The sequence below is a fragment of the Tardiphaga sp. vice154 genome (assembly GCF_007018645.1).
Classification (GTDB): domain Bacteria; phylum Pseudomonadota; class Alphaproteobacteria; order Rhizobiales; family Xanthobacteraceae; genus Tardiphaga.
Genome location: NZ_CP041399.1, coordinates 928820 through 986119, shown reverse-complemented (window position 1 = coordinate 986119; position 57300 = coordinate 928820). Strand labels below are relative to the sequence as shown.

The 57300-nt window shown below is 63.2% G+C and carries 48 protein-coding genes, 2 tRNA genes and 3 pseudogenes (1 of these 53 running past the window's edge); 27 read left to right on the top strand and 26 right to left on the bottom strand.

The genetic code is table 11. The annotated features are described in order from the left end of the window. The 5 genes and pseudogenes from FIU28_RS04645 to FIU28_RS26770 form a co-directional block, all read right to left on the bottom strand. A protein-coding gene (locus tag FIU28_RS04645) for an IS3 family transposase (RefSeq protein WP_143571888.1) occupies positions 1-547 on the bottom strand; the annotation gives its coding sequence in 2 pieces (ribosomal slippage) (positions 1-211 and positions 211-547; 1353 coding nt in all) (it extends 805 nt beyond the left edge of the window). Between the two features lie 508 nt (positions 548-1055). Further along, complete coding sequence (locus FIU28_RS04635; protein ID WP_143571886.1) at positions 1056-1370, bottom strand: cytochrome c; 315 nt, start codon at positions 1368-1370, stop codon at positions 1056-1058. Positions 1371-2658: 1288 nt separating this feature from the next. Beyond that, positions 2659-3066, bottom strand: coding sequence for a c-type cytochrome (locus FIU28_RS04630; RefSeq protein ID WP_246660865.1), 408 nt, complete (start codon positions 3064-3066; stop codon positions 2659-2661). A 404-nt stretch (positions 3067-3470) separates the two neighbouring features. After that, positions 3471-4436: a hypothetical protein gene (locus tag FIU28_RS04625; RefSeq protein WP_143571885.1), complete on the bottom strand. Its 966-nt coding sequence runs from the start codon at positions 4434-4436 to the stop codon at positions 3471-3473. A 258-nt stretch (positions 4437-4694) separates the two neighbouring features. Next, positions 4695-4796, bottom strand: a pseudogene (locus FIU28_RS26770) (transposase); the annotation flags it as partial. A gap of 332 nt (positions 4797-5128) precedes the next feature. On the opposite strand from FIU28_RS26770, the gene FIU28_RS04615 reads away from it, so the two are divergent. The 5 genes and pseudogenes from FIU28_RS04615 to FIU28_RS04595 all read left to right on the top strand — a co-directional run bounded on the left by FIU28_RS04615 (position 5129) and on the right by FIU28_RS04595 (position 11301). Beyond that, complete coding sequence (locus FIU28_RS04615; RefSeq protein WP_143571884.1) at positions 5129-6226, top strand: site-specific integrase; 1098 nt, start codon at positions 5129-5131, stop codon at positions 6224-6226. A 925-nt stretch (positions 6227-7151) separates the two neighbouring features. Continuing rightward, entirely contained in the window at positions 7152-7880 is a 729-nt protein-coding gene (locus tag FIU28_RS27165) for an RNase H family protein (protein ID WP_246661623.1), read from the top strand. A 223-nt stretch (positions 7881-8103) separates the two neighbouring features. Beyond that, entirely contained in the window at positions 8104-9369 is a 1266-nt protein-coding gene (locus FIU28_RS04605; RefSeq protein ID WP_143571883.1) for a hypothetical protein, read from the top strand. A 424-nt stretch (positions 9370-9793) separates the two neighbouring features. Further along, positions 9794-10213 (top strand): hypothetical protein, encoded by a 420-nt coding sequence (locus FIU28_RS04600; protein ID WP_143571882.1) that lies wholly within the window; start codon positions 9794-9796, stop codon positions 10211-10213. A gap of 18 nt (positions 10214-10231) precedes the next feature. After that, positions 10232-11301 (top strand): annotated as a pseudogene (locus FIU28_RS04595) (IS630 family transposase). A gap of 578 nt (positions 11302-11879) precedes the next feature. On the opposite strand, the gene FIU28_RS04590 reads toward FIU28_RS04595, so the two are convergent. The 3 genes from FIU28_RS04590 to FIU28_RS04580 all read right to left on the bottom strand — a co-directional run bounded on the left by FIU28_RS04590 (position 11880) and on the right by FIU28_RS04580 (position 12943). Continuing rightward, positions 11880-12257: a hypothetical protein gene (locus FIU28_RS04590; RefSeq protein WP_143571881.1), complete on the bottom strand. Its 378-nt coding sequence runs from the start codon at positions 12255-12257 to the stop codon at positions 11880-11882. Positions 12258-12262: 5 nt separating this feature from the next. Continuing rightward, positions 12263-12784, bottom strand: coding sequence for a hypothetical protein (locus FIU28_RS04585; protein ID WP_143571880.1), 522 nt, complete (start codon positions 12782-12784; stop codon positions 12263-12265). Between the two features lie 82 nt (positions 12785-12866). Next, a tRNA-Pro gene (locus tag FIU28_RS04580) sits at positions 12867-12943 on the bottom strand. A 97-nt stretch (positions 12944-13040) separates the two neighbouring features. Here FIU28_RS04580 and FIU28_RS04575 point away from each other — a divergent pair. From FIU28_RS04575 to FIU28_RS04530, 10 genes are all read left to right on the top strand, one after another. After that, positions 13041-14024, top strand: coding sequence for an L-threonylcarbamoyladenylate synthase (locus FIU28_RS04575; protein WP_143571879.1), 984 nt, complete (start codon positions 13041-13043; stop codon positions 14022-14024). A 34-nt stretch (positions 14025-14058) separates the two neighbouring features. Next, complete coding sequence (locus FIU28_RS04570; RefSeq protein ID WP_143571878.1) at positions 14059-15501, top strand: FAD-binding oxidoreductase; 1443 nt, start codon at positions 14059-14061, stop codon at positions 15499-15501. After that, positions 15498-15944 carry a GNAT family acetyltransferase gene (locus tag FIU28_RS04565; RefSeq protein WP_143571877.1) on the top strand — a complete coding sequence of 149 codons (447 nt, stop codon included), beginning with the start codon at positions 15498-15500 and terminating at the stop codon, positions 15942-15944. The genes FIU28_RS04570 and FIU28_RS04565 overlap by 4 nt, the downstream gene beginning before the upstream one ends. A gap of 312 nt (positions 15945-16256) precedes the next feature. Next, the gene (locus FIU28_RS04560; RefSeq protein WP_143571876.1) at positions 16257-16523 is read left to right on the top strand and encodes a hypothetical protein; all 267 of its coding nucleotides are present in this window, start codon (positions 16257-16259) and stop codon (positions 16521-16523) included. 259 nt (positions 16524-16782) lie between these two features. Next, positions 16783-17667 carry a CAF17-like 4Fe-4S cluster assembly/insertion protein YgfZ gene (gene ygfZ / locus FIU28_RS04555; RefSeq protein ID WP_143571875.1) on the top strand — a complete coding sequence of 295 codons (885 nt, stop codon included), beginning with the start codon at positions 16783-16785 and terminating at the stop codon, positions 17665-17667. Then, complete coding sequence (locus tag FIU28_RS04550; RefSeq protein ID WP_143571874.1) at positions 17664-18320, top strand: DNA-3-methyladenine glycosylase I; 657 nt, start codon at positions 17664-17666, stop codon at positions 18318-18320. The genes ygfZ and FIU28_RS04550 overlap by 4 nt, the downstream gene beginning before the upstream one ends. Further along, positions 18320-18934 (top strand): HD family hydrolase, encoded by a 615-nt coding sequence (locus FIU28_RS04545; RefSeq protein WP_143571873.1) that lies wholly within the window; start codon positions 18320-18322, stop codon positions 18932-18934. The genes FIU28_RS04550 and FIU28_RS04545 overlap by 1 nt, the downstream gene beginning before the upstream one ends. A gap of 156 nt (positions 18935-19090) precedes the next feature. Then, positions 19091-19597, top strand: coding sequence for a tyrosine phosphatase family protein (locus FIU28_RS04540; RefSeq protein ID WP_143571872.1), 507 nt, complete (start codon positions 19091-19093; stop codon positions 19595-19597). Between the two features lie 221 nt (positions 19598-19818). Further along, positions 19819-22506, top strand: coding sequence for a DUF2339 domain-containing protein (locus FIU28_RS04535; protein WP_143571871.1), 2688 nt, complete (start codon positions 19819-19821; stop codon positions 22504-22506). A gap of 136 nt (positions 22507-22642) precedes the next feature. Further along, positions 22643-23008: a hypothetical protein gene (locus FIU28_RS04530; protein ID WP_210245470.1), complete on the top strand. Its 366-nt coding sequence runs from the start codon at positions 22643-22645 to the stop codon at positions 23006-23008. Positions 23009-23024: 16 nt separating this feature from the next. Here FIU28_RS04530 and FIU28_RS04525 read toward each other — a convergent pair whose 3' ends face one another. Beyond that, positions 23025-23561 (bottom strand): cupin domain-containing protein, encoded by a 537-nt coding sequence (locus FIU28_RS04525; protein WP_143576028.1) that lies wholly within the window; start codon positions 23559-23561, stop codon positions 23025-23027. Between the two features lie 157 nt (positions 23562-23718). Here FIU28_RS04525 and FIU28_RS04520 point away from each other — a divergent pair, with 157 nt between their 5' ends. Further along, entirely contained in the window at positions 23719-23910 is a 192-nt protein-coding gene (locus FIU28_RS04520) for a CsbD family protein (RefSeq protein WP_143571870.1), read from the top strand. A gap of 215 nt (positions 23911-24125) precedes the next feature. Here FIU28_RS04520 and ggt read toward each other — a convergent pair whose 3' ends face one another. Continuing rightward, positions 24126-25712, bottom strand: coding sequence for a gamma-glutamyltransferase (gene ggt, locus FIU28_RS04515; RefSeq protein ID WP_143571869.1), 1587 nt, complete (start codon positions 25710-25712; stop codon positions 24126-24128). A gap of 178 nt (positions 25713-25890) precedes the next feature. On the opposite strand from ggt, the gene trhO reads away from it, so the two are divergent. Both trhO and FIU28_RS04505 read left to right on the top strand, forming a co-directional pair. Beyond that, on the top strand, positions 25891-26691 hold the full coding sequence (gene trhO / locus FIU28_RS04510; protein ID WP_143571868.1) for an oxygen-dependent tRNA uridine(34) hydroxylase TrhO: 801 nt from the start codon (positions 25891-25893) through the stop codon (positions 26689-26691). Next, complete coding sequence (locus FIU28_RS04505; RefSeq protein WP_143571867.1) at positions 26684-26899, top strand: SlyX family protein; 216 nt, start codon at positions 26684-26686, stop codon at positions 26897-26899. Before trhO ends, FIU28_RS04505 begins: the two co-directional genes overlap by 8 nt. 187 nt (positions 26900-27086) lie before the next feature. Here FIU28_RS04505 and FIU28_RS04500 read toward each other — a convergent pair whose 3' ends face one another. Together FIU28_RS04500 and FIU28_RS04495 are read right to left on the bottom strand one after the other, a co-directional pair. After that, entirely contained in the window at positions 27087-28613 is a 1527-nt protein-coding gene (locus tag FIU28_RS04500) for a class I adenylate-forming enzyme family protein (protein WP_143571866.1), read from the bottom strand. Between the two features lie 200 nt (positions 28614-28813). Next, entirely contained in the window at positions 28814-29419 is a 606-nt protein-coding gene (locus FIU28_RS04495) for a nuclear transport factor 2 family protein (protein ID WP_143571865.1), read from the bottom strand. Positions 29420-29520: 101 nt separating this feature from the next. On the opposite strand from FIU28_RS04495, the gene FIU28_RS04490 reads away from it, so the two are divergent. Next, positions 29521-31629, top strand: coding sequence for a S9 family peptidase (locus FIU28_RS04490; protein WP_143571864.1), 2109 nt, complete (start codon positions 29521-29523; stop codon positions 31627-31629). A gap of 6 nt (positions 31630-31635) precedes the next feature. On the opposite strand, the gene FIU28_RS04485 is transcribed toward FIU28_RS04490, so the two are convergent. Together FIU28_RS04485 and hemC are read right to left on the bottom strand one after the other, a co-directional pair. Next, positions 31636-32589: an IS110 family transposase gene (locus FIU28_RS04485; protein WP_143571863.1), complete on the bottom strand. Its 954-nt coding sequence runs from the start codon at positions 32587-32589 to the stop codon at positions 31636-31638. 290 nt (positions 32590-32879) lie between these two features. Next, a complete protein-coding gene (hemC, locus tag FIU28_RS04480; RefSeq protein ID WP_210245511.1) occupies positions 32880-33851 on the bottom strand; it encodes a hydroxymethylbilane synthase in 972 nt (323 codons plus the stop codon). 166 nt (positions 33852-34017) lie between these two features. Between hemC and FIU28_RS04475 the strand changes: the two genes are divergently transcribed. The 3 genes from FIU28_RS04475 to FIU28_RS04465 are packed head-to-tail and all read left to right on the top strand — an operon-like array spanning position 34018 to position 37394. After that, complete coding sequence (locus FIU28_RS04475; protein ID WP_143571861.1) at positions 34018-35331, top strand: DUF3422 family protein; 1314 nt, start codon at positions 34018-34020, stop codon at positions 35329-35331. Between the two features lie 27 nt (positions 35332-35358). Continuing rightward, a complete protein-coding gene (locus tag FIU28_RS04470) occupies positions 35359-36885 on the top strand; it encodes an alpha/beta hydrolase (RefSeq protein WP_143571860.1) in 1527 nt (508 codons plus the stop codon). An 11-nt stretch (positions 36886-36896) separates the two neighbouring features. Beyond that, the gene (locus FIU28_RS04465) at positions 36897-37394 is read left to right on the top strand and encodes a DUF427 domain-containing protein (RefSeq protein WP_143571859.1); all 498 of its coding nucleotides are present in this window, start codon (positions 36897-36899) and stop codon (positions 37392-37394) included. Positions 37395-37415: 21 nt separating this feature from the next. Here the strand turns inward: FIU28_RS04465 and FIU28_RS04460 are convergent, their stop codons facing one another. Together FIU28_RS04460 and FIU28_RS04455 are read right to left on the bottom strand one after the other, a co-directional pair. Further along, positions 37416-38528, bottom strand: a complete 1113-nt coding sequence (locus FIU28_RS04460) for an NADH:flavin oxidoreductase/NADH oxidase (protein ID WP_143571858.1) — start codon at positions 38526-38528, stop codon at positions 37416-37418. Between the two features lie 222 nt (positions 38529-38750). Further along, the gene (locus FIU28_RS04455; RefSeq protein WP_143571857.1) at positions 38751-39095 is read right to left on the bottom strand and encodes a hypothetical protein; all 345 of its coding nucleotides are present in this window, start codon (positions 39093-39095) and stop codon (positions 38751-38753) included. A gap of 339 nt (positions 39096-39434) precedes the next feature. On the opposite strand from FIU28_RS04455, the gene FIU28_RS04450 reads away from it, so the two are divergent. Then, a complete protein-coding gene (locus FIU28_RS04450) occupies positions 39435-41234 on the top strand; it encodes a carbamoyltransferase family protein (RefSeq protein ID WP_143571856.1) in 1800 nt (599 codons plus the stop codon). 68 nt (positions 41235-41302) lie between these two features. Here the strand turns inward: FIU28_RS04450 and FIU28_RS04445 are convergent, their stop codons facing one another. The 7 genes from FIU28_RS04445 to FIU28_RS04415 all read right to left on the bottom strand — a co-directional run bounded on the left by FIU28_RS04445 (position 41303) and on the right by FIU28_RS04415 (position 51018). Next, positions 41303-42994: a methyl-accepting chemotaxis protein gene (locus FIU28_RS04445; protein ID WP_143571855.1), complete on the bottom strand. Its 1692-nt coding sequence runs from the start codon at positions 42992-42994 to the stop codon at positions 41303-41305. Between the two features lie 341 nt (positions 42995-43335). Further along, entirely contained in the window at positions 43336-45027 is a 1692-nt protein-coding gene (locus FIU28_RS04440) for a methyl-accepting chemotaxis protein (protein ID WP_143571854.1), read from the bottom strand. A 253-nt stretch (positions 45028-45280) separates the two neighbouring features. Continuing rightward, entirely contained in the window at positions 45281-47311 is a 2031-nt protein-coding gene (locus FIU28_RS04435; RefSeq protein WP_210245469.1) for a methyl-accepting chemotaxis protein, read from the bottom strand. 372 nt (positions 47312-47683) lie between these two features. Beyond that, a complete protein-coding gene (locus tag FIU28_RS04430) occupies positions 47684-48415 on the bottom strand; it encodes an amino acid ABC transporter ATP-binding protein (RefSeq protein ID WP_143576026.1) in 732 nt (243 codons plus the stop codon). Positions 48416-48455: 40 nt separating this feature from the next. Beyond that, entirely contained in the window at positions 48456-49148 is a 693-nt protein-coding gene (locus FIU28_RS04425) for an amino acid ABC transporter permease (RefSeq protein WP_143571853.1), read from the bottom strand. Continuing rightward, on the bottom strand, positions 49148-49882 hold the full coding sequence (locus FIU28_RS04420; protein WP_143571852.1) for an amino acid ABC transporter permease: 735 nt from the start codon (positions 49880-49882) through the stop codon (positions 49148-49150). Before FIU28_RS04420 ends, FIU28_RS04425 begins: the two co-directional genes overlap by 1 nt. A gap of 221 nt (positions 49883-50103) precedes the next feature. Beyond that, positions 50104-51018 (bottom strand): amino acid ABC transporter substrate-binding protein, encoded by a 915-nt coding sequence (locus FIU28_RS04415; protein ID WP_143576025.1) that lies wholly within the window; start codon positions 51016-51018, stop codon positions 50104-50106. Between the two features lie 165 nt (positions 51019-51183). On the opposite strand from FIU28_RS04415, the gene FIU28_RS04410 reads away from it, so the two are divergent. Then, on the top strand, positions 51184-52596 hold the full coding sequence (locus FIU28_RS04410) for a DHA2 family efflux MFS transporter permease subunit (RefSeq protein ID WP_143571851.1): 1413 nt from the start codon (positions 51184-51186) through the stop codon (positions 52594-52596). On the opposite strand, the gene FIU28_RS04405 is transcribed toward FIU28_RS04410, so the two are convergent. The 3 genes from FIU28_RS04405 to cpdR form a co-directional block, all read right to left on the bottom strand. Next, positions 52593-53363: a gamma-glutamyl-gamma-aminobutyrate hydrolase family protein gene (locus FIU28_RS04405; protein ID WP_143571850.1), complete on the bottom strand. Its 771-nt coding sequence runs from the start codon at positions 53361-53363 to the stop codon at positions 52593-52595. The two genes, FIU28_RS04410 and FIU28_RS04405, sit on opposite strands and share 4 nt — an antisense overlap. Positions 53364-53568: 205 nt before the next feature. Then, a tRNA-Val gene (locus FIU28_RS04400) sits at positions 53569-53643 on the bottom strand. A 146-nt stretch (positions 53644-53789) separates the two neighbouring features. Then, on the bottom strand, positions 53790-54149 hold the full coding sequence (cpdR, locus tag FIU28_RS04395) for a cell cycle two-component system response regulator CpdR (RefSeq protein ID WP_138833499.1): 360 nt from the start codon (positions 54147-54149) through the stop codon (positions 53790-53792). 305 nt (positions 54150-54454) lie between these two features. Between cpdR and FIU28_RS04390 the strand changes: the two genes are divergently transcribed. From FIU28_RS04390 to hisN, 3 genes and pseudogenes are all read left to right on the top strand, one after another. After that, a complete protein-coding gene (locus FIU28_RS04390) occupies positions 54455-55342 on the top strand; it encodes an N-formylglutamate amidohydrolase (RefSeq protein WP_143571849.1) in 888 nt (295 codons plus the stop codon). An 87-nt stretch (positions 55343-55429) separates the two neighbouring features. Further along, a pseudogene (locus FIU28_RS26760) lies at positions 55430-55595 on the top strand (Flp family type IVb pilin). A 630-nt stretch (positions 55596-56225) separates the two neighbouring features. Then, positions 56226-57005 carry a histidinol-phosphatase gene (gene hisN, locus FIU28_RS04380; RefSeq protein ID WP_143571848.1) on the top strand — a complete coding sequence of 260 codons (780 nt, stop codon included), beginning with the start codon at positions 56226-56228 and terminating at the stop codon, positions 57003-57005. Positions 57006-57300: the final 295 nt, after the last annotated feature.

The window sequence follows — 57300 nt, the reverse complement described above, 5'->3', positions numbered from 1 at the left end:
TCCGGCCGGGACCGGCGGTCAGCCAGCGCCTCGATCCCACCTTCAAGGTAGCGGTCATACCAACGATAAAACGTTGAACGCGGGATGCCGAGTTTGTCCAGTGTGCGCTTGGCCGGCAGGTGCGACCCTTCGACCAGATCAATGATCTCGGCCTTCTCGGATGCGGGATACCTCATGCCTCGTCCTCCCCATCCCCGTTCATGTTTTTTTTGAGCAGGTGATTTTCGAGGGTGAGGTCGGCAACGACCTCCTTCAAGGCGGTGGCCTCACGACGAAGATCCTTGACCTCACCAGGCGTTGCGGCTCGCGCAGTGTCACCGGCCAATCGGCGCTTGCCGGCCTCAAGGAACTCCTTGGACCAGCCGTAATACATCGAGGCGGCAATACCTTCACGGCGGCACAGCTCGGAGATGTTCTCCTCGCCACGCAGCCCTTCCAGCACGATGCGGATCTTCTCTTCGGCCGAATAATACCGACGCGTCTGGCGCCGGATGTCCTTCAGCACTTGTTCTGCGGGCGCTTTGCCCGATACGGATTTCTGTTTCATCTTCGCTCCTTGCGGCTACGATGAACCAGAAATCCTCCCTTCGTGAAGTCCCTCAATTTGTCTCAAGGGTGCTGACGGGGAACACGCCATGATGTCGTTACCCGAAACGACGCGGACCGATGCCATCCTGAAGCGACGCTGGTGACCTCATAATTGGCATGTCATCTGTTTCATGACCGGGTCGCCGGGATTGTACCCAGGACGAGGAGCGAGCGACCTCTGCTGTGTCACTACGGCTTCCGTCGCTTCGTCCAGACGCAGCAACTTCCAGCCTACCGGTTCATTGCTCACGCTACCACCGCTCACTTGCCATGCTCTCATGACAGGGTTGTCTTCTTTTGTGAAGCCCACGGCATGAACCTCAACAGATCGGGAATAGCCACCATACCTGAGTTCAAGAACGTGACCCGAACGCAGGGCTTCACAAGCAACTTGGACCCACACTTCAGAACTCCCTTGGTTGCGACTGAATGGGCATTGCAGCTTAGCGACTCCTGCCAGAAGACGCCTATTGGTGTCGCTGCTCGGCGATAAAGGCGGTGATATCTTTTACTTCCAGAGGACTGAGCGCCATGTTTGGCATTTTCGGATGAGGCTCAAGCAGGAAAGAAGCGAGTTTTTCGATGTTGAAATCCAGTCGATCCGCTATCGATGCAAATGAGGGAGCGATGTCCGTCCCTTTGATCTGATCGCCCGAGACAACATGACATCCAGTGCACCAGCGTCGCGCCAGCGTGGAGCCATTGTCCGGGTTTGCAGCAAAGGCTGCTTCACTTGCGCAGGTGAGAAATACCAAAGAGACAAAGTAGATAGTTGAACCCATGTTACTTCCCTCACTAGCATCGCCAAGTCGCGAAGGCTCGAACGGTTCCTAGATGTTTTGGACATTTATTTCCCGCGACATGAGCAATACCGCTCATCGCTTCCTGCTCGCGAGCGCCCATGCTGGCCTCATCACCGCCCGCCAATGGCAACTTTCGGTGACTGAGAGTTCGGTAGCGCTCCCGCCTTAAGGATTTGTAGGTTGGCATGGATCGCTCAATTCACGAACACAATCTCGCTCACTAACCAACGAAGCGGCAAAGCCTAATGAAGCTACTTGCCAACGAAGAGGCCACCCACCGACCACCGCCACAGAATCAGTAGGGCACTCGGCTTAGTAATATTGATTTCATTGCATTGGCAGGTTCAATTCGCGATGTGAGGTGGCGGGACAGTTTTAAACCCGGCAGCATTGGGAGAATGGTCGAATACCGCTATCCATCTGCTCGTTACGACTGAACGCATGGGGGTCCGATAGTTCGTGTGTTTGACTCATGAATTCCGAATTGGGGCAGCCGTCGCACTTGCGATATTCAAATGCGCGATACTCGGATCAGGACAACTTGGCTTCATCAAACAAATTTTCTGACAGACATTTCATCCATGCTGGCTGGTTTTCGGTCATGACATCCCCCTTGAATGGTAGCCCCAACGACTGCGCCGACATCAACGTGGCTCATTCAATCTAGGATTTGGGAACCCGTATTGACCTAGATCAACCGACTACGCTCCTGATGATCTTAGCTCGCGTGGCGTCTGCTCCAAGGTTTTGGGAGGAATGCAATGGCCTATTTTCGACAGTTTTCTGACGGGGCTCACCAGTTAAGCCCGATGGCTGTTTTTTTGACATTGGGACTGATTTTCTTAATTGCGAGCATCGGTGGTTGGTACACGGGTAACCTGGTCCGATGGCTGCGCAATTAAGCCCGAACCGGCAAACCACGGCTGAGATTCCCAAGTCACCCCCTGCGGGGTGCTGACGTGTTGAAGAATTTGGACACGACTTGAACCGCGCTTGTTGCACGCTGCCTATCGCGGGCGCCGCAATCGGCTAGACCGCCGTCGATTTGCGTTCGTTTCCACGGCGACTTTTCGGTATGATCGCAAGCGTCGCATTTGAGCGTGCGCAAGTCGAAACCCAACACCGAAGGTTTGATGTTGGTGAGCATCATCTGACTATGGCAGTCCGGACAACGCGTACGTCTTTATGCCATCGCGCGTTAAATATGACGTGGGCATTGCTGCGGTCTATTTCTCGCAGGCTCCCGGGAATGAACCGCTCTCAAAGCCTATTTCTTTTTGAGACTCAAAATATACGCGATTATGTCATCCGCTTCTGCCTCGGAAAGCATGATGTTCGGCATATTCTTGTGATTGGAACGGAGAAACACGTTCAACGAAAGTGCGGTCGTCGATGTCATGTCAGCGACGCTCTGGAAGCTGGGCGGACCATCCTTGTCGATGGGCAAAGTCTCACCCCTGTCGGGAAATAGCATAGGCAGAACGTGATGACACGAACTGCATTGCGCGGTCGCGATCTGACGTCCGGATGCTGGATCGCCACGAAGAGGCTGCGCACGGACTGGAAACACGGCTGAAATTGCAGCGGCTCCAACGAATGCAAATGTCATCCAACGCATGCGGTGCCGCTCGGGGTTAACCTGGTCCTGCTGTAAACCATTTTTTGATTTCGTCATTCGGGAGGCGGCCTTAATTTTCGAGGGAGGGCTTTGGCTTCCTCCTCTGCGAGCAATTGATGAATTTGCTGGCGCTGGTCGGTGTCGGTTACCCTGAGAAGCAAATCTCTAAACCGCGATGTATTCTGTCGGTGTACGAAAATATCCATGGCAGCGTCCTCGATAAATAAGTCGGGCAAACGGCGTCCGTGGAAGCTAAACATCCGGAAGGGGCGGCACCTGGTCTTTGGCTAGTTCCGCAGCCAATAGCCGCTTTAACTCTTTGTACCGGACCTGATCGCCCGCCACGTCAGTCTCAGCCAAAAGCCTTCGATAGTGCGCAAGGTTTTCGTGGTGAATGAAGCGATCCATTTTGACCCCCGAGCGCGCACTAGGTTGACCCCAGACCGCTGTCGACTGCTGCCCTACATCACAAACAGCAACTGGCTACGAACGGGCTCGAAGGAGATCAGTTCCCGAGGACGGACCCGAATGATCGTAACGATCAACAGCGTGGGGAGACCTGTCAGACCGATGTCCGATAGTAGGGCGAGGTTCCGCTTGTCCGCGATGAGGGCGTACACATGGGGATTAGGCGTCACGACGACGTCACCGCCCACGTAGGCGTCTCGCAGGGTGGCGTGCCGCGGCTCCTCGAGCGCGAAGTCGACGAGGCGATTGTAGACGAGATCGACTGGTCGACCGTCGAAGTTCAACCGGCCGCCGACAAGAGCAAGTTGACCGGGGTCGGCGATCACAGTCTCCATGCCGTGGTGCTCAAACAAGGCCTTGGCCAGTTGGAACTCTGGGTAAAGATACTGTTGCTCAGGCGCGTCATCGACGATGGCGATGCGCGCGGGTTCTCCAGATCCCCGCTGCCGCCGCCATTCGTCGGTGAACATGTGGGTCACGTCATCGGCGAACGGCGCCGCAGGCTCGAGTCCAGCCTGCTCCGGCTCCTGAGCGCAGCAGGCGCGCTGCGCCCGAGCCAGCACGGCATTGAGGAAAGCGCCGCCGGCGTTCGTGTTCACCTCGATCAGCTGCGGCCCGCCCGGCGTGACGTGGAAGTCGTACCCCATGAAGGCGCCGAGGGGTCCGAAATCAGTCGTTGCGATCGCCGGCGCGGAGGCCAGAGCCGTAGCGCGGTAGGGCGCCAACCGCGCCGCCGCCTCAACAGCTGCCACGATCCGCATCATTTCGGCCACTACCGTAGCCGGGACGAAAAGCGGAACGGCGGAGAACAGCGTTGGATGGGATGCGATAAGTTGCGCGGCGAAGCCCTCGGCGCCGACCTCCCGATCCAGGGCTTCGGTCAAGGCGCCGCGGTCCAAGGTGATACAGAAGCAGCCGCGGTTCAGCCGTTCCGCCTCGCCAATCGCGCTCTGCTCCATTGCCTTCGATTCCCTCCCCGACATTTAAATCAGGCCTAGTCCGTCAAGTGACGCCGCGCGCGAACTGTGAAGATGCCCGCTTAATAGTTGGCTAGTCATTGCGGATTTCCTTGCCAGCTTAGTCGTGCTGAGTTGTGGCATCGTCGCTGAACTCTCTAACTCGAACTTCGCCGATTCCAACATCGCTTAGGGCGCCTGGGCGAACTGCATCGCGCCAGGCCAGATCTCGATGGGCGCCAGCATCGAGATAGCCAAGCCTTTAAAAAAGCTCTCCCAAACGCCGCTCACGGCCCAGCGTGAAAAACGCTTGTGGGTGTTGCACCAGCCGCCAAAATGTTCCGGTAAATCACGCCAAGGCGCCCAGGAACTTCCGGATCACTCCATCGACGAAACGATTGCCAGCTCGCTATTTCGGCCGACCTTGCCGACGCAGTCCGCGACCAAATCCTCGATCCGGCGAATTGGCAGTCTCGCAGCCCATGACGTTCCACCCAAGCCTCCTGTAGGAAAGCGCCCCTAAAACTGCGCTTTTGCTGATTTGCGAATCCGCTAAATGACAACAGACCACAATATCAATTTATTGATTGTACTCAGATTCTTACGTTCCACAATCTTGTTACCGTAGCTTGCAATCGCAATATCCTCACGCTCTTAAAGCTGCATTATCACTCGTTTTTATTCTATATTGAACGATGTCCGAAACCAGCCCTCAGGCCGCTCAAATCGACCCCCAGCAAGCCCCATCGTCCTCCCCCGCGCCGCTGCCGGCCGTCGTCGATGCCGGTGCACAGGCGTCGGCCCTGCCCGCCCATCTCGCAGGGCTCGCCGATCGCGCCCGGGATTACGTCGAGGCCGCGAGTTCGGCCAACACAAGGCGCGCTTACAGCTCCGACTGGAAGCATTTTGCGGCCTGGTGCCGACGCCAGAACCTCCCTCTCCTTCGGCCGGATCCCCAGATCGTCGGGCTCTACATTACCGCCTGCGCCTCAGGTGCTGCCTCAGCCGACCGCAAGCCGAAGGCGGTGACGACGATCGAGCGCCGCCTGTCCTCCCTGACCTGGAACTATTCCCAGCAGGGCCAGCCGCTGGACCGCAAAGACCGCCATATCGCCACCGTGCTCGCCGGCATCCGCAATATCCACGGGCAACCGCCGGTTCAGAAGGAAGCCGTGCTGCCAGAGGACGTTATCGCTATGCTCGAAACGCTGGGGCGCGGCACCCTGCGAGGCCTGCGCGATCGTGCCATGCTGCTGATCGGTTTTGCCGGAGGTTTGAGGCGCTCTGAGATTGTCAGCCTCGACGTCGGCCGCAACCACACCGAGGACGGCGGCGGTTGGGTCGAGATTTCTGACAAGGGTATGCTGGTGACTCTGCGCGGCAAAACCGGCTGGCGCGAGGTCGAAGTTGGCCGCGGCTCGTCGGACGCGACCTGCCCTGTGATCGCGCTGCAAACCTGGTTGAAATTCGCCAAGATCGGTCATGGGCCGCTGTTTCGGCGCGTCACCGGCCGAGGTAAAGATGTCGGCCCGGATCGCTTGACCAACCAGCAGGTCGCTCGTCTGGTCAAACGGGCGGCGCTGGCCGCGGGCATCCGCGGCGATCTCTCCGAAATCGAACGCCATAAAAAGTTTGCCGGCCATTCGCTACGCGCCGGCCTCGCTTCCTCGGCTGAGGTCGACGAGCGTTATGTGCAAAAGCAGCTCGGTCATGCCAGCGCCGAAATGACGCGCCGTTACCAGCGACGCCGCGACCGGTTCCGGGTCAATCTCACCAAGGCGGCGGGGCTGTAGCTAGGTGATCGTGGCGTTTCCCTCATCCGCAAACGCGCGCTGGCCTGTCCTGGAGACCTCGCCGCTGCGAGCTGCTGATCTTGATCTCAACCGGGTCGACTACTAGCCGCGCGACTTTATGCTGAAGGTTCTTCTCGACACCTCTCAACGGAGGTAAAGCGGCCGGCGCCGAAGCCCAGCACTGATCTCGCTTGATGCGATTGAAGAGGACCGGGCCTCCTCAGCGTGGCATCGCTTGCTGAGCCGCGGCGGGGCGTCGTGCCGATTAGCGGCGGCCGGTATCGGCCGCTGGTCGCCTGGCCGGCGGTGGATTTGCTAAGGGCTTTCCAGTTGCTCGCGGCAACTGCCCGTAAGGATTAAGAGGACCGGAGGCGTTGCGTAGCGTAGGGGCAGTGCCACCATTGATGAGGACCGCCGCTCTAATTACTTCTTCTTATTTTTAACGCGGCTGAATTGGCGTCTTTCCCAAACGCCGTGTTGTTGTCGTGCGTTCGTTCGGCGGCGCGCATACGCGGGTCAAGTTGTCGTTGAGGGGTAATCGGCGCAGGTGCCGGTTGCGGATTATTTATGATCAATCCTTTGGCCGACCGTGCTGCCAAAACAAAGTGAGAACACTAAGCCGTACTCCCCGAGCGTAAGCACACGGCGTTTCGTCGCTCAACCGAAACTTCTAGCAGTAGTTGATCGTCGCTCCCATCATAATCAGGCTGTGTCCCGGTGCGGCTTGCTCGATGCCTGCGACGGCCTCTACCCCCTGATCGAGATGGGGAGGTGCAAAGTAGCGAAACTCCTTCATAGACATATACTTATTGCGTTTTGCGACGTGCGTGGATAGCGAAAGTTTGGAGTTGGCCCATCTCTATCGATTGCCGTCCTGCTGCTCTCCCGTGCATTCGTATCCCGCACAAAGCAGGAGATAAAGCTGATGAGTGACAACGCGCCAAACATGATGAAGCGACCCAAGGGCCAGAGGGGCCAGAAGCCGCCCGCACGAAAGCCCTGCCCCTCGGAAGATCGCATCTTTGTCGTGCACTTTTATTTCTTCGACAATGGCCCGAATCCCGGCAGGGGGAGCGCCAGGCACACGATGATGCTGGAGGTGTACCTTGAGGCGAAGATCGATCTCAGCAGGCCGCATTGGAAGCGAAGCGTCGCTCTAATTGAACCAAGTGACTTCTTGAAATGGGCCGACCGCGCCTTAGGCGAAGGAAGGCTCACTCCGGAGCAGCATTCCATTTACGCGGAAGGCTACGAAGTAATCGCTGATCGTGCCCAGCACCCCGAAACGGAATGGGCGAAGCTAGGCCGCATCGAGGACAAACGGGCTCACGCGGACTACCCAGGCCAGTTCATTTTGGCTTACCGGGACAGGGACGGCGCAATGGGATGCCACGTCATAAATGAAAAGGGCACCGTGTCATGCGAGCGATTCATCCATGACCAGCGCAGCCAGCCCGGCACAGGTCAACGGGAGGCATTTGGGTTCTATGACCCAGGCCAGATTTACAACGCCAGAAGGCGGAAGCTGGGCGCCCTTAGCGCCGGCGGGACTGTGCACTGGCACTGGGTCCGCGGCCACAACGGGCACGCCGGCAATGAGCGCGCGGACGGGCTGGCGACGCGGGGAATGCGGGAAGCGCGAGATACGGTATGAGCCGCCGCGACCCAATGACCCGCGTCAAAGCCCGCCCAGGCCCTCAGGACTGGGGCGATGACGACGTGATGACCTTAATCGAGGCCGTAGCGGTATTCTTCCCCCACGGCCCGCTCACTTTGTCATCTTTTCGCACCGAGATCGCCGCCGGGCGGCTTGAAGTCGCTCGCGTGGCGGGCAAAGATTTGACGACTCCACGCGCAATCAGGAAGCTGGTGACCCCATGCCGGGCAGGAAAGCCAAACCGCCTCGCCTCTGGTGCCGGCCAGACGACGGAACCTGGGTCATCCTCGACCGAGGACGGCAAGTCCGCACAGGCTTCGGCCGCGCTGAAACTGAAAGCGCTGCGCGCGCACTCGAAACCTACCTCGGCACGCGGCACAAGCCGACCATCGGCGCACGTAATCCCGCTGCGCTCGCCGTCGCTGACGTAATCACGGCTTATGAGGAGTCGAAGCGGCCGAAGAACTACGACCTGCTTCGCACCAAGATTGCCGACAAACAGCCGATCTCCAACGACGAGCGCAAGATCGTGCGCCGCCATGACGAACTGCTGATTCGTCTCGACAGCGCCAATTCGTTTTTCGGTCGTTACAAGCTCGCCGACATCAAGGCGCAGCTCTGCCGCGACTATGTCGACTGGTGCACTGGCGCGGCGAATGATCGAAACAAGGATCTGGCCAAGCGTCGGATCGTTTCCGACCAGACGGCCAGGCGCCACCTCGAGGATCTGCGCGCAGCCATCAATGTCTATCACGGCGAGCACACGCTCGATGTCGTGCCGAAGATCGCACTGCCGGAAAAACGCAAAGGTCGAGAACGCTGGTTGCGGCGGTCAGAGGCCGCTCGCTTGCTCGGCGCGGCCCTCGGCTTTGTCTGGGACGGCGAGCGCGGCACATGGAAGCGCAACGATGCCGGACGCTTGGTTCGGCGGGCGGCATGGCTGGTCGCACGACGACGGCCAGTGGCGCGATTCATTTTGCTCGGGATTTACAGCGCCCGTCGCGAAGAGACGATTCGACGGACCCAGTGGATGGCAACGACGACGCATCCATGGATGGACTGCGAGCGCTGGGTTTACCACGGCCGCGGCGGCGATGAGACCGTCACCAAGAAGCGCCGGCCAGCGGCGAAGGTGGCATCGCGCCTGCGGCCGCACTTAGCGCGCTGGCGCCGGCTCGACCTCAAGTTGGCCGACAAGCTCGGCAAACCCGTGCTGTTCATCGTGCATCGCGCCGACGGCGAGCAGTATGCGGAGAAAATCAAAACCGGTTGGGATGGCATCGTTGCAGACGCTGGGCTTGGAACGGACGTGGTGCGGCACATTCTCCGACACACCGCAGCAACATGGCTGATGCAGCTCGGAACGGATCCGTGGCAGGCCGCTGGCTGGCTTGGCATGACGCTGGAGCAATTGCAGGAAAACTATGGGCATCATCATCCCGATTTTCAGGAAGACGCCGCAGAGGCGTTCAGCGGCCGACGGTAGGGAGTAAACTTTGCAGGGCACGATCATAAGCGACTATCAAAAACGAAAGTTGCAAGTTGACTTCATCGAAATGACGCTTACCCAAAACACGGCTGACAGCCCTATTTCCTACAAGGGAAAGGGCTATATGTAGCAGACGGCTGAAGATGCTCTGAAGTTTAAGCTTTATACTGAAAGCGTTCAGAACAATAGTTTTGCCGACTCCTTTAATCGCTCAGCCGAAGTGCAATCCGGGACAATCTATTCCGACGCATCCTATTACACCTTAATCGCTACCGCGGCGGACGGTTCGTTATGGACCACCGAACGCGTGCTTCCACAATGCGATTGGAGTTTCGGAAAATATGAAAAATATCCGGTCGTTCATGGCGACCTAAGCTCCTGCCGTCGAGGAACATGCCACGCCGGGACACGATTGCTTACGTTGCATTTCTTTGAAGAAGCCGACATTCCTTGTGCTTTGGACACAGCTCAGTTTAAGTCGGATGACTATGACTTCGTTGTTCGTAAAACTGACGAAAGCTTCTCGGTTCGTGTGGAATCCAAAATCGAGCTTCCCGAGCATTTTGAGATCCGCGTTGAGGAAGCGCTTCGTTTTCTACCTGCTCAGTCAGTTGCGACACGCGTCATGGTACGATCTGGCTGCCTCGATTTGTATTCGGCGTCGGTCCGTTCGAAGCGAACAGCACTTATGCCGCCGCTGGTCCGCGGTCCTATCGAGCAATCTTGGGCGTTATTTTCCAATTACCTCCGATACGTGACCCGTGAGACTAAGAGCTCTTCTTGGCATCCGTGCAGCGGCTATCTTCATAACGCTCTAGTACCCACTATCGGTGAAGAATGAGTCGTGATTCAATGGGATATGAGCAGCATCCCTGAGGCGACAGCGATTATTTTGACGACGTCGGAGCGGAACGAGCTTGAGGGCTTGGCGCGGTCGACGAAGACGGAGCATCGATTGCGTCAGCGCGCACGGATCGTGCTGTTGGCGTCGGAGGGGTTGGCGAGCCGGGCGATCGGGCGGACTGTTGGCTGCACGACTGGCACGGCATCGAAGTGGCGCGTGCGCTATGCCGCAAAGCGGTTTGACGGTCTGGACGAAACGGGCGACCGAGGTGCCGAACCGAAATACACTGCGGAAACGGACAAGCGCATTCTGGCGCTGTTGGACCAGCCGAAACCAAAGGGCTATGGGCGCTGGTCGGGACCGTTGTTAGCTGCGGCGCTGGGCGATGTCGATATGCAATATATCTGGCGGTTCCTGCGTGCCCAGAAGATCGATTTGGCCGGGCGCAAATCCTGGTGTGAGAGCAACGATCCGGAGTTTGCGGCCAAGGCAGCCGACGTGGTGGGCTCTACATGGCGCCGCCGGACAACGCGATTGTCATCTGCGTCGATGAAAAGCCCTCGATCCAGGCGCTGGAGCGAGCACAGGGCTATCTGAAAATGCCGAACGGCCGCGCGCTGGGCGGTCATAGCCACGATTATAAGCGCAACGGCACCTCGACGCTGTTTGCCGCTTTCGAGGTCGCCACCGGCAAGGTGACGGCCGCGCACAAAAAGCGGCGCCGGCGCATCGAGTTTCTCGACTTCATGAACGACATCGTCGCCTCTTGGCCCGACACCGCCATCCACGTCGTGCTCGACAACCTCAATACCCATAAGCCGAAAAACGACCGTTGGCTAAAGCTGCATCCGAACGTGACGTTCCACTTCACGCCAACCCGTGCCTCGTGGCTCAATCAGGTCGAGATCTGGTTCTCGATCCTGCAAGCAAAGTCCCTGTGCGACGAATCCTTCACCTCTGTCAAACAACTCAGGGAACACATCGACAACTTCATCGAAGACTACAACGCAAACGCCAAGCCCTTCGTCTGGACCAAGTCTGAAGTTCATCAAAAGCGTCTTAAGGCCCGTTTCGCGGACCAATGATTCCGGGTACTAGAGGCTAGCGCAAATTCCGTGGATGCTTGGGCGATCGGTCTCAGCGTTGCCGTCGAGGGATTGGCAAATTTGCTACCTTTCGAACGAGAGACAACTGAGTCAGACAGGCTGATTGACCTCCAGAAATACATCAGCAACCAGGTATCCACCTCTGCAGATTTTTTGGAGTTTTCAGACCGCGTAACAGGCATTATGAGCGGACTTACGACGATACGCGCTGTCGATCGAATGATCTCAATCGCTAAACATGGCCACGCTGATTTGCAACATATTAACGCTTGGAAAAAATTGCGAAACAGAGGAGTTCACCCCAGCACAGCTGGCCGAGACGACACCTCATCGCGGGACTTTCAGAAACTAATAGACCAGCTGCACAGCGTTAACGTACTACTGAGCCATCTCCTTTTTCATCTAATTGATTATCGTGGCCTTTACACGGATTATTCGACGAAGGGATTTCCATTGAAAGGCTATCTATCAGATTGACTGCGCTAATATTTGGCGCGGACAAAAATTATGAAGTCTCGGCCGCGGCAAGGTCTTCACGAAAGAATTTAAGACGATAATCAAGAAATCAACATGTTCACAAAATGTGGATACCGTTCGGGCGAGGCGCGATCGATATCTGTCGCAAGCTGAAGAGGTTTACGAAAGAAGCCCGCGAGGAATATCAGATATGCTCGACTCTGCAATTCAGCCGGATGTATCTTAAAGCCAAGATCTTGGTTCGATCTATTATCAAAAATCTGCCGCATCTCTCGCCCAAACAGGTAGGTCGGAGAAACGAGGTCGGGAGACCATAATCCGTAATGAACCTCAAGGCGCAAAACTATTGCTCGCTCGAATGACGCTAGCGCTTTGTCGTCGGTAAGCCACCGCGAAATAGTTTCCGCCTGGCTACGTCGAATGCGAAACAGATCGACTGAAGCGAGTTCCAAAGCCATACCCATTATTGTAGGAAGTAAACTTCAACCTTGAGTCCGGCGTTATCGAACATGTCAGCAACATTTTGCAGCTGTGTCTTCGATCGCCCGACTCCGTATCTAGCAGATTTGTTTGACAGTACCCACGGCACGTCATCGCCAGTTTGTTCGAGGTAAAGCTCACCAGCAATGCGAGCGATGTCTCGATCAGCCAACATTGGATGGCCGAGGGGGAGCAGCCGCGACAGCTGGTCGCTCTCACGAGGCCGGGCAAACCGCCGATCTGGCGAAGTCGCTTCGTAGCTTTCCTCGATGCAAAAGCGGACCCCGCCAGCCGCAGGCACCAGCCACAGTAGGGTAATATTTGTTAGAAATTTTTGCAGCAGAAAGTTTGTCTCCGCGACCTGTCGGATCTCTCGAAGCCAATTGGCGGTCGTCTCGTTCAATTCATGCCAAAAGACGGGTGCAGCGTTAAATTCAGAGGTCTTCCGCGCTCCCTGGGTGCAAATCCCGAAAAACGAATCGAGATCTGTAACCGCATCGGCCATCAGGCCTGCCCTCGAATCTAACTAATTCATTGCGCATTTCGTTGCGCATCAAAGCGTTGATATCGCTAAGTTATTGATTACTTGGTCGGAGTGGCAGGATTTGAACCTGCGACCCCTGCGTCCCGAACGCAGTGCTCTACCGGGCTGAGCCACACTCCGACAATGGCCGGCTTATAACCTTGGGTTTCGCATACCGCAAGAACCCCGGTACAAGAACCTCGGAAAAGAACTGACGCCCCCCGCAAGGACCGCTTCGATGCCGCTCGGCCTCTCCACCCGCCTCCTGACCGCCGGCGCTGATGCCGTGGCGGCGGCGGCGCGCTGCCTGCGCGAGGGCGGGCTGGTGGGGTTTCCGACCGAAACCGTCTACGGGCTCGGCGCCGACGCGGCCAATCCTGCGGCGATCGCCCGGCTGTATCAGGCCAAGGGCCGGCCGGCGTTCAACCCGCTGATCGCCCATGTCGGCGACCTCAAAGCGGCGGAAGCGATCGCCCGCTTCGATTCGCAGGCGCGCGCTTTGGCGCAGGCTTTCTGGCCGGGGCCGCTGACCCTGGTCCTGCCGAAGGCGCAAAATTGCCCGGTGGCGGATCTGGCCACCGCCGGGCTCGACACCGTCGCGGTCCGTATACCGTCCCATAACGTGGCACGCGCCCTGCTGCAGGCCTTCGGCGGCGCTGTGGTTGCGCCGTCCGCCAACCGCTCCGGCCACGTCTCCCCGACCACCGCCGCCCATGTGCTGGCCGATCTCGACGGCCGCGTCGACCTGATCCTCGATGGCGGGCCGGTCGAGGTCGGCGTCGAATCGACGATCATCGGCTGTTTTGACGAGCCCATGCTGTTGCGGGCCGGCGGGCTGCCGCGCGAGGCGATCGAGCGGCTGCTCGGCCGCGCGCTGCTGGCGCCGCAGGAACTGGAGGATACCGACAGCCCGCATCCGCTGGCACCGGGCATGCTGGCCTCGCATTATGCGCCCCGCGCCCGGGTGCGGCTGCAGGCGACCGACGTCCGCCCCGGGGAAGCATTGCTGGCATTCGGTCCCGCTGCCTTGCCGGGACTTGATAAAGCCGTCGCCGTGATGAATTTGTCGGAGAGCGGCGACCTCACGGAAGCCGCGACAAGACTTTTCGGCTATCTTCGCGCGCTCGACACTTCTGGTGCTGCGGGAATCGCGGTGATGCCGGTGCCGGGGCACGGGCTTGGCGAAGCCATCAATGACCGGCTGCGGCGCGCCGCGGCCTGAAGCAAGAGCAATAAGACAAGCGCAGGGAAGCCCGATGAATATCGCTCACAAGCCGCCGGCCACGCTGTCGCCCGAGACCATCGCGCGCTTCGCGGCGATCGTCGGCGACAAATACGCCATTACGGCCGAGGCCGACGTGCATCCCTACGTCACCGAGGACCGCAACCTGTTCCGCGGCACCTCGCCGCTGGTGCTGCGGCCGGGCTCGACGGCGGAGGTCGCCGCGATCTGCAAGCTCGCCACCGAGACGCGTACCGCTTTGGTGCCGCAGGGCGGCAATACCGGCCTGGTCGGCGGCCAGACGCCCTATGGCGGCGAGGTCGTGATGTCGCTGCGCCGGATGGACAAATTGCGCGACCTCGACACCTCGTCGAACACCATGACGGTCGATGCCGGCATGATCCTGCAGAACGCGCAGGCGCGGGCATCGGAGGCCGACCGGCTGTTTCCGCTGTCGCTCGGCGCCGAGGGCAGCTGCACGATCGGCGGCAACCTCTCCAGCAATGCCGGCGGCACCGCGGCTCTCGCCTACGGCGTGGCGCGCGAGATGGCGCTCGGCCTCGAAGTGGTGCTGGCCGATGGCCGCATCCTCAACGGCCTGTCGAAGCTGAAGAAGGACAATACCGGCTACGATCTGCGCAACCTGTTCATCGGCGCCGAAGGCACGCTCGGCATCATCACTGCCGCGACGCTGAAACTGTTTCCGAAGCCGCGCAGCATTGAGACCGCCTTTGTCGGGCTGCAATCGCCGGAGGCGGCGCTGAAGCTGCTGGAGATCGCGCGCGGCGAGGCCGCGGGCCAACTCACCAGCTTTGAATTGATCGCCGCGATCGCGGTGGATTTCTCGGTCCGCCACGGCGTCGGCATCCGCGATCCCCTTTCCAGCAAGCACGACTGGTACGTGCTGATGGAATTGTCGTCGTCGCGCGACGAGAGCCAGGGCACGCTGGAGAAGATTCTTGAGCGCGGCATGGAGGACGGCATCGTCGACGACGCCGTGATCGCCGCTAATCTGGCGCAGCGCATGGCGTTCTGGAAACTGCGCGAGGACATTTCGCCGGCGCAGAAGCCGGAAGGCGGCTCGATCAAGCACGACGTCTCGGTGCCGGTCGCCGCGGTGCCCGCTTTCATCGCCGAAGCCAATGCGGCGGTGCTCAAACTGATGCCCGGCGCGCGGCCGGTGCCGTTCGGCCATCTCGGCGACGGCAACATTCACTACAACATCACCCAGCCGGTCGGCGCCGACCCCGCGCAATTCCTGGCGCGCTGGCACGATGTCAACGCGGTGGTGTTCGAGGTGGTTCTGCGGATGGGCGGCTCGATCTCCGCCGAGCACGGCATCGGCCAGCTCAAGGCCGCCGACCTGCCGTCGGTGAAGGACCCCGTCGCGATCGAACTGATGCGCTCGCTGAAAGCGATGCTGGATCCGCTGAACATCATGAATCCCGGCAAGGTGCTGTTGCCGGTTACGCCATGAGAGACGATACCGGTCTCGCCATCGCCGAGATTACCGACGCTGACATTGCCGACGTGATTTCGCTGTGGCAGCGCAGCGGCTCGACACGGCCGTGGAACGACCCCACCCGCGACATCGCCTTCGCGCGCGAAAGCGACAATTCCACCATTCTGATCGGGCGTGACGGCAGCGCCGTCATGGCCTCGGTGATGGTCGGCCATGACGGCCATCGCGGCTGGGTGTACTACGTCGCTACCGACCCGGATCATCGCCACAAGGGCTACGGCCGCGCGACGATGCAGGCTGCGGAAGACTGGCTGCGCCAGCGTGGCGTAGAGAAGTTGCAGCTGATGGTGCGTGCGGATAACACGCAGGTACAGGCGTTTTATGAATCGCTGGGCTTTGGTGAGCAGAAGCGCGTGATCTACGCCAAATGGCTCGACGGCCGCCCGCTGACGCCGTAGCGGCAGCCGTTTCGATCTCCAATCGAATCGATAGAAATGAGGTCGTTTCCCGGACGCGGTGCGGCACGAAGTGCCGCTCCGCAGATGGCGGCGCAGTGCACCGCGTCCGGGGAACGGATGCCACCGGGTAAATCAGCGCTAAAGTGCCGTTCCCCCGAAGCTTTCTACACCGCCCATGTTCGCCGTTAACCCTTTTTAAAGATGTGCCGGAGATCGGCCCTGCGGGGCCATTCCCGCGTGCTAAATCTTGATTCGATTTGAAGGAACGCGCTCCGATTCGGGGCGTCGTCGAAGAAATTGTTGGGGAATTTCATGAGCCAGTCTGCCGCCTACGATACCGCGCACGATACCCTGTCAGACCAGGATCAGAAGCAGGCGGCGCTGGGCTATCTCAACGAGGCCTGGGCGGAAGCGCGGCACGACGGCGTCGATGGCGATTGCCTGGCGCAGGCCAGCCTGTTCGCCGCCTTTGCCGAACTGGTCGGCACCTATGGCGAAGACGCCGTGGCAAAGTTCGTCGAAGGCCTGCCCGGCCGCGTCCGCAACGGCGAATTTTCGCTGGCGCTGGCGAGGCAGTAGGCGGTTCGCTCGGCTTTTTGGGCTCCGGCCTTTCAGCCGTCATTGCGAGGAGCTCTTGCGACGAAGCAATCCAGTTCTTGCCGAGTTTGCGGCCATCTGGATTGCCGCGTCGCTTCGCTAAGGGGAAAGCCAACGGCTTTCCTTGACCTCGCGATGACGGGGATAGGCCGGTGCGCTTCTCCAGCCCTTGTGACCGGCCGCCTCGCGGCATAGCTTTGGTATTCAGCCCCGCACGGCCACCCGAGCTTTGAGTATTCCCATGAAGGCAGCGTTTCTCACCGACCGCGGCGTGATCAAACTGTCCGGCATGGATGTGCGCGGCTTTCTCAACAATCTCGTCACGTCGGAGATCGAGGTCGTCGCCCCCGGCATCGCGCGATTCGGCGCGTTGCTGACGCCGCAGGGCAAGATCATCACCGACTTCCTGGTCACCGAAGCCTCCGCCGGCCATGGCGGCGGGCTCTTGATCGAACTGCCGCGTGAACTGGCCGCACCGCTCGCGACCAAGCTCGGCTTCTACAAACTGCGCGCCAAGGTCACGGTCGACAATCTCAGCGATGCGCTCGGCGTGCTCGCGGTATGGGACGGCGAGCCCGCGATGAAGCCGGACCTGACCTATCCAGATCCGCGCAACGCCGCGCTCGGTTACCGCATTCTGATCCCCGCCGAACTTGCCGCCAAGACCGCTACGGTGATCGGCGCCGACCTTGTCGACGAAGCCGCCTATGAGGCGCATCGCATCGCGACAGGCGTGCCGCGCGGCGGCGTCGACTTCGCCTATGGCGACGCGTTTCCGCATGAGAGCAATATGGACCGGCTCCATGGCGTCGATTTCGACAAGGGGTGCTATGTCGGCCAGGAAGTGGTGTCGCGCATGCAGCACCGCGGTACGGCGCGCACGCGCATCGTCGGCGTGGTGCTGGACGGCGACGCGCCCGCAGCGGGCGCGGAGATCCGCGCCGCCGACAAGCCGATCGGCACCATGGGTTCGTCGGCCGACGGCCGTGGCCTGGCCTTGATCCGCACCGACCGCGCCAGCGATGCGCTGGATGCGGATGCAGCATTCCTCGCCGGTGGCGTGCCGATCCATTTTGCCGATCCCGACGCCGTTCGCGCGCTGGCGCCGAAGAAGACGATTGCATGAGCAAGCCGGCGCGCCTGCATGCCGACGGCAAGAAGCGCTGTCCGTGGCCGGGCGAGGATCCGTTCTACGTCGCCTATCACGACACCGAATGGGGCGTGCCGGAATATGACGACCGCGCGCTGTACGAAAAGCTGATTCTCGACGGTTTCCAGGCGGGGCTTTCGTGGATCACCATCCTGCGCAAGCGCGACAATTTTCGCGCCGCGTTCGACGATTTCCAGCCTGAGAAGATCGCGCGCTACAACGAGAAAAGAGTGCATGCGCTGATGCAGGACGCCGGCATCGTGCGCAACCGCGCCAAGATCGAGGGCGCCATCAACAGCGCAAAATCCTATCTGAAGATCATGGAGGAAGGCGCCGGCTTTTCGAAGTATCTCTGGGACTTCGTCGATGGCCGGCCGATCGTCAACAAATTCAAGACCCACGGCAACGTACCGACCTCGACGCCGCTGTCGGTGAAGATTTCCAAGGACCTGCAGGCGCGCGGCTTCAAATTCGTCGGCCCGACCATCGTCTATGCCTTCATGGAAGCGACCGGCCTGGTCAACGACCATCTGGCGTCGTGCTTCTGCCATGAGTTGTGCATCGGCCAACAGCGCGCGCCGAGACTCAAAGCGACGCCCCCAAAAGAACCGCGCCTCAAAGTGAAGTAATGGCCAAATCGAAATTCTCTACGGACGTCGAAACCCGCGCCTGGCAGCGCATGCTGTCGGGGCGACGGCTCGATCTGCTCGATCCCTCGCCGCTCGACGTCGAGGTAGCCGACATCGCGCATGGGCTGGCGCGCGTCGCGCGCTGGAACGGACAGACCCATGGGCCGAACATCTTTTCGGTGGCGCAGCACACGCTGCTGGTCGAGGCCGTGCTGCGGCTTCAGGTGCCGCGCGCGGACGATCGCGTGCGGCTGGCGGCCTTGCTGCACGACGCGCCGGAATATGTGATCGGCGACATGATCTCGCCGTTCAAGGCGGTGATCGGCGGCGCCTACAAGGTGGTCGAGCACCGCCTGCTCGCCGCCATCCACACCCGCTTCGGCCTGCCGCCGGTGCTGGCGGAGACGATCACCAAACAGATCAAGGCCGCCGATAGGGGCGCGGCCTATCTCGAAGCAACGCGGCTGGCCGGCTTCAAGGAAGCCGAAGCGAAGCGATTGTTCGGCAAGGACCCCGGCCTGAGCGAAGAGGCCGAGGCCGATTTTCTGACGCCGTGGACGGCCGGCAAGGCGGAGAAGCGGTTTCTGGCGCGATTCGAGGCGGTCTCGATGTAGCCCGGATGAAGTCGGCGCGGGCGAAGCGCGTGACGACGAAATCCGGGGAAAGGGTTCGTGGGGCTGGGCCGGCCCCGGATTGTCATCCGGGCTACGAAGGCCACGCTTCCGTCGCGATCCCCGCATGCCTATAATCGCTGCAACCAGGGAATTTCCATGATCCACGTCTGCTCGCTCGCCGATCTGCATGCCACCGTGAAGGACACCGGCGCCAGCCATGTGCTGACGGTGATGGCCAATGTCGCGCAGGTCGTGCGACCGGAATCCGTCATCGAGGCCAACCATCTGCGGGTGCAGATGGATGACATCCTGGAGCCCACCGAAGGCTTCGTCGCGCCGAACGAAACCCACATCGCGCAGGTGCTCGACTTCATCCGCGGCTGGGACCGCAACGCGCCGCTGGTGGTGCATTGCTATGCCGGCATCAGCCGCTCCACCGCCAGCGCCTTCGCCGCGGCCTGCCTGCTCAATCCGGGCCGCGACGAGCGCGACATCGCGCAAAAAATTCGTGCGGCCTCGCCGATCGCGCAGCCGAACCGGCTGCTGGTGACGCTCGCCGACCAGGCGCTCGGCCGCGACGGCCGCATGGTCCGCGCGCTCGACGAGATGGGTCCCGGCAGCATGACGGTGGTGGGACGACCGTTCCGCCTGGATCTGGAGTAGATCGAGGCGGTTGAACTAATATCGGCGATGCGAGCACATAGATGTGCGATCTGCGTTTCTTCCTTCCCCTCTCCCCTTGTGGGAGAGGGTGGCGCGGACGAAGTCCGCGTCGGATGAGGGGGCAGCGCGCGATCGACGGGCCGTCCCCCTCACCCGTCTTCGCTTCGCGAAGCCACCCTCTCCCACAAGGGGAGAGGGAAGAAAGAGCGAGAGCTGCTGCGATGTTCGACGACTTCGGTTTTATCACCACGCTGATCGCCATCGTCGCGTTCCTGTTCGCGCGCAAGGCGCGGAACGAAGTGCGGGTGCTGAACGCGCGGCTGAATGCGTTCGAGGCGGCGGCCGCTGCCGCGCCGATCAGTGCCGCGCCTGCGACGCCCCGCACGACGGATGCGCCGGAAGTTGCGGCGGTACCAGCGGCCTCGCGCGTGGCCGACAGTGCGCCCACCCTTCAGCCCGACGCACCGCAGGCATCGGCAGCAAAGCCCACTACAACCTCTATGCCCGCAGCAGCGACGACGGCGCCCGCCGGTCCCGGCTTCGAGGAGCGGATCGGCACGCGCTGGGTGGTGTGGGTCGGCGGGCTGACGCTGGCGCTCGGCGGCTTCTTCATGGTGCGCTATTCGATCGAGGCCGGGCTGCTCGGCCCCGGCGTGCGCGTGCTGCTGGGCGGGCTGTTCGCGCTGGCGCTGCTTCTGGCCGGCGAATGGAGCCGCCGCAACGAAAGCCTGTCCACCATCGCGCCGCTGCCGATCGCCAACATCCCGGCGATCCTCACCGCCGCCGGCACCGCGACGGCCTTCGCCACCGTCTATGCCGCCTATGCGCTGTATGACTTCCTGGTGCCCGCGACCGCCTTCATCCTGCTGGGCATCGTGGCGATGGCGACGATGGCCGCCGCGCTATTGCATGGCCCGGCGCTGGCCGGCCTCGGTGTTGCCGCTGCCTTTGTCACGCCGGTGCTGGTGTCGTCCGACAGACCGGATTTCTGGGCGCTGTATCTCTACCTCGCGGTTGTCACCGGTGCAGCCTTCGGGCTGGCGCGGATCCGGCTGTGGCGCTGGCTCGCGCTCACCACCATCGTGTTCGCGATCCTGTGGACGCTGCCCGGCCTCGACGAAGGCCTGAAACATGTCGGCCCGAATTCCTTCCACGTGCTCGCCGGCTTCCTGCTGGCGTCGCTGCTGGTGGTATGCGGCTTCCTCTACGGTCCGCCGGCGGAAGCAGGCCGGATCGAACCGATCTCGTCCGGCGCGCTGTCGGCCTATCTGCTCGGCGGCATGCTGGTCGCGCTCAGCAGCTTCCATTCGGACATCGGGATGACGACGTTCGGCCTGCTGGTCGCGGGCACTTTGTTCGTCGCCTGGTATGCGCAGGCCGCGACCGCCGCGGTCGGCGTGGCCGCGGGCTTCGTCGCTTTGGTGTTTCTGGAATGGGCGGTGAGCGGCAATCCCGACATGCTGGTGCTGCCTGGCGGCCCGCTCGCCGGCATCGGCGCGAGCCCGATCGAAGGCTCCGTCACGCTGCATCTGGTGAGTGCGGCGATCTTTGCCGCCGGCTTCGGCCTTCTCGGCTTCCTCGCGCAGGGCCGCTCGGTAGCCGCGATCATTCCCGTGATCTGGGCGGGTGCGGCGACCTTCGTGCCGCTGGCGCTGCTGATCGCGCTCTATGCCCGGATCGCGCATCTCGATCGCTCGATTCCGTTCGCGATCCTCGCGGTGCTGATCGCGGCAGCCTTTGCCGCCGCCACCGAAATGCTGAGCAAGCGCCAAACCCGTCCCGGCCTCGCGATCGCCACGGCGCTGTTCGCCACCGGCACGCTCGGCGCGCTGGCGCTGGCGCTGACCTTCGCGCTGGAGAAGGGCTGGCTGACCATCGCGCTGTCGCTGATGGCCTGGGGCACCGCGTGGATCTCGATGCAACGGCCGATCCCGTTCCTGCGCTGGCTGGCCGCGATCCTCGCCGCCACCCTGGTGGCGCGGATGGCGTGGGAGCCGCGCGTGGTCGGCGACCTCGTGGGCACCACGCCGATCTTCAACTGGCTGCTGTGGGGCTACGGCGTGCCCGCGCTGTCGTTCTGGGGCGCCAGCATTCTCTTGCGCCGGCGTGGCGACGACGCGCCGCTGCGGATGGTGGAATCCGCCGCGATCCTGTTCACGGTGCTGCTGGCGTTCCTGCAGATCCGCCACTTCATCCATGGCGGCGACATCTACCGCGACACCGCGGGCCTCGTCGAAGTCGGCCTGCAGGTCTGCGTCGCGCTGGCGATGGCGATCGGGCTGGAGCGGCTGCGCATTCGCACCGGCAGCATCGTGCACAATGTCAGCGCTTTGCTGCTGACGCTCTTTGCCGGCGCCGCCACGGTCGGCGGCCTGCTGCTGTGGGAAAACCCGATGCTACGGACGCACGACGTCGGTGGTCTCGTCTTCAACGAGCTGCTGCTCGGCTACGCGATCCCCGCGGTGCTGGCGCTGCTGCTGTCCTATGCGGTCGCCGGACGGCGCGTGGCGAAATGGGCCAACACCATCGCCGGTTTCGCGCTGGTACTGGCGCTGGCCTATGTGTCGCTGCAGGTGCGGCGCTTCTATCACGGCCCGGTGCTGAGCCGCGGCATCACCTCGGATGCGGAGCAATACACCTATTCACTGGCGTGGCTCGCCTTCGGCGTGGTGCTTTTGGGCGTCGGCGTGATGTTCAATTCGCAGCGCGCACGGCTGGCCTCCGCCATCGTCATCGCGCTCACCATCGTGAAGGCGTTCCTGGTCGACATGTCGGTGCTGACCGGCGTGTACCGCGCGCTGTCCTTCATGTGCCTCGGCCTGGTGCTGGTGGCGATCGGCTGGCTATACCAGCGCATCCTGTTCAGCCGGCGCATGGTGCCGCCCGCGGCGCCGATCGCAGAAGCCTGACCTTCGCAGGGCCTGCGGCACCGGATACCCACGGAGATCATTCCTGCAAAAAATGTCGTCGGCGATCTTGAAACCGGGCGCCGGCTTTTGCATTTTTTTGCTCGCCCGTTCTGAAAGGAGCATTCGGGAGAGCCACATGAACCTGACGACGTTTACCCCTACCGACTTTCACGCCTTTCTCCATCCGGCTTCAGCCTACCAGACCCCCGACGACGTGTTGCGTGACCCGACGCTGTCGGACGCGGAAAAGCGGGTGATCCTGTCATCCTGGGCGTCGGACGCCAATGTCGTGGAATCGCAGCCCTGGTTGCGGCAGATCCCCGGCGCCGACCGCGCCGTGCCGGTTGCCATCATCCTGGCCGCGCTGCGCCGCCTCGACGGCGACGAGTCGCCGCCAAAGGGCGGCATGGCGATCCGCTGGCGCGGCCTGGCCCGCCGTCTCGCGCCGGTCGATTGCATGGCCTCGCAGGACCAGCCCCGTGAGGCGGGGCTGGCGGCCTGATCAGCCCGCGATAAGGCTACTTCGTCACCGCGCCGTCGGGATGGGTCGGGTCGACCCACAACACCGTCTCCGGCTTTTCCGCCGGCGCAATGTCGAGGTTGATCGCCACCGCCTGGCCGTCGCTGCGCACCAGCACGCATTCCAGCGCTTCGTCCGGGCTGGCGTTGATTTCCTGGTGCGGCACGTAAGGCGGGATGAAGATGAAGTCGCCGGGCCCCGCTTCTGCGGTGAACTGCAGCGCGTCGCCCCAGCGCATCCGCGCCTTGCCCTTCACGACATAGATGATGCTTTCGAGATGGCCGTGATGATGCGCGCCGGTCTTGGCGTCCGGCTTGATGGTGACCGTGCCGGCCCACAGCTTCTGCGCGCCGACGCGCGCGAAATTGATCGCGGCCTTGCGGTCCATGCCGGCGGTCGAGGGCACGTTGGGGTCGAGCTGGTCGCCCGGGATCACGCGCACGCCGTCATGCTTCCATTTGTCGGCATTCGCCGGCGCATGGCTATGATCGTGGGAATGATCGTGGTGCGGATGGTCGTGGTCGTGTCCGGACATCGCGGTGCTTTCTTCAGGTCCATGACGGAAATGCGGCAGCGACTGCGGCATCACGTCCTGGAGAGTGAGGAACATTCGATTGGCCGCGCCGTTGTCCCAGCGAAGTTCAACCGGACGCGATCAAAACCGAAAGCGTCATCATCCGCAGGAGTATCCCATGAGCGCCACCACAGACAAGATCAAGGGTACCGCCAACGAAGCCATTGGCAAGGCAAAGCAGGGCATTGGCGAAATGACCGGCTCGGACAAATTGAAGGGCGAAGGCCTGGCTCAGGAAGCCAAGGGCGACATCCAGAAGGGCGTCGGTAACGCCAAGGAAGCCGTCAAGGACGCGGCCGACAAGCTCTGAGCGAATTTTGACCGAGCAGGGTTTTAACTCCCTCGCGCGGTTGAGGCGACGCTGACGAAAAACCGGCCCGTGAGGGTCGGTTTTTTGCGTTTGGGTACCGCGTAGCCCGGATGAAGTCGGCGCGCGCAGCGTGTCGACGCAATCCGGGAAAGAGGCGAACATGGATGCGCCGGCCCCGGATTTCGCTTCGCTCCATCCGGGCTACGGATGCGTCATCAATACCCCAGTGCGCAGCCATCCTTGCGCGGCTCGGAGCCGCCGGTCAGCGTGCCTTTTTCCCAGTCGATCACGATCGCCTGGGCGCCGCCCCACGGCGAGACCGGGCGGCCGACGACATGACCGATCTTCTGCAGCCCGTCGGCGATATCCGCCGGCACGCCGTTCTCGAGCTGGTAGATGCCCTCGAAATGCAGCGCGCGCGGTTCGTCGATCGCCTCCTGCACGTCCATGCCGTAATCCAGCATGTTGGTCAGCACGCGGGTCTGGCCGACCGGCTGGTACTGCCCGCCCATCACGGCGAACGAAATCTTGGCGCGGCCGTTCTGCGTGGTCATCGAGGGGATGATGGTGTGCAGCGGGCGCTTGCCCGGCGCGATGCAGTTCGGGTGACCCTTTTGCACGCGGAAGCCGGCGGCGCGGTTCTGCATCACCACGCCGGTCTTGTCCGACACCAGCGCCGAACCGAACGAATGCGCCACCGAATTGATGAACGAGCAGACATTGCGGTCGCGGTCGACGACGGTGATGTAGACCGTCTCGGGATTGATCGGCGGCCGCACGTCCGGCAGTTCGACCAGCGCGTCCATGCGGATTTTGGCGGCCCAGTCGGCGGCGAACTGCTTCGACAGGATGCGCTCGACATCGACGCCGACATAAGCGGGATCGCCGATGTCCTGCTCGCGCATCAGGTACGCGATGCGCGCGGCCTCGGCCTCGAGATGAAAACGCTCGACGCTCATCGGCGGATATTTCGTCAGGTCGAAATGGCTGAGGATGTTGAGCATCACCAGCATGGTAATGCCCGGGCCGTTCGGCGGGCACTGGTAGACCTCGTGGCCCTTGTAGGACGTGGTCAGCGGCGTGGTGCGCTCGGTCGCGTGCGACTCGAAATCCGCCAGCGTGTGCAGGCCGCCATGGGCGCGCAAGGTCGCCACCATGTCCTCAGCGACATAGCCCTTGTAGAAGCCGTCGCGGCCTTCCTTGGCGATGGTGCGCAGCGTCTTGCCGAGCTCCGGCTGGTGCATGACGTCGCCGGCGACCGGGGCCTCGTTGTTCTTCAGGAGATAGCGCGGCGCGTTGATGCCGGCGCGCAGCTTGGCGAGATTGTTCTTCCAGTCGAACGCGACGCGGGGAGCGACGACATAGCCTTCTTCGGCCGCCTTGATCGCCGGCTGCAACAGCGCGTCGAGGCCGAGCTTGCCATGGTCTTCCAGGATCGTCGCCCAGGCGTCGATCGAGCCGGGAATGCTTACCGCATGCGGGCCGGTGGTCGGGATCGCGTGCATCTTGTTCTCGAGATACCACTCGACCGTCGCCGCGGCAGGCGCGCGGCCGGAGCCGTTATACGAGTGGACACGGCCCTCGCCCTTCATCTGGATCAGCGCGAAGCAGTCGCCGCCGATGCCGGTCGACTGCGGCTCGATCACGCCCTGCAGCGCACAGGCGGCCACCGCCGCGTCGACGGCGTTGCCGCCGGACTTCAGCACTTCGATCGCCGCCAGCGTCGCCTGCGGATGCGACGTCGCTGCCATGCCGTTCTGGGAATGAACCGTGGAACGGCCGGCGAGATGGAAATTCCTCATGCCAAAGTGCTCACTTCTGTCGCTGATGTCAGGTGATATGGGGCCGGAAAAGGCTGCGGTTTCTTGGCATATTGCACGCCACAGTTCAATGCTGCGCCAGAGTGCGGCAACGTGGGGTTGCCGCGCCTCTTGCGTTTCGCGTCTTTCCCCGTGCGGCAGCGGCTGATAAACACCCGCCATGCCGCTCAAGGTCGCCGCCTTTTACCAGTTTGCCGCGCTGCCGGATTTCGCCGATCTGCGCGAGCCGTTGCGCGCCCGCTGCGCCGCGCTGGAGCTGAAAGGCAGCGTGCTGCTGGCCCAGGAAGGCATCAACGGCACGCTGGCCGGCACCGATGCGGCGATCGACGCGCTGATGGACGAGCTGCAGCACGGCGCGATGTTCGGCGGCAGGCTCGATCATCTCGAGCTGAAATGCTCGACCGCGTCCGAGATGCCGTTCCTGCATCTGAAAATTCGCTTGAAGAAGGAGATCGTCACGCTCGGCGATCCCGCCACCGATCCGAACAGCCAGGTCGGCATCTATGTCGACCCCGCCGACTGGAACGCGCTGATCGATCGCGACGATACGCTGGTCATCGACACCCGCAATGGCTTCGAAGTGGCGATGGGCACGTTCGAAGGCGCGGTCGATCCCGGACTGCGCTCGTTCGGCCAGTTCAAGGACTATGTCGCGCGCGAGCTCGATCCGGCCAGGCACAGGAAGATCGCGATGTTCTGCACCGGCGGCATCCGCTGCGAGAAGGCGAGCTCGTACCTTTTGTCGCGCGGCTTCGCCGATGTGTTTCATCTCAAGGGCGGCATATTGAAATATCTCGAAGAGATTCCGGAAGCCGACAGCCGCTGGCGCGGCGAGTGTTTCGTGTTCGACGGCCGCATCGCGCTCGGCCACGGGCTGGTCGAGAGCGCTGCCGTCGATCCCGCACTTGCGATCAACTCCGAGGATTTCGAAGCGCAGAAAGCACCGGCCGGCGATGACTGACATCAAATCCCTCAGCGAGCGCATCGACGCGCTGGAAACCCGCCTGACCTATCAGGACGAGACCATCGAGACGCTGAACGCCACCATCACCGCACAATGGCAGCAGATCGACCGCCTGACGCGCCAGGTCGCCACCCTCGGCGAGCGGCTGCAAGAAGCCGAGAGCAACTCCGGCGGCATCAGCAACGAACCCCCGCCGCATTATTGAGTTCTTACTTTCTTCTCCCCTTGTGGGAGAAGGTGGCGCGGACGCAGTCCGCGACGGATGAGGGGTTACTGGGCTCGGAGCTTGCGGCTACCCCTCACCCGTCTCGACCGCCCGTGCGAAGCAAAGCTTCGCTAGAGCGGTCGATCCACCCTCTCCCACAAGGGGAGAGGGAAAGAACGCGCTCCCCCTACTCCGCCGCTAACCGCCAGTCGCGCAGCTCCCGCTTCAATACCTTTCCGATAGCACTCCTCGGCAGCGTCTCCACGAACACGACCTCGGCGACGCGCTGGAATTTGCCGACGCGCTCGTTGAGCCAGGTCTTCAGCGTTGCCGCATCCACGCTCGCGCCGGACCTCAGCACCACGAAGCCGACCGGCGTCTCGCCCCATTCCTCCGACGGCATCGCCACCACCGCGGCTTCCAGCACATCGTCGTGGCCGACAAGGATCGCTTCGAGATCGCTGGGATAGATGTTGAAGCCGCCGGAGATGATCATGTCCTTCTTGCGGTCCATCAGCGTGAGAAAGCCGTCCTCGTCGAAGCGCCCGACGTCGCCGGTGCGGACGAAGCGTTTTCCCGTCGCGTCATGCCAGAAGGTCTCGGCGGTTTTTCCGGGCTGGTTGAGATAACCCTGCATGATCACCGGCGAGTGGCCGTAGATTTCACCGATTTCGCCAGGCGCCACTTCGTTACCGTCCTCGTCGAGCAGCCGGATCTCATGGTTGGGCGCCGGCTGGCCGACAGTGTGCAGCTTGTCGGGATGCTCATGCGCCAGCAGGTGGCAGGTGCCGCCACCTTCGGTCATGCCGTAATATTCGGTGAGCCCGCCGGGCCAGCGCTTCAGAATATCGGCTTTCAGAACGGCGGCGAACGGCGCCGAAGTCGAGAACTTCATCACATAGGCCGACAGATCGAAGCGATCGAAATCCGGCACCGCCATGATGCGGCGGTATTGCACCGGCACCAGCATCGTATGCGTGACGCGGAGCTTCTCGCTCAGTTCGAGGAAGCCTCGCGCATCGAACTTCTTCATCAACACCACGGTGCCACCGCCCGCGAAGGTCGGGTTGAACGCCACCAGCGTGGTGTTGGAATAGAGCGGCGTCGACAGGATGGTGATGGCGTCCGGTCCGTAGCCGAGCGGCTCGAGCTGCCCGTACTGCCGCCAGCGCAGGCCGTGGGTGTGCACGATGCCCTTCGGCGTGCCGGTGGTGCCGGAGGAATAGATGATGTTGAACACCCATTCCGGATCAATCGCGACCGGCGCGGGTTTGGCGGGCGCGGCCTGCGTCCACGCGCTGAAGGCCTGGCCGAAATCGCCGTCGTCGAGCGCGACGCGGTTCGGAAAGTGGCTAGCGGCATCGCCCATCATCTCGGCCGCCGAGCTATCCATGAACAGGATCTTTGCCCCGCCGTCTTTCAGCATGGCTGCGAAATCGGCCGGCGTCGATGACGGCGCCAGGGGCGCCACCGCAACGCCGGCGCGCAGCGCGCCGAGGAAGGTCGCGACATATTGAATCGTGCTGTAAGCGCAGATCGAGATCACGTCCTGCGGCTTCAGGCCGTCGGCCTGCAGCGCGGCGGCGACGCGGTCGATCAGCGCGTCGAATTCGGCGTAGGTCAGCGAGGACGCGTCGTCGATGATGGCGATCTTGGTGGGTTGGGCAGCGGCCGTGTTGTGCACCAGCGCATCGAGCGTGATGAAGTCGGGCATATGGTTTCTCCCTTGGTGTTCTTGTTGTTCTTCACCCTCCCCTGGAGGGGGAGGGTCGGCGCCTGTCGCGCGAAGCGCGATGGGCGTCGGGGTGGGGTGAAGTGTTGCGCGCCATCGTTACCGCTGCCACCCCACCCCGCTTCGCACCGCGCTTCGCGCCATGCGAAGCGACCCTCCCCCTCCAGGGGAGGGTGAGAAAACTACCGATCCAGCGCCTCGCCAGCCAACCACTTCTTCCCGCTGGCATACAGCGCCTCGACCGCGTGACCGCGCAGACCCGGCATATCAGGCTTGATCTTGTAGCCGATCTGGCTCTGCAGATAGGCCAGATGGCGATAGCCTTCCGGGAAGCTCGCCAGCAGGTCCGCATCGAGCTTCAGTTCGGCATTCGGCACCACGGTGTCCATGCGGTCCTTCTCGTAGATCGGCTGGCGCAGCACCAGGCCCCAGCGGCCGTCGCGCTTCTCCAGAAAATCGTAGAACCTCCCGGTCAGCATCACATCGACCATGACGCCGTGCACCAAAGCCCGCTGGGCGATCGTCATCTTGGTCTGCGACACCGCGCGCGTGCCGTTGAGATCGATCGACTGCGCGCCGAGGAAATGCATGATCGAGACGCCCTTGGCCCAGCCGGCCTTGCTCATGGCGATGAACTCGTCCGCGGTGCCTTGCGTCCAGGTCGCCACCATGCGGCCGTCGTCGAACCAGACGGTGCGAAACCGCTCCCAGTCGCCGGCGTCGCGCCAGACCACCCAGTTTTCGATCAGGTCGCGGATGGCAAGGCGGTCGATAATCTCTATATCCATGCAATGTCCAATATGGCTGGCCGGTGACCGTGCCCTCCAGCCTTAATCCGAACCGGCCGCCTCGAAAAGCCCTCGACCGTTTCCTGCCGAAAAGAGCCTCCATGACCAAGCCAGCCTCCCCGATCGCGGCGCCGGTGGCGCCCCGCCATCCGCATTCCTTCACGATGCACAGCATTACCGTGACCGATGATTATGCCTGGTTGAAGGACGCCAAATGGCAGGAGGTGCTGCGCGATCCCAGCGTGCTCGACCCGGAGATCCGAACCTATCTGGAGGCCGAGAACGCCTATACCGAGAGTCTGCTCGGCGAGACCGCGGAGTTGCAGAAGACGCTGGTCAAGGAAATGCGCGGCCGCATCAAGGAGGACGATTCCAGCGTCCCGGCCAAGGACGGGCCGTATTCCTACCTGCGGAAATTCCGCGAGGGCGGCCAGCACGAACAATACGGCCGAACCCCGCGCGACGGCGGCGAAGCCACCATCATCCTCGATGGCGACAAGCTCGCAGCCAGCCACAAATACTTCAAGTTCGGCGGCGCCCGGCATTCGCCGGATCACGCGCTGCAAGCGTGGAGCGCGGACGTCAAAGGCTCGGAATATTTCTCGATCCGGGTGCGCGACTGGGCGACCTTCGAGGACAGCGCCGATCTGGTCGAGGAGACCGACGGCGGCGTGGTGTGGACGCTGGACTCAAAAGCGTTCTTCTACGTCAAGCTCGACGACAACCACCGCCCGATGCAGGTCTGGCTGCACAAGCTCGGCACGGAGCAGGCCGACGACACGCTGGTCTATGAAGAACCGGATGCCGGCTGGTTCACGCACATCCACGAGAGCACCAGCGGCCGCTTCGGCGTGATCGCCGGCGGCGACCATGAGACGTCGGAGCAGCGCCTGCTCGATCTGGCTAACCCCGACGCGCCGCCGCGGCTGGTCGCCGCGCGCGAAGAGGGCGTTCAATATTCGCTGGCCGACCGCGGCGGCGAATTGTTCATCCTCACCAATGCCGATGGTGCGATCGACTTCAAGGTCGTCACCGCGCCGCTGACGACGCCCGAGCGCGCCAACTGGCGCGATCTCATTCCGCACCGCGAGGGCGTCTATCTGATCGACATCGATCTGACGGCCGGCCATCTGGTGCGCGTCGAGCGCGCCAATGCCCTGCCGGCGATCATCATCCGCGATCTCGCAACCTCGGAAGAACACGCCATCGCGTTCGACGAGGCGGCCTATTCGCTGGATGCGATGGGTGGCTACGAATTCGACACCACCAATCTGCGGTTTTCCTATTCGTCGATGACCACGCCGTCGGAAGTCTACGATTACGACATGGCGACGCGGAAGCGCGTGTTGCGCAAGCGCCAGGAAATTCCCAGCGGCCACAACCCGGCCGACTATGTCACCACGCGCATCATGGCAAGGGCCGAGGACGGCGCCGAGGTGCCGGTGTCGATTCTGCACCACAAAAATCTCAAGCGCGACGGCGCAGCACCTTTGCTGCTGTATGGGTACGGCAGCTACGGCATGGCGATGCCGGCGTCGTTCTCCGCCAACCGGCTCTCGCTGGTGGATCGCGGCTTCGTCTATGCCATCGCGCATATTCGAGGCGGCGCCGACAAGGGCTGGGGCTGGTATCTCGACGGCAAGCGCGACAAGAAGACCAACAGCTTCGACGATTTCGCCGCTTCCGCGCGCGCGCTGATCGCGGAAAACTATTCCAGCGAGCAGCGCATCGTCGGCCACGGCGGCAGCGCCGGCGGCATGCTGATGGGCGCGGCCGCCAACCGCGCCGGCGACCTGTTCGCCGGCATCGTCGCCGAGGTGCCGTTCGTCGATGTGCTCAACACCATGCTCGACGACACGCTGCCGCTGACCCCGCCGGAATGGCCGGAGTGGGGCAACCCGATCGAGAGCGAGGCCGACTTCAAGACGATTTTGTCGTACTCGCCCTATGACAATGTCCGCGCGCAGGAATATCCGGCGATTCTCGCGATGGGCGGGCTCACCGATCCGCGCGTCACCTATTGGGAGCCGGCGAAATGGATCGCGCGATTGCGCGCGACCATGACCGGCGGCGGCCCGGTGCTGCTGCGCACCAACATGGGCGCCGGCCACGGCGGCGCGTCAGGCCGATTCAACCGCCTCGACGAGGTCGCCATTGCCTATGCGTTTGCATTGTGGGCGGTGGGGATGTCGGAACAAGACGATACGTAGCAACCATTAAAGCGCGGCCTGCTTTTCAACCCATGGCGTGCCGCGCTCGACGACGGTGTTGGCGTAGATGAGGAGCTTGCGAGCGCAGGCGATGAGCGCCTCGTTGTGGGCCTTGCCGCGGGCTTTCAGGCGCTCGTAGAGCGCGCACAGGGCCTTGTTCCAGCGGAACGAGGCCGGCAGCGCCGCAGCAAACAGCGAGCGACGCAGGCGGCTTCGACCACCTGCAATGTGGCGCTGCCCCCTATGCTTGCCGCTGTCATCGTCGAACGGCGCAAGGCCGGCAAGAGCTGCCGCCTTCTCCCGGCTGATTTGGCCGAGCTCAGGCATGCGGATGATCAGCGCCAGCGCAGTCCGCTCGCCGATGCCGGGGACGCTGAGCACCAGATCGAGGCGCCGCGCCAGATCCGGATGGTCGCGCAGTTGGCCCGCGATTCGTAGGAGTTCGGTGGCTCGGCGCGCCTTCAGCCGATCGATGTCGTTGAGGACCAGACGCCGCCGTCGTGGCTCGTCGATATGTTCGAGCCGAGTCTTGAGGCGGACCATGTCTTCCTCGATCTGTTCGACGAAGGTCAGGTGATCTGCCAGCTCCGTGAGCCTTGGATCCGCGTCGACAGATGGAGGATCGAGCACCGCCGCGCAGGCGGCGACCAGCACGGCATCCAGGGCGTCGTTCTTGGCGCGCCGCAGATGCAGCCTGGCAAAGTTCTTGACCTGGATCGGCTGCAGCACCAGCACGACGAAGCCTTTGGTGCGCAAATGCGTAACCACGCCACGTTCATAACCACCGGTGGCCTCGATACCGACTTTGGTGACGCCTGCCTTACCGAGATCGGCCGCCAACTGCCGCCATCCCGCCGCTACGTTGGGCACCTGCCATCGCTGCTCCCGGCCATGCACCGCAATGTCGAGCTTGTCTTTGGCCGTATCGATGCCGGCCGTTTCCGTGTTATTGTTCGTCATCTTCGTCGACCCCTGCCTTGTGAAGCGAACCAACTTGTTCCGGCAACCATCCGGGTCCGATGAAGGAGCTGGCGCGATCCCGCTACGGGGCAGTCTCAGACGACTCAGGGCGGATACGATCCGATCGCCAGCCGCTCTGCCGCGGATGGCCGTCCGCGGCAGAGCATTCCTCTCGGAACGAGCTGACAATATCCCGATTTGCTATTACAAGGGCGGGTTAGCCGAAGGCGTAATCCGCCGCCCAACCGCATGGCGGCGCAATACGCTGCGCTATTGCGCCCTACGCATAGTCAGTACTCCGGCCGGCTGCGCTCGATGATGTCGCCGGCGCCTTTGTCGAGCAGCTCCAGCCCGACGGCGCGGCCGAGTTCGCGGGGGCGGTCGGACGGGCCAATGCGGGTCACTTCGATGAAATGGCCGCCGGCCTCGTCGAGCACCGAAGCGGTCATCGCCATCTCCGTGCCGTTGATCATCGAATAGGCCGCGATCGGCGAATTGCAGTGGCCGTTCAGCACCCACAGCACCTCGCGCTCGGCGTCGCAGGACAGGTGCGCGGCGGGATCGTCGATCCCGGCGAGATAGCGCCGCGTCTCCCAGTCATTCACCGCGCATTCCACCGCGACGATGCCCTGCCCGGCCGACGGCAACATTTCGGCAGTGGAGAAATCGCAGACGATACGATCCGCGAGCCCGACGCGCTGCAGCCCGGAGCGCGCCATGATCAGCGCGTCGGCCGGGCCGACCTCGCCGCCGCCGGGCAGCCGCTGCATCTCGCGCTGGTCGAGCTTTCGAACGCGGGTATCTGCCGCACCGCGGAAATGGATCACCTCGATCGCCGGAAACAGCCGGCGGATATAGGCCGCGCGCCGGACCGCGTTGGTGCCGATCTTGTAGCCTTCGCCGCGGCTGCGCTGCAGATCCTCCAGCGTGACACCTTCGCGCAGCACCAGCGCGTCCGTCGGCGGGTCGCGGCGCAGCGTGGCGGCGATCACCAGCCCCGGCGTGTCCTCGTTGCCCGGCATGTCCTTCAGCGAATGCATCGCAGCATGCAGCCGGCCGGCGCGGACCGCATTGCGTATCTCACCGACGAAGGCGCCGCCCTTGCCGCCGTGGCGCAGCAAATTGCTGGTCTGGTCGCGGTCGCCGACCGGCTCGAACTTGACGATCTCGACGTCCAGTTCAGGGGTCGCCGCGACCAGTTGGCGCGCGATTTCCTCGGTCTGCGCCAGCGCCATGACACTTTTGCGCGTGCCGATACGCATCGAAACTGTCAACCGCACGCTCCTGCCACACGCCACCCCTGTGGCGATTCCCGGCAGCTTAAGACCACCGCGCGCCGGAATGCAATGATCCGCCGCACGCCGATGGACCTCGCTTCTGTAGCACCGCAATGCTAGTTATCGACACGGACAACTAAGGTGATGGACCATGCGGGCGGAGGTTCTGATCGGCGACCAAGATGCCGCGCGGCTAGTGCCGCATCCGTTGCGGGCCGCCATTCTGGGCGAGTTGCACGCCCGGCCGTTCACCGCCATCGCGGTGCCCTCCCGGGTCGTGCATTTTGCCTTCGACACCTCCGGGCCGCAGGCCCAGGCCGACCGCGCCCATCTGCTGGCGCTGCTCGATGCGCGCGGGCTAAAGCCGCCGGCCGTGGGCGAAAAGCATCATCGGGTGGCGTTCGGCACCACCATCCTGCGCTGGGAACAGCACTCCGAATTCACCACCTATACCTGGGAAATGCCGGCCGATCCCGGCGGCATCCCGTTCCACCCCGACGTCGGCTCGCTAACCTCGCCGATGCGGCTGCTGCCTCAACCAGGGCCCCTGCTGGTGGCGATCGACCTGCATCTGCTGGCGGACGACCCGCCGCGCACCGCGCCGGAGCGGCTGTTCGACCGCGCCAGCCTGGCGGTGGCGGAAAATTCCGACGGGGCAGCGATCTATGCCACCGATTTCCAGCCCGGCCCGTCGGGCTTCGTGCGGATCCTGGTGATAGATCGCGGCATGCCGGCAGAGCGCGCCGGCGCGCTGGTGCAGCGCGTGCTGGAGATCGAGACCTACCGCACTTTGGCGCTGCTCGGCCTGCCGGAAGCGCAACGGCTGGCGCCCTCGGTGGCGGATGGCGAGCGCCGGCTGGTCGAGGTCACCGAGGCGATGCGAAACGCCGGCGACCTGGCCAGCAATCACCGCCTGCTCAACGAGCTGACGGCGCTGGCCGCCGAGGTCGAGGCGGGGGCTGCGGCCTCCGTGTTCCGCTTCGGCGCCAGCCGCGCCTATGAGGAGATCGTGGAGCAACGGCTGCAGACGGTGGGCGAGCGCAAGGTCGGCGGGCTGCCGACCTGGTCGTCGTTCCTGGCCCGCCGCATGAAGCCGGCGCTGCGCACCTGCGTCACCATCGAGAACCGGCAATCCAGCCTGTCGCTGAAACTCGCCCGCGCCGCCAATTTGCTGCGCACCCGTGTCGACGTCGAACTGGAGCAGCAGAACCAGGAGCTGCTGAAATCGATGAACGCCCGCACCCGGCTGCAATTGCGGCTGCAGACCACGGTGGAGGGGCTGTCGGTGGCGGCGATCACCTATTATGTGGTCAGCCTGTTCAGCTACATCGCCAAGGCGGCCCATGACAGCGGCCTGCCGGTGGAGCCGACCGTCGCCACCGCGGCGTTCGTCCCGGTGGCGGCACTCGCGATCTGGTGGACGGTGCGGAGCATCCGCCGCCGACATGTTTCAGGCGAAGACTGAGCCGGCCGCGTGCAGGGATCGCGACCGATGCGCCAGTCGATCCTTGTCCGTGGCCTTGTCGCCGTGCTGGCGATCGGCGCCATCGCGCTGGCGATCTCGCAGCTCCGCGGCGCCGCGCAGGGCCTGAGCATCACCCGAACCACGGTCGGTTCCACGCCGGTCACGCTGTTCCAGCCAGCCACGCCGGGCATAGCCCCGGTGGTCGTGATCGCCCATGGCTTCGCCGGCTCGCAGCAGTTGATGCAGCCTTTCGCGCTGACGCTCGCCCGCAACGGCTATCTCGCCGTCACCTTCGACTTCCTCGGCCATGGCCGCAATCCGCAGCCGATGCGCGGCGATATCACCGAAGGCACCGGCATCACCGCAGCCCTGCTGAAAGAACTCGGCGAGGTGGCAACCTACGCCCGCAGCCTGCCCGGCAGCGACGGGCGGCTCGCGGTGCTCGGCCATTCGATGGCGTCGGACATCGTGGTGCGCTATGCGCAGGCCACTCCGGACGTGCAGGCGACCGTCGCGGTGTCGGTGTTCTCAAAGGTCGCCACCGCGACCAGCCCGCGCAACCTCCTGGTGATCGTCGGCGCGCTGGAGCCTTCGATGCTGCGCGACGAAGGGCTGCGCATCGTCGGCCTCGCGACGGACGGAACGGCGGTCGCGGGCGAAAGCTATGGCAGCTTCAGCGCCGGGACCGCGCGAAAACTGGTGCTGGCCTCGGGCGTCGAACATATCGGCGTGCTGTACAGCGGCGACAGCCTGCAGGCGGCGTCGCGATGGCTGGATGCGGCGTTCGATCGCGCCGGCAGCGGCTTCATCGACAGCCGTGGCGTGTCGCTGGCGCTGCTGTTTGCCGGGCTGATCGCGCTGGCGTGGCCGCTGTCCGCGCTGCTGCCGCAGGTTGCTGCTGCGCCGGTCGGCAGCAGCCTTGGCTGGAAGCCGCTGCTGCTGGCCGCTCTGCTGCCGGCGCTACTGACGCCGCTCCTGCTGTGGAAGGCGCCGACCGACTTCCTGTCGATCCTGCTCGGCGACTACCTCGCGCTGCACTTCCTGGTCTACGGCGCGCTGACCGCCGCTCTGCTGCTGTGGCTGCGGCCACGCGGCCCCATGGCGGTCGCGGTTTCCCCGCGTGCCATCGCCATCGCTGCGTTGGCGGTGGCGGCCTATAATCTCCTCGCCTTCGGCCTGCCGATGGACGCCTATGTGTTTTCCTTCGCGCCGATCCCGGCGCGGTGGCCGGTGATGGCGGCGATTGCTTTGGGCGCGTTGCCCTATTTCATCGCCGACGAATGGCTGACGCGGGGCGCCAGCGTCCGGCGCGGCGCCTACGCCCTGACCAAATTTGCCTTTCTGCTGTCGCTGGCCATCGCCATCCTGCTCAATCCGATGAAACTGTTCTTTCTCGCCATCATCGTGCCGGCGATCCTGCTGTTGTTTTTCGCCTTCGGCCTGATCAGCCGATGGTGCTACTATGCGACTAACCACCCGCTGCCCGGCGCGCTGGCCAATGCCGCCATTTTCTCCTGGGCGATTGCGGTGACATTTCCGATGGTCGTCAGTTAACGGGAGCGCCCATGTTCAAACCGGTCCGCATCGAGCCCCTGCCCGGGCAGGAATCCGTCTGGGACTACCCGCGCCCGCCGCGGCTGGAGCCGGTCGCCGCGCGGCTGCGCATCGTGTTCAACGGCGAGACCCTGGCCGACACGACCGCCGGCTACCGCGTGCTGGAGACCAGCCATCCGCCGGTCTATTATTTGCCGCCGGCTGACGTGGCCCAGCAATATCTGGCCCGGGCGCCGGGCGGCTCGTGGTGCGAGTTCAAGGGCAAGGCGATCTACTGGTCGCTCGAAATCGACGGCCGGCGCGCCGACAATGTCGCCTGGAGCTATCCGTCGCCCACCGCGACATTCCAGCCGATCGCCGGTCATCTCGCCTTCTATGCCTCGAAGCTGGACGATTGCTTCGTCGGCGAGGAGCGCGTGCAGCCGCAGCAGGGCGATTTCTACGGCGGCTGGATCACGTCGAAAATCGTCGGCCCGTTCAAGGGCGGCGAAGGCACCCGCGCCTGGTAGGCCGCGGGTGCGCGCCGTCGGTCAGCGCCCGCCGAATTTGGTGTCGCCGAACAGCGCCTTCTGCGTCGAGGGCTGCGAGCGCCAATATTGCGGCGGGGCGTCCACCGTGCCGCCGAGTTCCGCGGCGGCGTGCCAGGGCCAGCGGGGGTCGTACAGCAGGCCGCGCGCCAGTGCGACGAAGTCGGCCTTGCCGGAGGCGACGATGTCCTCGGCCTGCTGCGGCTCGGTGATCAGCCCGACCGCCCAGACCGGCACGCCGGTGGCCTGCTTCACGGCCTCGGCGAACGGCACCTGATAGCCCGGCCCGATCGTGATCTTCTGCAGCGGCGAGACGCCGCCCGACGACACGTCGATCCAGTCGACACCGCGCTTCTTCAATTCGTTTGCAAGCACGATGGTCTGTGCGAGATCCCAGCCGCCCTCGACCCAGTCCGACGCCGAGACGCGGAAGCCGACCGGCTTGTGCGCCGGGAAGGCGGCCCGCACCGCGTCGAACACTTCGAGCGGGAAGCGCATGCGGTTTTCCAGCGAACCGCCATATTGATCGGTACGCTGGTTGGAGATCGGCGACAGGAACTGGTGCAGCAGGTAGCCGTGCGCGCCGTGCAGTTCGAGCGCGTCGATGCCGAGTCGCTCGGCGCGCTTCGCGGTGGCGACGAAGGCGTCGCGGATGCGGACCAGACCCGCGGCGTCGATCTCCTGCGGCGCCAGTTCGCCGGGCTTTTGCGGAATCGGTGACGGCGCCTGCGCGACCCAGCCGCCTTCGCCGAGCGGGATCTGCTGGCCGCCATCCCATGGGGCATGGCTCGAGGCCTTGCGGCCGGCATGGCCGATCTGCATCGCCACCGCGATTTTCGAATGTTTGCGGATCGCCGCGAGCACCGGCTTCAGCGCGGCTTCGGTCGCGTCGTCATACAGCCCGAGATCGCCCGGCGTGATGCGGCCGATCGACTCCACCGCGGTGGCCTCGAGGCACAGCAGGCTGGCGCCCGACAGCGCCAGCGTTCCCAGATGGATCATGTGCCAGTCGTTGGCGCAGCCATCGACCGCGGAATACTGGCACATCGGCGACACGACGATGCGATTGGGCAGCGTGAGGCCGCCCAGCGTGAACGGCGAAAACAGGGAACTCATGGATTTTCCAGACATGGCGGGGGAACGGCGCTCGACTGCCCGGCGACAGCAGGCGCGATGATGCAGGCGCATGATCCCCGATTGCCAAGCTGGCGTCAAACCGTCACCGCCGTGACACGCCGCGATTTTTTCATGATCGCAAGAAAGAGTGCGCCGGTTGCCCGGCGCACTCTTTCTCACATGGCTTGTCTTCTCAGGTCGCGTGCCGTCGCAAAGCCGGGTTTAATACGGGCAGACCACCCGGCCCCAGCGGCGGCTGAAATAGCAGCCAGGCGCGACGATGCGCGGACCGCCGTAGAAGCCATAGCCGCGACCGCGTCCATAGCCACCGCCCCGATAGCCGTAGCCACCACCCCGGAAGCCGCCGCCGCGACCGAAGCCACGACCACCGCCGCGTCCGCCGCCACCACCACCACGACCGCGCTGGGCATTGGCCGAGGTGCTGGTCGCCGTCAACATCACGGTGGAGGCGCCGATGATGCCGACGCAATAGACCGATATCAGCGCCATCGCCGCCAGGCAGCGGGTCACCATATTAGGGCGCTTGGTCGATGTTGTGTGAGCCATTCTTGGGATCTCCCAGTGTGTGGGAAGCGATCTTTGCGAGCTTCCAGTATCAATGATCAGTAGCCAAAGTGATCTTCAGCCGCGTTCAAATCGAAACAGCAATACGGCCGTCGCGTGGCGTCGCATCGATCTTTTGAGAATAAGATCAAGCCTGCACAGCGGTCAAGGCGCTTGCAGCGCAGACATCAGCGTAGAACCGGCGTGCCGTTCATCGGAGCTTCATGTTGCCCTGCACATTTTATCGTTGAATCTGTTCATCAACATGAACGGCATCGCCCTTGCGTGCGCAGCCGATCATTTCCGATACTCGTCACCCCGCGCCCTCGCAGAAGTTCACCCATGTCCACACCCAGATACGTCCTCGGCCTCAATACCTACGATCACGACGTCAGCGCCTGCCTGCTGCGCGACGGCGTCATCGTCTATGCGATCGAGAAGGAGCGCATCACCCGCGAGAAGCACGCCACCGGCTTCTACAAGGAGGTGATCGACTATTGCCTGGACGCCGAGGGCATCACGCTGAAAGACGTCGAGCTGGTGGTGAGCAATTGCTACATCCTGCCGGTGCCGGAGATGGAGGACCGGCTAGTCTACCAGGACATGTCGGGCTTCCTGCCGGAATACGAGCGCGCCGACGCGGTCAAGCATCCGCTGTATCGCGCGCGCGACAGGGTCGTGACGATCTCGCATCATCTCGCGCATGCCTATAGCGCGTTTGCGGTGTGCCCGTTCGACGAGGGCGCCATCATGATCGTCGACGGCGTCGGCAGCTACCGCGCCGACGCCATGGAGACCTGCCCCGACGACGACGACGGCTCGCAGCTGGCACGCGAATCCGAGAGCTACTACACTTTCAACGGCAGCCGGCTCGACTGCCTCAAGAAGGTCTGGATGGAGCCCGACCGCGGCTTCCTCAGCGACGAGTTCTACAACATGCCGGGCCTCGGCGCGCTGTACAGCCGTGCCTCGACCTATGTGTTCGGCGACTGGAACAAATGCGGCGAGTTGATGGGGCTGGCGCCCTATGGCCGCCGCGACGTCGTGCCGTCGCTGATGGAAATTGCCGACAACCGGCTCACCGTGCCGCGCTGGTCGCCGGCCTACAACCAGCCCTACGTGGCCGACAGCGACATCAAATGGGAGACGCATCCGTCGATGCGGCACTGGGAAGACCTCGCCTGGCGCGTGCAGGACGACACCGAAAAGGTGCTGCTGGCGCGCTCGCGCTGGCTGCGCGAGAGCACCGGCGCCCGCAATCTCTGCATCGCCGGCGGCGTGGCGCTGAACTGCGTCGCCAATGGCCGCATCGCGCGCGAGGCCGGCTTCGACCAGGTCTGGATCCAGCCCGCCGCCGGCGACAACGGCATCGCGATCGGCTGCGCCTATTACGGCTGGCTCGAAATACTGAAGCAGCCGCGCGGCTATGTGATGAAACACTCCTACACAGGCCGTACCTATCCCGATGCCGACGTCGAGACAGCAACGCAGCGCACGCTGGTGAAGGCCCAGACCCGGGCGGTGCGCAGCGACGACATCTGCCGCGATACCGCGAAATTGCTCGCCGACCAGCAGGTGATCGGCTGGTTTCAGGGCGGCTCGGAATTCGGCCCGCGCGCGCTCGGCAACCGCAGCCTGCTCGCCGACCCGTGCCGGCCGGAGATGAAGGACACGCTGAACTCTCGCGTCAAACACCGCCAGCCGTTTCGCCCGTTCGCACCGATCGTTCTCGCCGAGCGCGCGCATGAAATCTTCGAGGGCGAAGAAGACTCCCCCTTCATGCTGATCGCCAAGCCGGTACGCGCGGAGTGGCGCAACCGGATTCCGGCGATCGTGCATGTCGACGGCAGCGCGCGGGTGCAGACGGTGACGGAAGATACCAACCCGAAACTCTATCGGCTGCTGAAGGAGTTCGAGGCGCTGACCGGCGTGCCGGTGCTGCTCAACACCTCGTTCAACGTCAAGGGCGAGCCGATCGTCGAGACCCCGCGCGACGCGATGGCCTGTTTCCTGACCACCGGCATCGACCATCTGGTGCTGCACGACACGCTGGTATCGAAGACCCCGGCGCACCGCGTCGTGGCGCCCTTGGTAAAGACGTATATGGACGTCGCGACGCTGGTGCTGTCGAATGTGAAGTAGCTACGCGACCGCTTTTTCTTCCCCTCTCCCACCTGCGCAGCTTCGCTGCTTGGGGGAGAGGGAAAAAACTACGCCGCGCGCACCGCGCTCAGGAACTTGCCGACTTCCATCTTCAGCCGGTTGCTGTCGGAGGACAGCGACTGCGCCGCGGACAGCACCTGCGACGACGCAGAGCCGGTCTCGGACGCGCCGCGCTGTACGTCGGTGATGTTCACGCTGACCTGCATGGTACCGTGGGCGGCCTGCTGCACGTTGCGCGAGATCTCCTGCGTCGCGGCCCCCTGCTCTTCCACAGCCGACGCGATGGTCGATGAAATCTCCGACATCCGGCCGATGGTGTCGCCGATCTCGCGGATCGCGCCCACTGACTCCTGCGTCGCAGCCTGGATGTCGGTGATCTGCATGCCGATCTCGCCGGTGGCTTTCGCCGTCTGCTCGGCCAGCGCCTTTACCTCCGATGCCACGACAGCAAAGCCACGGCCCGCTTCGCCGGCGCGCGCGGCCTCGATGGTCGCGTTCAGCGCCAGCAGATTGGTCTGTCCGGCGATGGTGTTGATCAGTTCGACGACGTCGCCGATCCGCGCTGCGGCCTTGGCGAGTTCGCCGACGCGGTCGTTGGTCTTGCGCGCCTGCTCGACCGCCCGGCTGGCGATCGTCGCGGATTCCTGCACCTGACGGCTGATCTCGTTGACCGACGAGGCCATCTCCACGGTGGCGGAGGCCACCGACTGCACGTTGGTGGAAGCTTCTTCCGAGGCCGCAGCCACCGCGGTGGTCAATTGCTGCGAACGCTCCGCGGTGGCCGTGAGCGTGCCGGCCGAGGCTTCGAGTTCGGTCGAGGCCGACGACACGGTATCGACGATCTCGCCGATCATCGCCTCGAAATTGGCGGTGATGCCATCGACGCGACGGCCGCGTTCGATCTTGACTTCGGCATCGACCATTGCGGCCTGGTCGGCGGCGCGCTTGTCGATCAAAGCCTGCTTGAACAGCTGCAGCGCGTCGCCCATCGAGCCGATCTCGGTCTTCATGCCCTGGTGCGGCACCTCTGCCGAAAGATCACCGGCGCCGAGCGCCTGCATCGGCTTGACGATCGAGGCGATGCCCGAGGAGACGTCGCGAACCAGATAGATGCCGACGCCGATGCCGATCACCGCCGCTGCAACCAGAATGGCGGACATCAGCAGCACGGCCGAGCGGAAGTTTTCCGCGGCGGTTTTGCCTGCCGCAGCGGCCCCTCTATCATTGAATTCAATGTTCTGCTCCAGAATGGTGTCGGCAGCCTTCCCGATCTCATTGACCTTGGTCTTATTCAGGGTCTGCGCATCGTGAACGCCCTTGCCGACGCTGGCACGCGAGATCGCGATGACCTCCGCAGCACCCGCCATGTACTCGTCCCACTTCCTGCTCCAGGCATCATACAGAGCACGCTTCTCGGCCGAGGAAATGTATCTTTCGTATTTCTTGCGAGCATCGGCGATTTCCGTCACGGTCGTCGCCAGCCGTTTGTCCTGCGCTTCCTTATCGGCAGCCGTTTCACCCAGCATGTGCGCGCGGACCGTCGTGCGATACGTCATCGTGCCGGCCTGGACCGATCCCAGCGAGCGAACACTGGGCAGCCAGTTGTTCTGGATATCCTCGGTGCTGGCGTTGATCGCCAGCATCTTGCTGACCGCCAGAAGCCCCAATCCAGTCATGGTGACCAGCAAAAAGGCGATCACGACAGTGATCTTGGCACGAATGGAAAGGTTCGAAAGCATGCTGGAATCCTTCGGTCTTCGACCGTTGGCGCACATTCGCGGCGCGTGAACTAATTTTCTTGAAATCCTGTGTGGCAGAACCGACGGTCGCGTTTCGCCGTTCGACGTATGAATATGCGTGGAGAGCATTAAGAAGCGTTACTTAACGTAACGCTGATGTAATGAATTGGACTAACAGGTGGTACGTGAGAACCCAACCACACGGCCAGGCCGTTGACTGCGCAACGTCGCGGTTTTTGAAGTTTCCGGCGAGCACGCGCAAACCGATGAATGTCTTCCGCAAAGAAACATGCCCGGACAACGCCGGGCATGTCGAGATCAAGAGCGGCGAGTGCGTGAAGTTACGCCGCGCGCACCGCGCTCAGGAACTTGCTGACTTCCATCTTCAGCCGGTTGCTGTCGGAGGACAGCGACTGCGCCGCGGACAGCACCTGCGACGACGCCGAGCCGGTCTCGGACGCGCCACGCTGCACGTCGGTGATGTTGGCAGAGACCTGCATCGTGCCCTGCGCGGCCTGCTGCACGTTGCGGGAAATTTCCTGCGTCGCAGCCCCCTGCTCTTCCACAGCCGAGGCAATGGTTGAGGAAATCTCCGACATCCGGCCGATGGTGGTGCCGATCTCCTGAATCGCACTGACCGATTCCTGAGTCGCGGCCTGGATACCTGAGATCTGGGTGCTGATCTCGCCGGTGGCTTTCGCCGTCTGCTCGGCCAGCGCCTTTACCTCCGATGCCACGACGGCAAAGCCACGGCCCGCTTCGCCGGCGCGCGCGGCCTCGATGGTCGCGTTCAGCGCCAGCAGATTGGTCTGTCCGGCGATGGTGTTGATCAGTTCGACGACGTCGCCGATCCGCGCTGCGGCCTTGGCGAGTTCGCCGACGCGGTCGTTGGTCTTGCGCGCCTGCTCGACCGCCTGGCTGGCGATCGTCGCGGATTCCTGCACCTGACGGCTGATCTCGTTGACCGACGAGGCCATCTCCTCGGTGGCGGAGGCCACCGACTGCACGTTGGTGGAAGCTTCTTCCGAGGCCGCAGCCACCGCGGTGGTCAATTGCTGCGAACGCTCCGCGTTGGCCGTGAGCGTGCCGGCCGAGGCTTCGAGTTCGGTCGAGGCCGACGACACGGTATCGACGATCTCACCGATCATCGCCTCGAAATTGCTGGTGATGCCATCGACGCGACGTCCGCGTTCGATCTTGGCCTCGGCTTCCACCATCGCGGCCGCGTCCGCCGCCTTCTTGTCGATCAGGGCCTGCTTGAACACCTGAAGCGCGTCGCCCATCGAACCAATCTCGGTCTTGATGCCCTGATGCGGCACCTCTGCCGAAAGATCACCGGCACCGAGCGCCTGCATCGGCTTGACGATCGAGGCGATGCCCGAGGAGACGTCGCGCACCAGATAGATGCCGATGCCGATGCCGAGCACTGCAGAGATGCCGAGAATAACGGCGAGCAACATGAAGGCTGAATTGTATTCGTTGGTGGCGGCGTCGCCGGCTTTCTTGGCGCCCTTGTTGTTCAGCTCGACGTTGGTCTCCAGAAGTTTGTCCGCCGCCTCCCCCTGCGGGATTGCCTGCTCCTCGTTCAGCTTGATGGCCTCGCGCGGAAATCCACTGCCGGCACTGCGCGACAACGCCATGATCTGCTGAGCAATCGCCTTGTAGGCATCCCACTCCTTGGCCCAATTGGCGTAGGTCTCGCGCTCTTCGGCCGATCCGATCAACTTTTCATAGGCCTGCCTGGTCTTGTTGTTGCGCTGTACCTGCGCCTCGAGCCGCTGCTCTGCAGCGGCCTTGCCTTCGGCGGTCTCCGACAGCAGGTGGCCGCGCAGCACGCTGCGATAGTTCGTCACGCCGGTGCGCAATTCGCCCAGCGCCTGCACGCTCGGCAGCCAGATGCTCTGGATCTCAACCGCTCTGGCATTGATGCTCTGCATCCGGCTGACGGCGAGCAGACCCATGCCTGTCATGCCGAGAAGGAGAAGCGCAATGACGATCGTGATCTTGTTTCGGATGGAGAGTTGGGAGAGCATGATTCAATAGTCCCTCGGTTTTCGACCGTTGGCTGGTTGCGATCAATCTGGTTTTTCTAACTGGAGACGCTCGCCTGAAAACGGAACCGATCAGTATTATTGAACGCACCTTGCCTCTCAACGGTTAATAAGCGGTGCAGCACATATACGCGGATACTTTAAAAAGGCATGTGGAGACCGACCGGAACAAATAATCGTTTGCATACGAAAAAGCCGGCGCATGCGCCGGCTTTGGTCGCGATGGTGCTGGTACCTAGGCCGCGCGCACCGCACTCAGGAATTTGCCGACTTCCATCTTCAGCCGGTTGCTGTCGGAGGACAGCGACTGCGCGGCCGACAGCACCTGCGACGACGCAGAGCCGGTCTCGGACGCGCCGCGCTGCACGTCGGTGATGTTGTCCGACACCTGCTTGGTGCCGTGGGCGGCCTGCTGCACGTTGCGCGATATCTTCTGCGTCGCCGCGCCCTGTTCCTCGACCGCGGACGCGATGGTTGAGGAAATCTCCGACATCCGGCCGATGGTGTCGCCGATCTCGCGGATGGCGCCCACCGATTCCTGTGTCGCGGCCTGAATACCGGTGATCTGCATGCTGATCTCGCCGGTCGCCTTCGCGGTCTGCTCGGCCAGCGCCTTCACTTCGGAAGCCACCACGGCGAAGCCGCGTCCGGCATCGCCGGCGCGCGCAGCCTCGATGGTCGCGTTCAGCGCCAGCAGATTGGTCTGTCCGGCGATGGTGTTGATCAGTTCGACAACGTCGCCGATCCGCGCTGCGGCCTTGGCCAGTTCGCCGACGCGGTCATTGGTCTTGCGCGCCTGCTCGACCGCCTGGCTGGCGATCGTCGCGGATTCCTGCACCTGACGGCTGATCTCGTTGACCGACGAGGCCATCTGTTCGGTCGCCGTGGCCACCGACTGCACATTGTTCGACGCCTCCTCCGAGGCCACGGCCACGGCAACGGTGAGTTCCTGCGACCGCGCGGCGGTGGAGGTCAGCGAACCGGCCGAGGCTTCCAACTGCGTCGAGGCGGCCGACACCGTCTCGACGATGTTGCCGACGGCCTGTTCGAAATCATCGGCCAACTGCACCATCTCGCGCTTGCGACCGGCGGCCGCGGCGGTGTCGAGTTCGATCCGCGCGTCCGACTCGTCGCGCGCCTGCTGCTCGGCGTTGGCCCGGATCACCGTTACCGTCTTGGCGATGTCGCCGATTTCGTCGCCGCGCTTGGCGCCGGGGATCACGACGTCGAGCTCGCCCGCCGCCATCCTGGCCATCGCTCGGTTCAGCCTGGTCATTGGACGGGCGACACCGACGACGGAGAACAGCATGCTGCCGACCAGCACCAGCACGACGGCGATGCCGAGCGCGGCATTGACATGCCCCGATCGGACCAACTGCTCAACCGCTTCCGACCGCGCCGCCATCACGGCGTCCTGCGCCTCCGCCACCGCCGCCGTCACCTGTTCCGACGCCTTGGCAGCCGCAGGCACCATTTTCGTCCGCGTGATTTCGCTCTTCTGGTCGTTGTTGTTGATGGCTTCACTGGTGCCGGCGAGAAATTTCTTCACGTCGTTGCCGAGCTGGACCAGACCGGCTTCGACAAGCGGGGTATCATCCATCACGCTGGCGCGTGCCAGGGCATTGGTCAAAGCCGAGCTGTATTTGGTGATCAGCGCCTTTTGTGGCGCCTCGTTCATGGTCGCATAGCGCCAGGCCGCGGCACGCACCGCGTTGATGGCGATGTCCGCCTTCTGAAGCTGCGCATCGAGCTCCGGCCAGGTCGCCGCTTCGGTCACGGCCGTGGTGCCGCGTAACTGTTCGAGGTGGCGATCCCAGTCCAGCGAAGCGACGTTGCGCGTCCGGTAGATATCGAGCAGCTTTTTCTGCAGGGCGATGGTTTCGCCGGAGCCGGCAGCATACTCGGCCACCAGCGCCTTGATGCTGGAAAAGCGTTCCCGGGTCTCAGGCTTCACGGCGAGCACGAGCGCCGCATCCACGCTCTTGTCCTGCGCCGCTTTGGCAGCCCCGCGATCGATTTCGCTCTTTTCGATTTCCTTGGTGGTGATCGCCATTCGCACCGCGCGGTTGGCCAGCCGCATGTTGCCGAGCTCGGATTCCACCTTCCGCGCATAGTCGGCGATCGTCTGCTGCACGTCGGCGTGGCGGTTGGCCTGGGTGATGGCGGCTTCGGTGCGGATCTGGTTGGCGACCACGCCCACCGAGAGCACGATGCCGAGCAACCCGGCCAGACCCAGCTTGTTGCCGACGCTGTTGATCTTGATCATTTCGAAATTCTTTCGGGAATGGGCATGAGGCACAGGCGAATAGATGAACCGGCCAGTCGCGATGAATCGCGCCGGGTTGGCCGTTAGTGGACGTTCAGTCCCTCGGACAGGATGGGGCAGCGGGCGAGGCAGCCGGGGTCAGCGATAGTCCGCGAGGACGAAAGCCTGACCGCACCGGTGGAGTTCAATCAGCGGCGCGGTGACCTTCGTCCTCACGGTTCAAAGATACCTATGGACTCTGACGCAATCGTTAATGTGCCGCAGTGCAGAAATCGGAAAAAGAGATGAAATTTTAGGCGGTAAACCGCGGCCGGGACATCCGCATCGCGGCGCCTCGTTCACCGCTTCCGACAAACAGCCGCCACCTGCGCTTCAATGCGCCAGGATCTTCGACAGAAAATGCTGCGCGCGTTCGCTGCGCGGGCTGCCGAAGAAGTCTTCCTTGTTGGCGTCCTCGACGATCTCGCCCTGGTCCATGAAGATCACGCGGTTGGCGACCTTCCGGGCAAAGCCCATTTCGTGGGTCACCACCATCATGGTCATGCCCTCCCTGGCCAGTTCGACCATGACGTCGAGCACCTCGTTGATCATTTCCGGATCGAGCGCCGAGGTCGGCTCGTCGAACAGCATGCAGATCGGGTCCATCACCAGCGCACGCGCTATCGCGACGCGCTGTTGCTGCCCGCCGGACAGCTGGCCCGGATATTTTTCCGCATGCGCCGTGAGGCCGACGCGCTCCAGCATCTTCATCGCCTTGGCCTTGGCCGCTTCCTCGGGACGGCCGAGCACGATGGTCTGGCCGAGCATCAGGTTCTCGACGATCTTGAGGTGCGGAAACAGCTCGAAATGCTGGAACACCATGCCGACGCGCGAGCGCAGCTTCGGCAGGTCCTTCTTCATCGTGGTGACGTTGAGCCCGTCGACCATGATGGTGCCGGCCTGCACCGGCTCCAGCGCGTTCACCGTCTTGATCAGGGTGGATTTGCCCGATCCCGACGGGCCGCAGACCACCACGACCTCGCCCTTGTCGACGCTGGTGGTGCAATTCTTCAGCACCTGGAACGTCGGGCTGTACCACTTGCTGACATTGTCGAGTGTGATCATGGGCATGGGGATCGACCGAAGGTTGGAGATGCGGACATGATTAGCGGATGATGCTGATGCGCTTCTGCAGTCGCTTGACGAAGAACGACGCGGTGAAGCAGATCACGAAGTAGACCACTGCCGCGAACAGATACATTTCAGTGAGGCGGCCGTCGCGCTGCGCAACCTTCGAGGCAGCACCCAGGAAGTCGGTGATCGACAGCACGTAGACCAGCGAGGTGTCCTGGAACAGCACGATGGTCTGGGTGAAGATCACCGGCAGCATGTTGCGGAATGCTTGCGGCAGCACGACATAGCGCGTCACCTCGCGGTAGTTCAGCCCGATGGCGTAGCCGGCCATCACCTGGCCGCGCGGGATCGACTGGATGCCGGCACGCATGATCTCGGAGAAATACGCCGCCTCGAACAGCGTGAAGGTGACGATGGTCGAGGCATAGGCGCCGACCTGGACCGGCGCGTCGGCGCGCAGGATCCATTGCCCGATATAGGGCATCAGGAAATAAAACAGGAAGATCACCAGCACGAGCGGCAGCGATCGCATCAGATTGACGTAGCTCGCCGCGATGGTCGAGAGCAGCATGTTCGACGACAGCCGCATCAGGGCGACGAAAGTGCCGAGGATCAGGCCGCCGACGGTGGCGATCGCCGTCAGCGTCAGCGTGAAGGTCATGCCCTCGCGGAACAGATAGGGCAGGCTGCGCCAGATGACGTTGAAATCGAAATCTGCGAACATCACGCCTTGCCCCCGTTGAAGCCGGGGATGACCAGGCGCTTCTCGGCATAGCGCATGCCGATCGTCACCACCGCGCTGAGCAGCAGATAGATCACGGTCGCCGCGGTGAAGGCCTCGAACACCTGGAAGGAAAATTCCTGCATCGAGCGCGCCCGCGCCGTCAGCTCCAGCACGCCGATGGTCAGCGCCACCGCGGTGTTCTTGATGGTGTTGAGAAATTCGGAGGTCAGCGGCGGGAAGATGACGCGGTAGGCGAGCGGCAGCAGGATGTAGCGATAGGTCTGCACCGTGGTCAGGCCGATCGCAGTGCCGGCCATGCGCTGGCCCTTGGGCAGCGAATTGATGCCGGCCGACACCTGGGTGGCGACGCGCGACGCCATATAAAGGCCAAGGCCAATCATCGCAGTGACGAACGGGCCGTTGCGCAGCTGCTTGACCCAGGTGCCGAGTTCCTGCGGCAGGATCTCCGGCACCACGAAGAACCAGATGAACAATTGCACCAGGAGCGGCACGTTGCGGAACATCTCGATATAGACATTGCCGATAAACACCGGCACCCGCCCCGGCAGCGTGCGGATGATGCCGATCAGCGAGCCGACGACAAAGGCGATGGTCCAAGCGCACAGCGCCAGGGCGATCGTCACGCCGAGCCCGCTCATCAGCGAAGCAAAGTAGGTGCCGGTCGCCTCGGGCGTCTGCTCCCAGAAGATAGCCCAGTTCCAGTTGTAGTTCACGCCCCGCCCCCTGCCGCGAATATCCCGATCGAAACTTCATGCAATGGCCGGGCCATTGCTCTCTTCCCTGGCCCCGCACTCGCGGGGAGAGGTGGCTCGAAGGACCGCAGGTCATTCGAGACGGGTGAGGGGGTTGCGAGTGAAACACCGACTCCCCTCACCCGAACAGCTTCGCTGCGCTTCGCCGGGTGACCTCTCCCCAACGGGAGAGGTCAGAAGGGTTACATTGCGTAGGCGTCGGGATCGGCCGAATCGCTGGGCTTCTCGAACGACTTCTTCTGCTCCGGGCCCATCGGCACGTTGAGCGTCAGGCCCTTCGGCGGGATCTTGGCCATGAACCACTTGTCATAGAGCTTGGCGCCTTCGGGGCTCTTGTAGAGCGCTGCGGTGGCGGCATCGACGGCCGTCTTGAACGGCGCGTCGTCCTTGCGCAGCATGATGCCGTAGGGCTCGGGCTTGGAGAACGCATCCTTGGAGATCACGTAGCCGGTCGGATCCTTGGAGCCGGCGGCGAGGCTGGCCAGCAGGATGTCGTCCATCACGAAGGCGACGGCGCGGTCGGTCTCGACCATCAGGAACGCTTCGGCATGGTCCTTGGCGGCGATCACGTTGATGCCGAGGTTGCGCGCGGCGTTGGCCTCGGTGAGCTGCTTGATGTTGGTGGTGCCGGAGGTCGAGACCACCGACTTGCCCTTCAGATCGTCGATCGAATTGAGCTTGCTGGTTTTCTTGGAGACGAAGCGGCTGGCGGTCAGGAAGTGGGTGTTGGTGAAAGCGACCTGTTTCTGGCGGTCGACATTATTGGTGGTGGAACCGCATTCCAGATCCACGGTGCCGTTGGCAATCAGCGGAATGCGCGTCGCCGAGGTGACCGGGTTGAGCTTGACCTCGAGTTTCGGGAGCTTGAGATCGGCCTTCAGCGCATCGACGATCTTGTAGCAGATGTCCATGGCGAAGCCGATCGGCTTCTGGTTGTCGTCGAGATAGGAGAACGGCACCGAGGAATCGCGGAAGCCGATGGTGATGGCACCGCTGTCCTTGATCTTTTTCAGCGTGCCGGTCAGTTCCTGCGCCTGGGCCTGGGTGGCGCAGAAGGCGACCGCGAGCGCGGCGCCGGCAAGACGGATCGAATTCATCGTTGAATTCATATGGGCTGTCTCCTGGTTCGGTGGATATGAGCGTGGGGCTCGTCGCGATGCCCCGCGCCGGACTATTGCGATGCTTGCACAACCCGGGCAAAAACGGAATTGGTTGTATCTGCACCGTTTGTCGGGGTGCACAGCATCCCGTACAAGTCGGTCATGAGCAATGCCCTCCCCGCCCCCTGCGACGCTGCAGCCGCGCAGACGGCGCTGCACGCCGGCCCGTGCACGCGACCTAATCTGGTGATCGTCACCACCATTCTCGCATCCAGCCTCGCTTTCATCGACGGGTCGGTGGTCAATGTCGGCCTGCCGGCGATTGCAGCGAGTTTCAAGGCGGATGCCGGCCAGCTACAATGGGTGATCAATGCTTACTTGCTGCCGCTCAGCGCGCTGCTGTTGCTCGGCGGCGCAGCAGGCGACCGCTTCGGCCGACGCCGGTTGCTGATTTTCGGCGTGGGCCTGTTCGCACTCGCGTCCCTCGCCTGTGCCGCTGCGCCCAGCCTGATCTGGCTGCTGGTGGCGCGCTTCGCTCAGGGCGTTGCTGCGGCGATGCTGATGCCGAACAGCCTGGCGATCCTCGGCCAGACCTTTTCCGGCGAGGCCAAAGGCCGCGCGATCGGCATCTGGGCGGCATCGGGCGCAGCCGGCGGCGCGCTCGGCCCGGTGCTGGGCGGCTGGCTGATCGACATCGGCAGCTGGCGATACGTGTTCCTGATCAATGTGCCACTGGCGCTCGGCGCCCTGGTGATGGCGCGGATTTCGGTTCCCGCGGACCGCGCCGTTAGCGGCGACCGGCTCGACGGCCTCGGCGCGACGCTGGCCACCGCCGGGCTGTTTCTCACCACCTGGGCGCTGACCGAAGGCTCCAGCCGCGGCTGGTCGGGCTGGGTGCTGGCCGCGCTCGCGGCCGGCGCGGCGCTGCTGGTGCTGTTCGTCGCGGCCGAGAGGCGGCAGGGCGAGCGCGCGATGATGCCGCTGGCACTGTTCGGTTCGGCCAGTTTCGTCGGGCTGTCGCTGCTGACCTTTCTTCTCTATGGCGCGCTCGGCGGCCTGTTCGTGCTGGTGCCCTATCTGCTGATCGAAGCCGGAGGCTACAGCGCGACGCAGGCCGGCGCGGCCCTGCTGCCGCTGCCGCTGGTGATCTCGCTGACTTCTCCGCTGGCCGGCGCATTTGCGGCACGGACCGGGCCGCGGCTGCCGCTGACGATCGGGCCGGTCATCGTCGCTCTGGGATTCCTGCTGGCGCTGCGCATCGGGGACGGCGCCAACTATTTCACCGACGTGCTGCCGGCGATGCTGGTGATCGCGCTCGGCATGGCGGGCGCTGTGGCGCCGCTGACCACGGCGGTGCTGATGTCGGTCGACGCCCGCCATGTCGGCTCGGCCTCGGGCTTCAACAGTGCGGTGGCCCGGACCGGCGGCCTGGTCGCCACCGCGCTGATCGGCGCCGTGCTCGTCGCCACCGGTCCCGCCCTGATCTCGGCTTTTGGCGGCGCCGCTATGGTCGGCGCGGCGCTCTGCCTCGCCTCGGCGCTCAGCGCGTGGTGCCTGATCCCGGCGAGGACCTAACGGCGCTTGCGGTGCGCCAGCACGGCGGCGCCGAAATTCTCGAATAGCGCGCGATTGATCGGGTTGAGCTGCGGGTCGTATTCCGCGTGCCACTGCACGCCGAGCGCAAAGCCCGGCGCGTCCTGGATGCGGATCGCCTCGATGGTGCCGTCCTCGGCGACGCCTTCGATGACGACGCGCTGGCCGGGCGTGTCGATGCCCTGGCCGTGCAGCGAATTCACCGTGATGGTATCGCGCCCGAGCAGATGGGCGAAGGTGCCGTCCGGCGTCAGGTGCACCGCGTGGCGGTCGGCGAACACGATCGCCGGGTCGGGATGGATTTCGCCGGTCTCAAGGCGCGGCATGCGGTGATTGATTCGGCCGGGAATGTCGCGGATCTCGGGATGCAGCGATCCGCCGAAAGCAACGTTCATTTCTTGCAACCCGCGGCAGATGCCGAAGATCGGCACGCCGCGCGACACGCATTCCGACGCCAGCGCCAGGGCCACGGCATCGCGGGCATTGTCATAGGGCTCATGGCGGATGTCCGGCTCGACGCCGAAATGCGACGGATGCACATTTGCCCGTGCCCCGGTCAACACGATGCCATCGACCACACTCAGCAGCGCATCGATGTCGGTGATGTCGGGCGCGCCGGCGAACATCAGCGGCAGCGCGTCCGCGACCTGGGCGATGGCGCGCAAATTCGCTTCGCCGACGTTCTGCACCGCGAAGCGATCTTCCACGCGATAGGCGTTGCCGATCACGCCAATTACCGGCCGGGTCATGCCAGAATCACTTTCGGTCAATTATTCCATGCTTGTGCATGACAATAGAATGTCGATGCTGCGTTGGCGAGCATTTCGACGCGCCTGGGCTGATTTGCCCAACGGACGGGCAAAGTTGCGGAAATGGCCGACATCCGGCCCCTGGCCCGCGATCGATCGACCGGGTTTTGCGATGCGAAATGTCTGTTCAAGGAGGGTGACATAATGGTGGGCGCGACAGGGATCGAACCTGTGACCCCCTCGATGTCAACGAGGTGCTCTCCCGCTGAGCTACGCGCCCTTGAACCGGTCTTGACGGGTGCGGTCCGTATAACGGACCAAGTTCAGACAGGCAAGGACGCCGAAGCGACATTCCCTGCCTGATTGAAATAAAAGCGTCGCGTTCTTCTCCTCTCCCCCGTGAGAGAGGAGAAGGGGAAGACGACCTCAGGCCGCCAACATCTTGTTCACTTCGCTGACCAGTTCGCGCAGATGCACGGGCTTGGCGAGCACCTTGGCGTTCTTCGGCGCCTCGGAATCCGAATTCAGCGCCACCGCGGCGAACCCGGTGATGAACATGATCTTGATGTCCGGATCGAGTTCGCTGGCGCGGCGCGCCAGCTCGATGCCGTCCATCTCCGGCATCACGATGTCCGTTAGAAGCATTTCAAACGGCTCTTCGCGCAAACGCTGATAGGCTGAAAGCCCGTTATCGTGGGACGAAACCTGAAATCCGGCGTTTTCCAGGGCCTTCACCAGGAAGCGGCGCATGTCGTTGTCGTCTTCGGCAAGGAGAATCTTGTGCATGGCTGTGAGACGTCGAACCCGAATGAGAGGACCTGTACGCCCACTAGGCCCCCGGTCTGGTAAATTTGGGGTGAAGGCGGGGCGCACATCCGTAGCAATACTGTCCCGCGATGGTGCGCCTGATTGGCTCCGCACGCAACAAGGCCGCCGCTTTGTGCCGCGCGGGAGCGCAAACCCAAGCGGTTTAACGACGTTGAACGCTTCTCCAGCCGGCTGCTTGTACCTGCAATGAGTTCGCCCCCTCCCCCGATTTTCTGGCACAGTATGGTCGCAGAACAATCCTGCGGCTGGGATGGCGCGCTTCGATGACCCCCTTTGACGGCGAGCTGTCGCCTCCCTTCGACATCGTCGAGCCCGCCATGTGGCGCGCGCCGATCATTTTCAATTCGCCGCATTCCGGCTCGGTCTATCCGCGGGATTTCCTCGATGCATCGCGGATCGACGTCGTGGCGCTGCGCCGCTCCGAGGATTCCTTCGTGGACGAGCTGATCGCGGGCCTGTCCGCGCGCGGCTTCCCCGTGGTGCGGGTGCACTTCCCGCGCTCCTATGTCGACGTCAATCGCGAGCCCTACGAGCTCGATCCGCGGATGTTCAACGGCCGGCTGCCGAGCTTCGCCAATACCCGCTCGATGCGGGTGGCCGGCGGCCTCGGCACGATTCCGCGGGTGGTCGGCGACGGCCAGGAGATCTATCGAGAACGGCTCGAGGTCGACGACGCCCTCACCCGCATCGAGACGCTGTACAAGCCCTATCACCGCGCGCTGCGCCGGCTGATAAACCAGGCGCATCAGCGCTTCGGCACCGCGATCCTGATCGACTGCCATTCGATGCCGTCGATCGGCATTTCGCGCGACGAGCCGCGGCGGCCGGACATCGTGGTCGGTGACCGCTATGGCACCAGTTGCGCCAGTATCGTTGCGGAGACGGTGGAGGCCTCGTTCGGCGGGCTCGGCTACTCGCACGGTCGCAACCGGCCCTATGCCGGCGGCTTCATCACCGAGCATTACGGCAATCCCGCCAGCGGCCTGCACGCCGTCCAGATCGAACTCAACCGGGCTATCTACATGGACGAACGGCGCCGCGAACGCACCGCGCGGTTCGGCCGGATCGCCGCGGACTTCGCGGTACTCGCCGAAGCGTTGACGCAACTTCCGTTCAGTGAACTTGGCCCGTTCCAGGCCGCGGCGGAATAGGTGGGCGGCAGCGCCGCCCCGCCTTTAGGCTTTTCGCCTCCGTTTCTGGTTGCGGAATGACTCCGCGCAACCTCAACAGGGGGCCATGTGAAAAGCTACCTCTCAAAATTTTGGTCCGACGAGTCGGGCGCAACCGCGATTGAATACGGCCTGATCACCGCCGGCGATTTCCCTGGTGATCATCGCCGCGGTCAACGGCCTGGGCACCAGCTCGAACACCAGTTTTACGGCCATCAGCAATTCGCTGAAGTAACAAACCCAGCATCATGAACGGCATCGGTGCCATTCGCTGGTTCTCAGCCGGCGGCACCGTGCAGAAGTCTGTGTGCACTCCCGTGACTGTCCGGAAGATTGATGGATACACATCAATAATTCCCGGCGGGGCCGCCAGCCCGACCCTGGCGCAGCGTCCCCCACAAACTCCAACGAAAAAAGGGCCGCTTGCGTTGGCAAGCGGCCCAAGTCTAGGGAGGAAACGCCCAAGGAGGGCAGCGATAACGCAAGGCGTTACCGCACCGCAACAATATGCAGGCGCGACGTGAAAAACGCAAGGGTTTTTGACGTCAGCCGCATGCATATTTTGCATGGCGGAAGGCTTTACACGGCATGGAGCGGGCGACATTCCTTATATTTGTCAACTACTTGAAGAAATGACGGTCAAATCGCCGCGCGCTCTTTATGAATCAGAATTCATCTGAACAGAGTTATTCGAATGTTGACGATTCAGCCGAACGCCGGCTAGCCACGGGCTTCAACGTATCCGGTAACCCCGCCATTTGCCTGCAGATATTCTGGCGTCACGGCGGATCCGCAGATGCGGGCCGGTGTGGCGCGATGTATAGAAGCGCGAGCCCGCGCCGGGCGCGATTGCAAGGATTCTGCCGTGACGGTCATCGATTTCACAGCCTTCATCGGCCGCCTCGCCACCGCTTCGGGCGAAACCATCCGGCCGTTCTTCCGCACCGCGCTGAGTATCGACAACAAGAACAGCCATGATTTCGATCCGGTCACCGAGGCCGACCGCGCCGCCGAGGCGGTGATGCGCCGGTTGATCAAGCAGAATTTTCCGCAACACGGCATCGTCGGCGAGGAATTCGGCAGTGAGCGAGAAGACGCCGAATATGTCTGGGTGCTGGATCCGATCGACGGCACCAAGTCCTTCATCTCCGGCTTCCCGATCTGGGGCACACTGATTGCGCTGCTGCACAGGGGCACGCCGGTGTTCGGCATGATGCACCAGCCCTATATCGGCGAGCGCTTCAGCGGCGACAATGGCGCGGCGCGCTACGCCGGCCCGTCCGGCGATCGCAAGCTGATGGTGCGGCGCTGCGCCTCGCTCGACGAGGCCGTTCTGTTCACGACCAGCCCGCGCCTGATGGGCGATGCCGACCGCGACGTCTTCTTCCGGGTGGAGAAGGACGTGCAATTGTCGCGCTATGGCGGCGATTGCTATTCCTACTGCATGCTGGCCGCCGGCCACCTCGATCTGGTGATCGAGACCGAACTCAAGCCCTATGACATCGCGGCCCTGATCCCGATCGTGACCGGCGCCGGCGGCATCGTCACCACCTGGGAAGGCAAGCCGGCGCAAGGCGGCGGTCGCATCGTCGCGGCGGGCGATCCCCGCGTCCACGAGGCCGCGCTCAAGCGCCTCAACCCGTAATTCGTGCCTCGCCGGCTTTTCGACGGACCCGCGTTCCGCCACCGCCCAGGCGCCTCGATTCTGCCGGATTCGCGCCATTTTTTCGCAAATCCCGGCGTTCGTCCGTTGTCGGACAAAACTAATCTCGTGCCGGCTGCGGTCGCCGCCCGCCGAGCCTTGTAGCTCAACTGCCCACCTGATCCGGGAGTGTTCAGGTAAATCCCCGCTAAGACCGGTACCGGACCGACAAATCCCTGTTATGCTTCTTATATCAATGGGTTGCCGCAGCACGCGCTCTCGGAGCACTGTCCCCACC

What these genes read in the sequence shown, in the direction of transcription:
- FIU28_RS04630 (WP_246660865.1), bottom strand. Translation starts at nt 3,066, where the DNA reads ATGACGAAATCAAAAAATGGTTTACAGCAGGACCAGGTTAACCCCGAG.
- FIU28_RS04585 (WP_143571880.1), bottom strand. Translation starts at nt 12,784, where the DNA reads ATGGCCGATGCGGTTACAGATCTCGATTCGTTTTTCGGGATTTGCACC.
- FIU28_RS04500 (WP_143571866.1), bottom strand. Translation starts at nt 28,613, where the DNA reads ATGCCCGACTTCATCACGCTCGATGCGCTGGTGCACAACACGGCCGCT.
- FIU28_RS04405 (WP_143571850.1), bottom strand. Translation starts at nt 53,363, where the DNA reads ATGACCCGGCCGGTAATTGGCGTGATCGGCAACGCCTATCGCGTGGAA.
- cpdR (WP_138833499.1), bottom strand. Translation starts at nt 54,149, where the DNA reads ATGCACAAGATTCTCCTTGCCGAAGACGACAACGACATGCGCCGCTTC.
- FIU28_RS04575 (WP_143571879.1), top strand. Translation starts at nt 13,041, where the DNA reads ATGCCGCTCGGCCTCTCCACCCGCCTCCTGACCGCCGGCGCTGATGCC.
- FIU28_RS04465 (WP_143571859.1), top strand. Translation starts at nt 36,897, where the DNA reads ATGTTCAAACCGGTCCGCATCGAGCCCCTGCCCGGGCAGGAATCCGTC.
- FIU28_RS04490 (WP_143571864.1), top strand. Translation starts at nt 29,521, where the DNA reads ATGACCAAGCCAGCCTCCCCGATCGCGGCGCCGGTGGCGCCCCGCCAT.
- FIU28_RS04570 (WP_143571878.1), top strand. Translation starts at nt 14,059, where the DNA reads ATGAATATCGCTCACAAGCCGCCGGCCACGCTGTCGCCCGAGACCATC.
- FIU28_RS04560 (WP_143571876.1), top strand. Translation starts at nt 16,257, where the DNA reads ATGAGCCAGTCTGCCGCCTACGATACCGCGCACGATACCCTGTCAGAC.
- FIU28_RS04435 (WP_210245469.1), bottom strand. Translation starts at nt 47,311, where the DNA reads ATGATCAAGATCAACAGCGTCGGCAACAAGCTGGGTCTGGCCGGGTTG.
- FIU28_RS04430 (WP_143576026.1), bottom strand. Translation starts at nt 48,415, where the DNA reads ATGATCACACTCGACAATGTCAGCAAGTGGTACAGCCCGACGTTCCAG.
- FIU28_RS04605 (WP_143571883.1), top strand. Translation starts at nt 8,104, where the DNA reads ATGCCGGGCAGGAAAGCCAAACCGCCTCGCCTCTGGTGCCGGCCAGAC.
- trhO (WP_143571868.1), top strand. Translation starts at nt 25,891, where the DNA reads ATGCCGCTCAAGGTCGCCGCCTTTTACCAGTTTGCCGCGCTGCCGGAT.
- FIU28_RS04550 (WP_143571874.1), top strand. Translation starts at nt 17,664, where the DNA reads ATGAGCAAGCCGGCGCGCCTGCATGCCGACGGCAAGAAGCGCTGTCCG.
- FIU28_RS04530 (WP_210245470.1), top strand. Translation starts at nt 22,643, where the DNA reads ATGAACCTGACGACGTTTACCCCTACCGACTTTCACGCCTTTCTCCAT.
- FIU28_RS04625 (WP_143571885.1), bottom strand. Translation starts at nt 4,436, where the DNA reads ATGGAGCAGAGCGCGATTGGCGAGGCGGAACGGCTGAACCGCGGCTGC.
- FIU28_RS04390 (WP_143571849.1), top strand. Translation starts at nt 54,455, where the DNA reads ATGACCCCCTTTGACGGCGAGCTGTCGCCTCCCTTCGACATCGTCGAG.
- FIU28_RS04615 (WP_143571884.1), top strand. Translation starts at nt 5,129, where the DNA reads ATGTCCGAAACCAGCCCTCAGGCCGCTCAAATCGACCCCCAGCAAGCC.
- FIU28_RS04635 (WP_143571886.1), bottom strand. Translation starts at nt 1,370, where the DNA reads ATGGGTTCAACTATCTACTTTGTCTCTTTGGTATTTCTCACCTGCGCA.
- FIU28_RS04535 (WP_143571871.1), top strand. Translation starts at nt 19,819, where the DNA reads ATGTTCGACGACTTCGGTTTTATCACCACGCTGATCGCCATCGTCGCG.
- FIU28_RS04505 (WP_143571867.1), top strand. Translation starts at nt 26,684, where the DNA reads ATGACTGACATCAAATCCCTCAGCGAGCGCATCGACGCGCTGGAAACC.
- FIU28_RS04565 (WP_143571877.1), top strand. Translation starts at nt 15,498, where the DNA reads ATGAGAGACGATACCGGTCTCGCCATCGCCGAGATTACCGACGCTGAC.
- hemC (WP_210245511.1), bottom strand. Translation starts at nt 33,851, where the DNA reads ATGCGTATCGGCACGCGCAAAAGTGTCATGGCGCTGGCGCAGACCGAG.
- FIU28_RS04415 (WP_143576025.1), bottom strand. Translation starts at nt 51,018, where the DNA reads ATGAATTCGATCCGTCTTGCCGGCGCCGCGCTCGCGGTCGCCTTCTGC.
- FIU28_RS04540 (WP_143571872.1), top strand. Translation starts at nt 19,091, where the DNA reads ATGATCCACGTCTGCTCGCTCGCCGATCTGCATGCCACCGTGAAGGAC.
- FIU28_RS04425 (WP_143571853.1), bottom strand. Translation starts at nt 49,148, where the DNA reads ATGTTCGCAGATTTCGATTTCAACGTCATCTGGCGCAGCCTGCCCTAT.
- FIU28_RS04470 (WP_143571860.1), top strand. Translation starts at nt 35,359, where the DNA reads ATGCGCCAGTCGATCCTTGTCCGTGGCCTTGTCGCCGTGCTGGCGATC.
- ygfZ (WP_143571875.1), top strand. Translation starts at nt 16,783, where the DNA reads ATGAAGGCAGCGTTTCTCACCGACCGCGGCGTGATCAAACTGTCCGGC.
- FIU28_RS04485 (WP_143571863.1), bottom strand. Translation starts at nt 32,589, where the DNA reads ATGACGAACAATAACACGGAAACGGCCGGCATCGATACGGCCAAAGAC.
- FIU28_RS27165 (WP_246661623.1), top strand. Translation starts at nt 7,152, where the DNA reads ATGAGTGACAACGCGCCAAACATGATGAAGCGACCCAAGGGCCAGAGG.
- FIU28_RS04440 (WP_143571854.1), bottom strand. Translation starts at nt 45,027, where the DNA reads ATGCTCTCCCAACTCTCCATCCGAAACAAGATCACGATCGTCATTGCG.
- FIU28_RS04460 (WP_143571858.1), bottom strand. Translation starts at nt 38,528, where the DNA reads ATGAGTTCCCTGTTTTCGCCGTTCACGCTGGGCGGCCTCACGCTGCCC.
- FIU28_RS04450 (WP_143571856.1), top strand. Translation starts at nt 39,435, where the DNA reads ATGTCCACACCCAGATACGTCCTCGGCCTCAATACCTACGATCACGAC.
- FIU28_RS04495 (WP_143571865.1), bottom strand. Translation starts at nt 29,419, where the DNA reads ATGGATATAGAGATTATCGACCGCCTTGCCATCCGCGACCTGATCGAA.
- ggt (WP_143571869.1), bottom strand. Translation starts at nt 25,712, where the DNA reads ATGAGGAATTTCCATCTCGCCGGCCGTTCCACGGTTCATTCCCAGAAC.
- FIU28_RS04475 (WP_143571861.1), top strand. Translation starts at nt 34,018, where the DNA reads ATGCGGGCGGAGGTTCTGATCGGCGACCAAGATGCCGCGCGGCTAGTG.
- FIU28_RS04590 (WP_143571881.1), bottom strand. Translation starts at nt 12,257, where the DNA reads ATGGCTTTGGAACTCGCTTCAGTCGATCTGTTTCGCATTCGACGTAGC.
- FIU28_RS04520 (WP_143571870.1), top strand. Translation starts at nt 23,719, where the DNA reads ATGAGCGCCACCACAGACAAGATCAAGGGTACCGCCAACGAAGCCATT.
- FIU28_RS04545 (WP_143571873.1), top strand. Translation starts at nt 18,320, where the DNA reads ATGGCCAAATCGAAATTCTCTACGGACGTCGAAACCCGCGCCTGGCAG.
- FIU28_RS04445 (WP_143571855.1), bottom strand. Translation starts at nt 42,994, where the DNA reads ATGCTTTCGAACCTTTCCATTCGTGCCAAGATCACTGTCGTGATCGCC.
- FIU28_RS04410 (WP_143571851.1), top strand. Translation starts at nt 51,184, where the DNA reads ATGAGCAATGCCCTCCCCGCCCCCTGCGACGCTGCAGCCGCGCAGACG.
- FIU28_RS04525 (WP_143576028.1), bottom strand. Translation starts at nt 23,561, where the DNA reads ATGTCCGGACACGACCACGACCATCCGCACCACGATCATTCCCACGAT.
- FIU28_RS04455 (WP_143571857.1), bottom strand. Translation starts at nt 39,095, where the DNA reads ATGGCTCACACAACATCGACCAAGCGCCCTAATATGGTGACCCGCTGC.